The organism is Roseibium sp. AWQ4_290 (assembly GCF_056160985.1).
Map to the genome: position 1 here is coordinate 1 of NZ_JBSWYG010000003.1, position 57,671 is coordinate 57,671.

Annotated in this window: 50 protein-coding genes, 1 other RNA gene and 1 pseudogene (1 of these 52 running past the window's edge); 32 read left to right on the top strand and 20 right to left on the bottom strand. The window is 57.5% G+C overall.

The genetic code is table 11. From position 1 onward, the window contains the following. Positions 1–205: 205 nt before the first annotated feature. Positions 206–1,948, bottom strand: coding sequence for a calcium-binding protein (locus ACXAH0_RS03745; RefSeq protein WP_475189216.1), 1,743 nt, complete (start codon positions 1,946–1,948; stop codon positions 206–208). Positions 1,949–2,074: 126 nt separating this feature from the next. Here ACXAH0_RS03745 and ACXAH0_RS03750 point away from each other — a divergent pair, with 126 nt between their 5' ends. Next, a complete protein-coding gene (locus ACXAH0_RS03750; protein ID WP_475186280.1) occupies positions 2,075–2,716 on the top strand; it encodes a hypothetical protein in 642 nt (213 codons plus the stop codon). Positions 2,717–2,904: 188 nt separating this feature from the next. Here the strand turns inward: ACXAH0_RS03750 and ACXAH0_RS03755 are convergent, their stop codons facing one another. From ACXAH0_RS03755 to ACXAH0_RS03765, 3 genes are all read right to left on the bottom strand, one after another. Then, positions 2,905–3,906 (bottom strand): adenosine kinase, encoded by a 1,002-nt coding sequence (locus tag ACXAH0_RS03755; RefSeq protein ID WP_475186282.1) that lies wholly within the window; start codon positions 3,904–3,906, stop codon positions 2,905–2,907. Between the two features lie 46 nt (positions 3,907–3,952). Next, positions 3,953–4,843, bottom strand: coding sequence for a prephenate dehydratase (locus ACXAH0_RS03760; protein WP_475186284.1), 891 nt, complete (start codon positions 4,841–4,843; stop codon positions 3,953–3,955). A gap of 72 nt (positions 4,844–4,915) precedes the next feature. Then, entirely contained in the window at positions 4,916–5,650 is a 735-nt protein-coding gene (locus ACXAH0_RS03765; RefSeq protein ID WP_475186286.1) for a 3-deoxy-manno-octulosonate cytidylyltransferase, read from the bottom strand. Between the two features lie 199 nt (positions 5,651–5,849). On the opposite strand from ACXAH0_RS03765, the gene ACXAH0_RS03770 reads away from it, so the two are divergent. The 7 genes from ACXAH0_RS03770 (at position 5,850) to ACXAH0_RS03800 (ending at position 15,860) form a co-directional block, all read left to right on the top strand. Beyond that, complete coding sequence (locus ACXAH0_RS03770; RefSeq protein WP_475186288.1) at positions 5,850–6,401, top strand: c-type cytochrome; 552 nt, start codon at positions 5,850–5,852, stop codon at positions 6,399–6,401. 169 nt (positions 6,402–6,570) lie between these two features. Then, positions 6,571–7,968, top strand: a complete 1,398-nt coding sequence (locus ACXAH0_RS03775; protein ID WP_475189220.1) for a diguanylate cyclase — start codon at positions 6,571–6,573, stop codon at positions 7,966–7,968. Positions 7,969–8,090: 122 nt separating this feature from the next. Beyond that, positions 8,091–9,968 carry an extracellular solute-binding protein gene (locus tag ACXAH0_RS03780; RefSeq protein ID WP_475189223.1) on the top strand — a complete coding sequence of 626 codons (1,878 nt, stop codon included), beginning with the start codon at positions 8,091–8,093 and terminating at the stop codon, positions 9,966–9,968. Beyond that, positions 9,965–11,842, top strand: coding sequence for an extracellular solute-binding protein (locus ACXAH0_RS03785; protein ID WP_475189226.1), 1,878 nt, complete (start codon positions 9,965–9,967; stop codon positions 11,840–11,842). Before ACXAH0_RS03780 ends, ACXAH0_RS03785 begins: the two co-directional genes overlap by 4 nt. A gap of 59 nt (positions 11,843–11,901) precedes the next feature. Then, positions 11,902–13,023 carry a microcin C ABC transporter permease YejB gene (locus ACXAH0_RS03790; protein ID WP_475189229.1) on the top strand — a complete coding sequence of 374 codons (1,122 nt, stop codon included), beginning with the start codon at positions 11,902–11,904 and terminating at the stop codon, positions 13,021–13,023. A 59-nt stretch (positions 13,024–13,082) separates the two neighbouring features. Continuing rightward, positions 13,083–14,219 carry an ABC transporter permease gene (locus ACXAH0_RS03795; RefSeq protein WP_475189506.1) on the top strand — a complete coding sequence of 379 codons (1,137 nt, stop codon included), beginning with the start codon at positions 13,083–13,085 and terminating at the stop codon, positions 14,217–14,219. 9 nt (positions 14,220–14,228) lie between these two features. Next, positions 14,229–15,860 (top strand): ABC transporter ATP-binding protein, encoded by a 1,632-nt coding sequence (locus ACXAH0_RS03800; RefSeq protein WP_475189232.1) that lies wholly within the window; start codon positions 14,229–14,231, stop codon positions 15,858–15,860. Positions 15,861–15,900: 40 nt separating this feature from the next. On the opposite strand, the gene ACXAH0_RS03805 is transcribed toward ACXAH0_RS03800, so the two are convergent. From ACXAH0_RS03805 to ACXAH0_RS03825, 5 genes are all read right to left on the bottom strand, one after another. Further along, positions 15,901–17,922, bottom strand: a complete 2,022-nt coding sequence (locus ACXAH0_RS03805; protein ID WP_475189235.1) for a putative bifunctional diguanylate cyclase/phosphodiesterase — start codon at positions 17,920–17,922, stop codon at positions 15,901–15,903. Between the two features lie 427 nt (positions 17,923–18,349). After that, a complete protein-coding gene (locus ACXAH0_RS03810; RefSeq protein ID WP_475189509.1) occupies positions 18,350–19,561 on the bottom strand; it encodes a lytic murein transglycosylase in 1,212 nt (403 codons plus the stop codon). 108 nt (positions 19,562–19,669) lie between these two features. After that, entirely contained in the window at positions 19,670–20,248 is a 579-nt protein-coding gene (locus tag ACXAH0_RS03815) for a histidine phosphatase family protein (protein ID WP_475189239.1), read from the bottom strand. Continuing rightward, the gene (nudC, locus tag ACXAH0_RS03820; RefSeq protein ID WP_475189241.1) at positions 20,248–21,195 is read right to left on the bottom strand and encodes an NAD(+) diphosphatase; all 948 of its coding nucleotides are present in this window, start codon (positions 21,193–21,195) and stop codon (positions 20,248–20,250) included. Before nudC ends, ACXAH0_RS03815 begins: the two co-directional genes overlap by 1 nt. Before the next feature lie 380 nt (positions 21,196–21,575). Further along, on the bottom strand, positions 21,576–22,004 hold the full coding sequence (locus ACXAH0_RS03825; protein WP_475189243.1) for an HIT domain-containing protein: 429 nt from the start codon (positions 22,002–22,004) through the stop codon (positions 21,576–21,578). A 136-nt stretch (positions 22,005–22,140) separates the two neighbouring features. On the opposite strand from ACXAH0_RS03825, the gene ffs reads away from it, so the two are divergent. Further along, positions 22,141–22,238: signal recognition particle sRNA small type (ffs, locus tag ACXAH0_RS03830), an RNA gene on the top strand. Between the two features lie 497 nt (positions 22,239–22,735). Next, entirely contained in the window at positions 22,736–26,473 is a 3,738-nt protein-coding gene (gene dsr1 / locus ACXAH0_RS03835) for an anti-phage defense-associated sirtuin Dsr1 (RefSeq protein ID WP_475189245.1), read from the top strand. A 332-nt stretch (positions 26,474–26,805) separates the two neighbouring features. On the opposite strand, the gene ACXAH0_RS03840 is transcribed toward dsr1, so the two are convergent. Beyond that, entirely contained in the window at positions 26,806–27,138 is a 333-nt protein-coding gene (locus tag ACXAH0_RS03840; protein WP_475189248.1) for a putative quinol monooxygenase, read from the bottom strand. A 276-nt stretch (positions 27,139–27,414) separates the two neighbouring features. Between ACXAH0_RS03840 and ACXAH0_RS03845 the strand changes: the two genes are divergently transcribed. From ACXAH0_RS03845 to recR, 3 genes are all read left to right on the top strand, one after another. Further along, entirely contained in the window at positions 27,415–29,409 is a 1,995-nt protein-coding gene (locus tag ACXAH0_RS03845; RefSeq protein WP_475189249.1) for a DNA polymerase III subunit gamma/tau, read from the top strand. 104 nt (positions 29,410–29,513) lie between these two features. Continuing rightward, complete coding sequence (locus ACXAH0_RS03850) at positions 29,514–29,834, top strand: YbaB/EbfC family nucleoid-associated protein (RefSeq protein ID WP_475189251.1); 321 nt, start codon at positions 29,514–29,516, stop codon at positions 29,832–29,834. Between the two features lie 25 nt (positions 29,835–29,859). Then, positions 29,860–30,465: a recombination mediator RecR gene (gene recR / locus ACXAH0_RS03855; protein WP_475189511.1), complete on the top strand. Its 606-nt coding sequence runs from the start codon at positions 29,860–29,862 to the stop codon at positions 30,463–30,465. A gap of 15 nt (positions 30,466–30,480) precedes the next feature. Here the strand turns inward: recR and ACXAH0_RS03860 are convergent, their stop codons facing one another. Together ACXAH0_RS03860 and ACXAH0_RS03865 are read right to left on the bottom strand one after the other, a co-directional pair. Then, on the bottom strand, positions 30,481–31,554 hold the full coding sequence (locus ACXAH0_RS03860; RefSeq protein ID WP_475189253.1) for a sulfotransferase family protein: 1,074 nt from the start codon (positions 31,552–31,554) through the stop codon (positions 30,481–30,483). A gap of 611 nt (positions 31,555–32,165) precedes the next feature. Next, positions 32,166–32,909 (bottom strand): class I SAM-dependent methyltransferase, encoded by a 744-nt coding sequence (locus ACXAH0_RS03865; RefSeq protein ID WP_475189255.1) that lies wholly within the window; start codon positions 32,907–32,909, stop codon positions 32,166–32,168. Positions 32,910–33,097: 188 nt separating this feature from the next. Here ACXAH0_RS03865 and ACXAH0_RS03870 point away from each other — a divergent pair, with 188 nt between their 5' ends. The 9 genes from ACXAH0_RS03870 to ACXAH0_RS03910 all read left to right on the top strand — a co-directional run bounded on the left by ACXAH0_RS03870 (position 33,098) and on the right by ACXAH0_RS03910 (position 40,424). Further along, entirely contained in the window at positions 33,098–33,808 is a 711-nt protein-coding gene (locus tag ACXAH0_RS03870; RefSeq protein WP_475189257.1) for a sulfate transporter family protein, read from the top strand. Between the two features lie 109 nt (positions 33,809–33,917). After that, the gene (locus ACXAH0_RS03875) at positions 33,918–34,853 is read left to right on the top strand and encodes a glutaminase (RefSeq protein WP_475189258.1); all 936 of its coding nucleotides are present in this window, start codon (positions 33,918–33,920) and stop codon (positions 34,851–34,853) included. 251 nt (positions 34,854–35,104) lie between these two features. Then, complete coding sequence (gene sdhC, locus ACXAH0_RS03880; protein ID WP_475186856.1) at positions 35,105–35,503, top strand: succinate dehydrogenase, cytochrome b556 subunit; 399 nt, start codon at positions 35,105–35,107, stop codon at positions 35,501–35,503. Positions 35,504–35,513: 10 nt separating this feature from the next. Further along, positions 35,514–35,897, top strand: a complete 384-nt coding sequence (sdhD, locus tag ACXAH0_RS03885; protein ID WP_475186854.1) for a succinate dehydrogenase, hydrophobic membrane anchor protein — start codon at positions 35,514–35,516, stop codon at positions 35,895–35,897. A gap of 5 nt (positions 35,898–35,902) precedes the next feature. Next, positions 35,903–37,729, top strand: coding sequence for a succinate dehydrogenase flavoprotein subunit (sdhA, locus tag ACXAH0_RS03890; RefSeq protein WP_475186853.1), 1,827 nt, complete (start codon positions 35,903–35,905; stop codon positions 37,727–37,729). A 21-nt stretch (positions 37,730–37,750) separates the two neighbouring features. Continuing rightward, positions 37,751–38,587 (top strand): FkbM family methyltransferase, encoded by an 837-nt coding sequence (locus ACXAH0_RS03895; RefSeq protein ID WP_475186851.1) that lies wholly within the window; start codon positions 37,751–37,753, stop codon positions 38,585–38,587. A gap of 69 nt (positions 38,588–38,656) precedes the next feature. After that, positions 38,657–39,439: a succinate dehydrogenase iron-sulfur subunit gene (locus ACXAH0_RS03900; protein WP_475189261.1), complete on the top strand. Its 783-nt coding sequence runs from the start codon at positions 38,657–38,659 to the stop codon at positions 39,437–39,439. An 11-nt stretch (positions 39,440–39,450) separates the two neighbouring features. Continuing rightward, positions 39,451–39,996 carry an RHS repeat-associated core domain-containing protein gene (locus ACXAH0_RS03905; protein ID WP_475189262.1) on the top strand — a complete coding sequence of 182 codons (546 nt, stop codon included), beginning with the start codon at positions 39,451–39,453 and terminating at the stop codon, positions 39,994–39,996. Beyond that, entirely contained in the window at positions 39,993–40,424 is a 432-nt protein-coding gene (locus ACXAH0_RS03910) for a hypothetical protein (protein ID WP_475189265.1), read from the top strand. Before ACXAH0_RS03905 ends, ACXAH0_RS03910 begins: the two co-directional genes overlap by 4 nt. Before the next feature lie 287 nt (positions 40,425–40,711). On the opposite strand, the pseudogene ACXAH0_RS03915 reads toward ACXAH0_RS03910, so the two are convergent. Then, a pseudogene (locus ACXAH0_RS03915) lies at positions 40,712–41,901 on the bottom strand (IS3 family transposase). Between the two features lie 123 nt (positions 41,902–42,024). Between ACXAH0_RS03915 and ACXAH0_RS03920 the strand changes: the two are divergent. Both ACXAH0_RS03920 and ACXAH0_RS03925 read left to right on the top strand, forming a co-directional pair. Beyond that, complete coding sequence (locus ACXAH0_RS03920) at positions 42,025–42,309, top strand: hypothetical protein (protein WP_475189267.1); 285 nt, start codon at positions 42,025–42,027, stop codon at positions 42,307–42,309. A gap of 462 nt (positions 42,310–42,771) precedes the next feature. Next, positions 42,772–43,275 (top strand): hypothetical protein, encoded by a 504-nt coding sequence (locus tag ACXAH0_RS03925; RefSeq protein WP_475189270.1) that lies wholly within the window; start codon positions 42,772–42,774, stop codon positions 43,273–43,275. Between the two features lie 86 nt (positions 43,276–43,361). On the opposite strand, the gene ACXAH0_RS03930 is transcribed toward ACXAH0_RS03925, so the two are convergent. Beyond that, positions 43,362–44,015 carry a DUF4291 domain-containing protein gene (locus tag ACXAH0_RS03930; protein ID WP_475189271.1) on the bottom strand — a complete coding sequence of 218 codons (654 nt, stop codon included), beginning with the start codon at positions 44,013–44,015 and terminating at the stop codon, positions 43,362–43,364. A 315-nt stretch (positions 44,016–44,330) separates the two neighbouring features. On the opposite strand from ACXAH0_RS03930, the gene ACXAH0_RS03935 reads away from it, so the two are divergent. Together ACXAH0_RS03935 and ACXAH0_RS03940 are read left to right on the top strand one after the other, a co-directional pair. Then, the gene (locus ACXAH0_RS03935; RefSeq protein WP_475189274.1) at positions 44,331–44,834 is read left to right on the top strand and encodes a hypothetical protein; all 504 of its coding nucleotides are present in this window, start codon (positions 44,331–44,333) and stop codon (positions 44,832–44,834) included. 226 nt (positions 44,835–45,060) lie between these two features. Then, positions 45,061–45,540: a hypothetical protein gene (locus tag ACXAH0_RS03940; protein WP_475174218.1), complete on the top strand. Its 480-nt coding sequence runs from the start codon at positions 45,061–45,063 to the stop codon at positions 45,538–45,540. 196 nt (positions 45,541–45,736) lie between these two features. Here ACXAH0_RS03940 and ACXAH0_RS03945 read toward each other — a convergent pair whose 3' ends face one another. Both ACXAH0_RS03945 and ACXAH0_RS03950 read right to left on the bottom strand, forming a co-directional pair. Beyond that, positions 45,737–46,558 (bottom strand): class I SAM-dependent methyltransferase, encoded by an 822-nt coding sequence (locus ACXAH0_RS03945; RefSeq protein WP_475189275.1) that lies wholly within the window; start codon positions 46,556–46,558, stop codon positions 45,737–45,739. Further along, on the bottom strand, positions 46,519–47,715 hold the full coding sequence (locus tag ACXAH0_RS03950; RefSeq protein WP_475189277.1) for a Rossmann-fold NAD(P)-binding domain-containing protein: 1,197 nt from the start codon (positions 47,713–47,715) through the stop codon (positions 46,519–46,521). Before ACXAH0_RS03950 ends, ACXAH0_RS03945 begins: the two co-directional genes overlap by 40 nt. A gap of 248 nt (positions 47,716–47,963) precedes the next feature. Here ACXAH0_RS03950 and creD point away from each other — a divergent pair, with 248 nt between their 5' ends. After that, the gene (gene creD, locus ACXAH0_RS03955; RefSeq protein WP_475174211.1) at positions 47,964–49,424 is read left to right on the top strand and encodes a cell envelope integrity protein CreD; all 1,461 of its coding nucleotides are present in this window, start codon (positions 47,964–47,966) and stop codon (positions 49,422–49,424) included. On the opposite strand, the gene ACXAH0_RS03960 is transcribed toward creD, so the two are convergent. Continuing rightward, positions 49,421–49,840, bottom strand: coding sequence for a hypothetical protein (locus ACXAH0_RS03960; RefSeq protein ID WP_475189279.1), 420 nt, complete (start codon positions 49,838–49,840; stop codon positions 49,421–49,423). The two genes, creD and ACXAH0_RS03960, sit on opposite strands and share 4 nt — an antisense overlap. Positions 49,841–50,094: 254 nt before the next feature. Between ACXAH0_RS03960 and msrA the strand changes: the two genes are divergently transcribed. Next, positions 50,095–50,739, top strand: a complete 645-nt coding sequence (gene msrA / locus ACXAH0_RS03965) for a peptide-methionine (S)-S-oxide reductase MsrA (RefSeq protein ID WP_475174208.1) — start codon at positions 50,095–50,097, stop codon at positions 50,737–50,739. Positions 50,740–50,802: 63 nt separating this feature from the next. Here the strand turns inward: msrA and recQ are convergent, their stop codons facing one another. The 3 genes from recQ to ACXAH0_RS03980 form a co-directional block, all read right to left on the bottom strand. Then, a complete protein-coding gene (gene recQ, locus ACXAH0_RS03970; protein ID WP_475189280.1) occupies positions 50,803–52,707 on the bottom strand; it encodes a DNA helicase RecQ in 1,905 nt (634 codons plus the stop codon). 118 nt (positions 52,708–52,825) lie between these two features. Next, positions 52,826–53,719, bottom strand: coding sequence for a GNAT family N-acetyltransferase (locus ACXAH0_RS03975; protein ID WP_475174203.1), 894 nt, complete (start codon positions 53,717–53,719; stop codon positions 52,826–52,828). A gap of 108 nt (positions 53,720–53,827) precedes the next feature. Beyond that, on the bottom strand, positions 53,828–54,205 hold the full coding sequence (locus tag ACXAH0_RS03980; protein WP_475189283.1) for an MAPEG family protein: 378 nt from the start codon (positions 54,203–54,205) through the stop codon (positions 53,828–53,830). Positions 54,206–54,442: 237 nt separating this feature from the next. Between ACXAH0_RS03980 and ACXAH0_RS03985 the strand changes: the two genes are divergently transcribed. The 4 genes from ACXAH0_RS03985 to zapE all read left to right on the top strand — a co-directional run. Further along, a complete protein-coding gene (locus ACXAH0_RS03985) occupies positions 54,443–54,898 on the top strand; it encodes an arsenate-mycothiol transferase ArsC (RefSeq protein WP_475189284.1) in 456 nt (151 codons plus the stop codon). 101 nt (positions 54,899–54,999) lie between these two features. Continuing rightward, on the top strand, positions 55,000–55,518 hold the full coding sequence (locus ACXAH0_RS03990; RefSeq protein ID WP_475189286.1) for a protease inhibitor Inh/omp19 family protein: 519 nt from the start codon (positions 55,000–55,002) through the stop codon (positions 55,516–55,518). Positions 55,519–55,591: 73 nt separating this feature from the next. Beyond that, complete coding sequence (locus tag ACXAH0_RS03995) at positions 55,592–56,377, top strand: DUF7662 domain-containing protein (protein ID WP_475174196.1); 786 nt, start codon at positions 55,592–55,594, stop codon at positions 56,375–56,377. 339 nt (positions 56,378–56,716) lie between these two features. Beyond that, positions 56,717–57,671 carry the 5' portion of a cell division protein ZapE gene (gene zapE, locus ACXAH0_RS04000; RefSeq protein ID WP_475189513.1) on the top strand. It continues 203 nt past the right edge of the window, so the window shows 955 of its 1,158 coding nt (coding positions 1–955); it begins with the start codon at positions 56,717–56,719; its stop codon lies beyond the right edge, outside the window.

Sequence of the window (57,671 nt, forward strand, 5' to 3'; positions counted from 1 at the left end):
GCCGACCACAAGATCAATCGCATCAACGAACTCATGCCTTGGTGTTACGCTGCAAAAGCAGCGTAACAGAGCGCCTGGCCGCCATGAAGACCGGCTTCACCGGGCGGACACGAAGATGCTCAAACCTCCGCAAATAAAGAGGGACGAACATGGAATTTTCCATGCTCGCCCCTCTCGCTTTACAACGTCACAAAGTCAGATTGGCTTAAGCCGTAAACAGATCAGCAAGGGTAATGTAGCCATCGTCCAGGATCAGTGTCTCAACGTGATCCGCAGAAGCAAACCAATCAGTAAGCTGGGCGTAATCTTGCAAATTTCCGTCCGCAGCATCAGCAGCGGTGTAGAAGATCAGGTCATCCCCGTTTTGCAAAAAGCCCAGATCGGATGATGAGGCACCCTGGAATACGAAGGCATCGTTGCTACCAGAGCTGTCCGAGATAAGAGTTATGCCCGTGCCGTCATGATAGAAAGTATCGTCACCCGCACCGCCGAACATGGCGACGGCGCTCGTCGACTGATCGAAGAGCGCATCGTTGCCATCTCCTCCATCAAGGATATCTCCTATCCCGGAGCCGGTGCTGGTGCCGCTCAGCAACGTATCATTGCCGGCGCCACCGTAAAGTGCGTCGTTCCCGCCAGCCCCGTTTAGTATATTCGCTCCACTATCTCCGGTAAGTGTATCACCCAGTTCTGAGCCACGCAGGTTTTCAATCCCGGTCAATACATCGCCAGCCGCATCGCCGCCTGTTTCTGCAAGACCGTCGCCAAGATTAACTGTGACACCAGCGGCGGAGCTATTGTAATAGGCCCAATCGATGCCGTTTCCGCCAGAAATTATGTCGGCGCCACTGCCGCCAGAGAGAATGTCATTGCCATTGCCACCGTCGAGCTGATCGTTGCCGGCGTCACCACCGAGGATATCATCGCCATCCCGGCCAAGAAGATAGTTGGCATTGGCATCGCCAATAATCGTGTCGCTGTATGCGGAGCCTGAGATGTTTTCGATATTGGTGAGCGTGTCACCCTCAGCCTCACCGCCACTTTCAGCAAGACCATCATTCAAAATTACCGTTACGCCAGATCCTGAGAAGTCGAAATAGGCTGTATCGATACCAGTTCCGCCATCGAGTTCGTCGCTTCCGGCGCCGCCAATCAGATTGTCGTTTCCGGCGCCGCCATCGATCTCGTCATCGTCGTCACCGCCGTAAATTTCGTCGTTGCCGGCGTCGCCTTTGAGGTAATCGTCACCGTCGCCGCCGTAGATCGTATCGTCGTCGTCACCGCCATCGACATCATCATTGCCTGTGCCGGCAACGATATAGTCATCTCCGTCGTCACCGTCGATGAAGTCGTTTCCAGCATCACCGTAGAGGGTATCGTCGTCATCGCCACCACGGATGATATCGCTGCCAGCTCCCCCAGAGATGGTATCTTCGCCTTCATCGCCGGAAATAATGTCGTCACCATTCCCGCCGTATATTTCGTCATCACCCGCACCACCATCAATCAAGTCATTTCCGGTATAGAACTGACCAGTGATGGAATCGTAGTCGCCGTGGATCGTATCATCGCCTTGGCCGCCGGAAATTGTGTCATCACCATCACCGCCATAAAGATAGTCCCCACCGTTATCTCCCCAGATCCGGTCATCGTCGTCATTCCCGTTGATGGTGTCGGCATCGCCGCCGCCGGAGATCTGGTCTTCGCCGGATCCGCCACGAAGGTCATCGGACCCTGCTTCCCCGTTGATGGTGTCGTCATCCGCTTCGCCATCAATAATGTCCGAGCCATCTCCGCCATATATGCGATCTTCGCCGGAGCCGCCGAGAATCGTGTCGTTTCCACCATATCCGTAAAGAGAATCGTTTCCGGCCAAACCCGCAATTAGATCGCTGTCCTGGGTGCCGGTTAGATAATCGGAGTTGTCTGTTCCAATAATGTCAGCCATTAGTCACAATATCCTTGGTTGTAGACGCGGGTTGCGCAATCTCAATGAATAACGGCTCTTCTTAACAGAACATTAAAGGTTGTCTGTCAATGGTTGTGCAATCTTTTTCATCATGTGGACGCGAACATGGTCTCCTCCCTCACGATACAATCGCCGGTAAATCTTGCTCAGCAACATGCGGCCGCTTCGGCAAAAGTGAGGGAGTTGACGACAGATCAGCAAGCTCCGGAAGAGCAAGTAGAGAGCGCAATTGATCGGTCCGGAAATATAAAGGATATCAAAAGTCCATCTCCTAGAGACGATTCTGTCTTTCAAGCAAAGGCAGATGCTGAACTAACGCTGATCACAGCTAAAAGCCGTGAAAATTCAGCCAAAATCAGAGATTCTTTAAGGGAACGAGTCGATTTCCTGGAGAAGACCGATCCGGTTCCGGCACGAGTTCTTGAGGGGGATGAAGCAGAGGACGCCAGGAGACTTATTTCGACGCTCCGGGCCAATATCGTTACAGAGGATGGCCTTAAAGGGTACATCGTGGACGATCTACGATATGACCTCCGTCCGGATGGTACTATCAGTGTTAACGATGCCGCTGTCCCAACCAGCGAAGCTCAAAAGCAAGATGAACTATCCGCATTTAGAAAATCCCTGGTGGAACTGGAACGCTCGACCGGAGGTTTGTCGCAAGAGCAGCTTCAGCAGTACGTTGTCTCCGCTCAACAGGCATTGGAAAGAGCGCAATCGGCACAGACCTTCGATATTCGGGTCTAGGTGTAGCGACTTGCATCTATCCGCGCCGTCCCGCTGTTCGCACGCAATGTGATCCGGTGTCGATGATTGCGATCCCGTTGCAAATAATCTGATCTCATTCGCAATTAATGTGAGTTTGAAACACCGGATACGTTAAAAAAGCGGGAAGACCGTTTTCTGTTTTGGCCCCGCGACCCTTTTTAACCAGATCAGATGTCGAAGCCGGCCTGCGCGGCAGCGGATTTCAAAGGTTTTTCCGGACGGGCGCCCACATGGCTGATGACACTGGCAGCGCAAACACAGCCCAATTCGGCTGCTTCCCCAAGAGTGTAGCTGCGGGCAAGGCCATAGAGGAAACCGGAGGCAAAGAGGTCGCCCGCCCCGGTCAGGTCGACAACGGTGTCAACTGCCTGGGCTGGAACCGTCACGGTCTCGTCTCCCTGAAACGCCATGGCGCCGTTTTCACCAAGGGTCAACGCGGTCAGCGCGCCGGTGCCGCGGGCTGCGGCAACGGCAGTGTCGAGATCTGCGGTCTCATAAAGGGCCTTCAGCTCATGCTCATTTGCAAAGATGAGGTCGACAACCTTGTCGGTAAGCAGGGCGTGGAATTCGCTGCGGTAGCGATCGACACAGAAGGAGTCCGACAGGGTGATGGCCACCTTGCGGCCGTTCTGATGTGCAATTTCAGCGGCTTTCAAAAAGGCCTTCTTGGCTTCCTCCGGGTCCCAGAGATAGCCTTCCATATAGGTCACGGCTGAGGCGGCTACTATATCCGCGTCGACGTCAGAGAGACCGAATTCGACACAGGCGCCCAGATAGGTGTTCATGGTGCGCTCCCCATCCGGAGTGATCAGGATCATCGAGCGGGCCGTCGGCTTGCTGTCTGTCAGGCGCGGGGTGTTGAAATGGACCCCGGTGCCGTTCATGTCATGGGCATAGGCATCGCCCAGCTCGTCTTCGGCAACCTTGCCGAAATAGGCGGGTTTGCCGCCAAGCGAGGCGATGCCCGCCGCCGTGTTGCCGGCGCTGCCGCCTGAAATGCGCACGGTCTGGCCCATCTTGTCGAACAGGCGCACGGCCTCCTCCGTATCGATTAGGCGCATGGAGCCCTTGACCAGATTTTCCCGGACGAGGAAGTCTTCTTCCACATGGGCAAAAACGTCGCAAATGGCGTTGCCGATACACAGTGCATCGAATTTCGTGTCGGTCATGAATACCTCGGTTGTCGGCTGCCAGCCCAAGGGGCGGCTTTCAGGATCAGGTTTGCGGGGTCGGCCGGAGTGCCCGGTTGGCCTCCGGTTCCTTGATTTTGTCCCGGAACGGGCTGGCGCGGTAAATGCCGAGAACTTTCAGCTCCGCACAGAAGAAGGCGAGTTCTTCCAGGGCCAGACCCACAGCCGGGTCTTCCGGATGGCCTTCCACATCCGCGTAGAACATGGAGGCGAAGAACTGGCCCTCCAGCTGGTAGGATTCCAGCTTGGTCATGTTGACGCCGTTGGTGGCGAAGCCGCCGAGGGCCTTGTAAAGCGCGGCGGGCACGTTGCGGACCCGGAAGATGAACGTGGTGATCACGGACTGGCCGTTATGGGCCGCTTCCATCTTGTCCCGGGACAGGATCACGAAGCGGGTGGTGTTGTGGGCAGCGTCTTCAACATCCCGGCGCAGGATGTCGAGGCCGTAGATCTCGGCCGCCATTTCCGGGGCGAGGGCGGCAACACTCTTGTCGCCCAGCTCTGCCACCTGCCGGGCCGATCCGGCCGTGTCACCGCCGACAACGGCGGTCAGGCCAAGCTCACCGATCACATTGCGGCATTGGCCCAGGGCATGCACATGGCTCTGGACCCGTTTCAGGTCTTCAATCCGGGCGCCCTTTGGAGCCATCAGCTGAAACCGGATCGGCATGAAATATTCGCCGATAATATGAAGATCCGACTTGGGCAGCAGGTGATGAATGTCCGCAACCCGGCCAGCGACCGAGTTTTCAATCGGGATCATGGCCAGATCCGCCGTCCCGTTGGCCATGGCCGAAAAGCAGTCTTCGAATGTGGCGCAGGGAATGGCCTCATAGTCGGGATAGACGCTGCGGCAAGCCATATGGGAGTTGGCTCCCGTCTCGCCCTGAAAAACGATTTTCTTTCTGTCGGTCATGGTCTTTTCATTGGGTTCAGTCTGGGGCTGGGGTTCATAGAAATGGCCTGAAGGTCCGCTTTCAAAGACCCGTTAAAGGGTCAGGTAAGCCGCCCGGGCGCGTTCCAGGTCCCCCGGTGTGTTCACATCAAGGGGGGCGCTGTCAATGATGGACACGTCAATGCGCATGCCGTTTTCCAGGGCACGCAGCTGTTCCAGCTTCTCACGCTGTTCCAGCGGGGCGGGGGCCAGCTCTACAAACCGGTTCAGCGCCGGACGGCGGTAGGCATAGATGCCGATATGCTGGTAAAGCGGCCCGTCTCCGGCAGGGGCCGTTGCCCGGGTAAAGTATAGGGCCCTATGATGCCCACGGCCATTGGGGGTCGTGATAGCCTTGACGAAACTGGGGTCCTGGCGGAATTCCGGTTCGGTGATTTCAGTCATGATCGTTCCGATGGCCACCTCCGGAACATCCAGGGGCGTGAAGGCGGCACGAATCGCTTCCGGTGCGATCAGCGGCACATCGCCTTGAACATTGAGAATAGTATCAAACTCACCTTGCGGATCCAGAACGTTGACAGCTTCCTGGATGCGGTCGGAGCCGGAGGCGTGATCCGGGCTCGTGAGCACCGCCTTGCCGCCGTGGTCGCGCACGGCCTCGGCGATCTTCTCGTTGTCGCAGGCAACGGCCACAGGCCCGATATCTGCCTGTTCCGCCTGCTCCAACACTCTGACAATCATTGGTTTTCCGCAAATATCAACCAGTGGCTTGTTGGGAAGGCGGGTTGCGGCAAGGCGTGAGGGAATGATCACGAGGGCTGCAGGCAATGGGGGTCTCCAATTCGCGGTCCGTTTGAATCCCAGCGGAAATTCATTAGCCGCGTCCGTTTGTCATATCCTGTGTCCTTTTAAAGCTATGGACAGCAAGGTCAAAAAATTTGTACGGTCCTGCCAATTGGGAGAAGCTGATGGGAGCTGCAATCTTGGTTGCAGGTCCAGGCACGTATGAGCTTGGAGCCGGAGAGATATGGATGCATTCACGCTGAACAAAGCCGCCGGAGCGGTTTTGATGGTACTTATTCTGACGATGGGGGTAGGCATCGTTTCAGACATTATCTTCCACCCGACTCTCCCCGGCCAGCCAGGTTATGAAATTGTTCTTGAGACGCCGTCCGACGATACCTCTGTCGTTGAGGCCGAACCGGACGTGGTGCCGATTTCCGAGCGTCTTCTGGCTGCATCTGCAGACAATGGCGCCAAAGTCGCCAAGAAGTGCGCGGCCTGCCACAGCTTTGACGAAGGCGGCGCCAACAAGGTTGGCCCAGCTCTTTGGGATATTGTCGGGCGCAAGCCGGGCGGTCATGCCGGTTTCGGCTACTCGTCCGCCATGGTGGCCTTCGGCGAGTCGAACCCGGAATGGACCTATGAGGAGCTGGACCATTTCCTGGAGGCGCCCAAGAAATTCATCAGCGGAACGTCCATGGGCTTTGCGGGTTTGCGGAAACCCTCAGACCGCGCTGACATTGTTGCTTACTTGAGAGAATTGTCGGGCGCGCCCAAGCCGTTACCGTCCGAATAACGGCCTAACTTGAAGAGAACGTGCAAGAAACGTGTAAAGCCGGGTCAAGACCCGGCTTTTTATTTGAGGTGAAAGAAAAATTAACAAAATTTCCGCTACGTAGTATTGTTCAGATGTGGGGAAAGCGCCGGATAAGGGCCTGATGGGCAGTCAGTTGACACAAAAACTGATGACACGATCCAATGGAACCTTCGTGGCGTCCATTGTTGCGGTTATTTGCTTTTTCACCGGAATTGCCGTCACCGCCCATGTGGGCCTGCTGGTCCGCAACGAACTCCTGCAGCAACATATGCAGGAGGTGCGGGCTGAATTGTCCGAAGCGCGGGCACGGCTGGAGCGGGAAATCAGCCGGACGGTTGCCCACGGGTTTGGTCTTCGAGGCTATGTGGTCCAGTTGTCGGACACTTCGTTTGAAGCCTTTTCCTACATCAACATTGCTACAGAACTTTTGAATGAGAACCCCGCGATCCGCTCCATTGGGCTTGCCCCGGAGAATGTGGTCAAGGCGGTTTATCCGATGGAACCGAACCAGGCTGCGATCGGACTGAACTACCGCTCCAACACCGCCCAGTGGCCTGCGGTCGAGCAGGCGATGCGCACCCGGGAGGTCGTGATTGCCGGGCCGGTGGAGCTGGTTCAGGGGGGGCACGCGCTGATGATCAGGATACCGGTCTTTCCGGCGGATTATACCGGACAGCCGGTTGCTGAGCGCCGCTACTGGGGCATGGCAACGCTGGTCGTCGACTACGAAAAGCTGATGGACCTGTCGGGCATTGCCCCTCAAATGGACGGGATACAGGTGGCCCTGGTTGACAAGGGGCCGGACGGAACCGGCAACACATTGGTGTTTGGCGACAGGTCCCTTCAGGGGGGGGGCGCTCTCTCTTTGCCGCTGCTTTTGCCGGGGGGGCTCAACTGGGCCTTGCTCGGCTTTCCGGACGGGGGCTGGTCCAGCACCGGCAGGGGCGTATGGATTACACAGTTTGTCGGCAGCCTGATTTCGCTCATCTTTGGCGTGATGGCCTTTCTGTTGATCAGCGAGGTCTACAAGGTTCGCTCCATGGCCCTGCATGATCCGCTGACGGGGCTGGCCAACCGGCGGCTGCTGCAGGAGCGTATGATGCAGCTCGCCACCATGTGTGAACGGTCCGGGGCCGGTTTTGAAATCTTCTATGTGGATCTGGATGCCTTCAAGCCGGTCAATGACAGCTATGGCCATTCGGTGGGCGATCAGCTGCTGGTTGAAATCGGCGAGCGGCTCAAGTTGCACACCCGCCAGTCGGATACGGTCGCCCGGGTGGGCGGGGACGAGTTTATCGTCCTGACGCCCGGCAATATGCGGCGCCAGGAAAAGGAAACCTTCGTCAGCCGTCTGTCGGAGGGGGTCATGCAGGCGTTCGAGTTTTCCGGAACCTCGATCGATATTCGCGCAAGCATAGGTAGTGCGAGCTATCCTATTGATGCCGCGAGTGTTGAAGATCTTTTGCGCGTGGCTGACAACCGCATGTATGCACAAAAGGCCAAAAACAAGGCGGTTGCTGCAAAAAGCGCCCCGCAGGCCAGTTAATTTTCTGTCATTTTGCTATCCGGAGCGTGACCTTTGTCCGGTGCATCCCTACACTGCGTTCCAACCGGCCCTATAAATCAAGACGATGAGGGCGGAAATAGAACAGGACGGAGAAGCCGATAGTGTCTGGATGGTGCGCGTGGAACGGAACGGCTGCTGCAGCAGCCTTTGTCGCCTTCTTGTCCGTTTCCGGAGCGGCCCTTTCGCCCGTCCATGCGCAAGAGCCTGACTGGCGCCATGCAACGGCCTATAACGGCACGCCGAAATACGGTCCTGACGTTGCCCATTTCGATTACGTCAATCCGGACGCGCCCAAGGGCGGCAGTGTGCGGCTTGCGATCACCGGTGGTTTCGACACGTTTAATCCGCTGCCCCAGAAGGGTAACCTCGCGCCCTTCATGCTGTTCTTTTACGAGACCCTGATGGAACCGTCCCTGGACGAGGCGGATATCAGCGCAGAATACGGGCTGCTGGCGGAGGCGGTCCGCTATCCGGACGACTATTCCTGGGTGGAATACCGGCTCAATCCGAAGGCGAAATGGCACGATGGTGCTCCGGTGACCGTGGATGACGTGATCTGGTCCTTCGAAAAATCCATCGAGCTCCGCCCACGCGATAAATTCTACTATCAGAATGTTGTCTCTGCCGAAGCCGCCGGTGACCGGGTGGTCCGTTTCACCTTTGATACGACAGGCAACCGGGAGCTGCCAAAAATCATGGGCCAGCTTCAGATCCTGCCCAAACACTGGTGGGAAGGCACCAATGAGAAGGGGGAAAAGCGGGACATTTCCAAGTCGACGCTGGAGGCGCCTCTCGGCTCCGGTCCCTATCGCATCAAGAGTTTCACCCCCAACCGGGAGATTACCCTGGAGCGGGTCTCAGACTATTGGGGCAAGGACCTGCCGGTGCGGGTGGGAACCGATAATTTTGACGAGATCCGCTACATTTCGTTCCTCGACCGGACCGTTCAGTTTGAAGCCTTCAAGGGTGATCAGGTCGATTTCCGTATTGAAACCAGTTCCAGCCAGTGGGCGAAACGCTATGACTTTCCGGCCGTAAAGGACGGGCGCGTGATCAAGGAAGTGTTTTTGGACAAGTCGTCCGGCGTGATGCAGGGGTTTTTCCTGAACCTGCGCCGGGACAAGTTCAAGAACCCGGATCTGCGCGCGGCTTTGAACTACGCCTATGACTTTGAGACGACCAACAGGATCGTGTCGGCCAACCTGCTCAAGCGGGTCAATTCCTATTTCTGGGGCACGGAACTGGCCTCGTCCGGCCTGCCGGAAGGCAAGGAGCTTGAGATCCTGGAAGAGGTCCGCGACCAGGTGCCGCCGGAGGTGTTCACGCAAGAATACAAGAACCCGGTGGGCGGCGATCCGCGCAAGGTGCGTGCCAATCTGCGCGAGGCGGTCAAGCTTTTGAAAAAGGCGGGCTATGAGCTGAAGGACCGCAAGATGATCGATCCAGCGACCGGTGAACAGCTCAGCATCGAATTTCTTTACCGGGACAAAGGCAGCGAGCGCACATTGCTGCCTTATTCCAAGAACCTTGAAAGCATCGGCATCAAGCCTGTGCTGCGCCTTGTCGATACGTCGCAATATATCAACCGCGTGCGCAGCCGCGATTTTGACGCAACGGTGCTGGCGATCGCTCAGTCCTTGTCTCCCGGCAACGAACAGCGCGAATATTGGGGCTCGGCCGCAGCCGACAATCCCAATTCCCGGAACTATATGGGCATCAAGAACCCGGCCATTGATCACCTGATCGACAAGATCATCTTTGCCAAGGACCGGGAAACGCTGGTGGCCGCGACCCACGCACTCGACCGGGTGCTCTTGTGGAATCATTATGTCGTGCCGCAATTCTCTTCTGATGAAACCCGCACCGCCCGCTGGAACCGCTTTGCGCATCCCAAGGCCATGCCGGAATACAGCACGGGGTTTCCGACGATCTGGTGGTATGACACGGACCTGGCGGACAAGACGGGAGCAGCAAAATGACGGATCTGGGCCATCCCTCCCGGCGGACGGTGCTGAAACTGACCGGGGCGGCAGCTCTTGTCGGCTCATTGCCGCTTGGCCTCAAAAATGCTGCGGCCGGCGCCGGGGCCCGTCACGGACTGTCCGTGTTCGGGGATCTGAAATACGGGCCGGGTTTTCCCCATTTCGACTATGTCAATCCGCAGGCGCCCAAAGGGGGGCGGTTCGTGTTTACGGCTCCCTACTGGTATTACAACCAGAATGTGCTGACCTATAACACCTTCAATTCCTTCATCCTGAAAGGCGATGCGCCGCCGCGCATGGAGATGTGTTTCGACACACTCATGGTGCGCGCCTATGACGAGCCGGATGCGGTGTACGGGCTGCTCGCCGAAACGGTGGAGATTTCGGCGGATGGCAACACCTATATCTTCAACCTGCGTCCCGAGGCCCGGTTTCATGACGGCTCGAAACTGACCGCAGAAGATGTCGCCTTCTCGCTGATGCTGTTGAAGGGCAGCGGCCATCCCCAGATCAGCCAGAACATTCAGGGCTTGCAGGATGCGGAAGTTCTGGATGAGCACCGGGTCGGACTGCAGTTCAGCGGCTCCCACTCCCGGCAGTTGCCGTTGTTGGTGAGCGTGCTGCCGATTTTCTCCAAGCGCTATTACACGGCCTATGATTTCAGCCAGAGCACGTTGACGGCTCCGCTGTCCTCCGGGGCCTATAAGGTCGGCAAACATGCGGTGGGCCGTTATGTGGAGTATCATAAGGTCAACGACTATTGGGCCAGGGATCTGCCGGTTCTGAAGGGGCAGCAGAATTTTGATGTGGTCCGTGTGGAGTTCTACCGGGATTCGCAAGTCGCCTTTGAAGCCTTCAAGAAAGGCGAGATGAATTACCGGGAGGAGTTCCGGTCGAAAATCTGGTCCACCGAATACACGTTTCCGGCCTTTCAAGACAAAAAGGTGGTCAAGAAGCAAATTCCCGACGGCAATCCGTCCGGTGCCCAGGGCTGGTTCATCAATACGCGGCTGGAGAAATTCAAGGACCCGCGAGTGCGCCGGGCGCTCAGCTATGCGTTTGATTTCGAGTGGTCGAACAAGACCCTTTTTTACGGTCTTTACCAGCGCACAGAGTCGTTCTTTGAAAATTCCGACATGAAAGCGCAAGGGCTGCCAGCGCCGGAGGAACTGGCGCTTCTGGACCCCTACCGGGATCAGCTGCCTGAAAGCGTCTTTGGCGAAGCCTACCTTCAGCCGGTCAGCAATGGCTCCGGATTTGACCGGCGCTTGCTGCGCGAGGCGGGCAAGCTGTTGCGCGAAGCGGGCTATGAGCGGCAGGGCACCCAGCTGATCGGGCCGGACGGCAAGCAGTTGACGATTGAGTTTCTCAACAATTCCCCCGCCTTTGAGCGGGTGACCAATCCCTATATCAAGAACCTGGAACGGCTGGGCATCAAGGCCTCTTTGCGGCTGGTGGACGCCGCGCAATACCAGTCTCGTTTGAACGATTATGACTTTGACATCTGTTCGCGCCGCTATTCGCAAGAGGCCACCCTGACGGAGCAGATCAAAACGTCCTGGGGCTCCAAGGCTGCCAGCACGCCGGGCACCTATAATATTGCCGGGATCGCCGATCCGGTGGTAGACGCCTTGATTGAGACAATCTTGAAGGCCACAACCCGCAAAGACATGACTGTCGCGGCCCGGGCGCTCGACCGGGTGCTGCGCTCCGGCCACTATTGGGTGCCACAATGGTTCAATCCCTTTCACAACATCGCTGTGTGGGACATGTTCGGCCATCCGCCCGAACCGCCGCGTTACTTCTTCCCCGTAGAAGATCTGTGGTGGATAGATGCGGAAAAGGCGGAAAAAATCGGCAAAGCCGGGTAATCTTCCCCTGACGTGTGAGCCGGTGTGAAACGGCCAAGAAGAGGAACAATAAGACCCCCATGGGCGCCTATATCCTTCGCCGTTTATTGTTGATGATCCCGACCCTGGTCGGGATCCTGGCGGTCAATTTCCTGATTGTTCAGTTTGCTCCGGGCGGCCCGGTGGAACGGGTGATCGCCCAGCTGCAGGGCACGGACGTTTCGGCGACGTCGCGGATTGGCGGGGGAGGCGGGGATTTTGCCGGTGTTGGCAATGATGCCTCGGGAGGCGCTGGGGCAGCGTCTGACAGCATCACCTCCAAATATCGTGGCGCCCAGGGGCTCGACCCGGAATTCATCAAGCAGCTGGAAGCCCAATTCGGGTTCGACAAACCGCCACTGGAGCGGTTCCTGACCATGGTCTGGAACTATGCCCGGTTCGATTTTGGTGAAAGCTATTTCCGGGATGTCCGCATCATCGATCTGATTGCCGAGAAACTGCCGGTCTCCGTCTCGCTGGGGCTCTGGATCACACTGATTTCCTATGTCATCTCGATCCCGCTTGGCATCCGTAAGGCGGTGAGTGACGGCTCCCGCTTTGATGTGTGGACATCGGCGGTGATCGTGATCGGCTATGCAATCCCGGGCTTCCTGTTTGCGATCCTTCTGATCGTGCTGTTCGCGGGCGGCTCCTTCTGGGACATTTTCCCGCTCCGGGGGCTGACGTCCGACAATTGGGCCTCCCTGTCCTGGCCGGAGCGGATCATCGACTATTTCTGGCACCTGACCCTGCCGCTGACCGCGCTGGTCCTGTCGGCCTTCGCCACCACCACCCTGTTGACCAAGAACTCGTTTCTCGACGAGATCCGCAAACAATATGTGGTCACCGCCCGCGCCAAGGGGCTGACGGAAAAGCAGGTGCTTTATGGTCATGTGTTCCGCAATGCCATGCTGATTGTGGTGGCCGGATTTCCCGGTGCGTTCATCTCCTCCTTCTTTGCCGGATCTTTGCTGATTGAAGCTGTCTTCTCCCTGGACGGGCTCGGGCTGCTGGGCTTTGAATCGGTGATAGACCGCGACTATGCGGTGGTGTTTGCCATTGCCTATATCTTTGGCCTGATGGCCCTGGTGATCGGGCTTTTGTCTGATCTCACCTACACCTGGATCGATCCCAGGATCGATTTTGAAAGCCGGGAGGTGTAGGCGTGGACAAACGACTTCAGAGTGAACTGGAATCTGCCGGCTACGATGTTCTTAATCCCTTGCCGGAAGAGACGGCCCCGCCGCCGAAAAAGACCAGTCTGTCACCGATCAACCAGCGCCGCCTGGCCAATTTCAGGGCCAACCGGCGCGGCTACTGGTCCTTGTGGATCTTCATGGTCCTGTTTGTGCTCGCGTTGTTGGCGGATGTCTGGGTGAATGACCGGCCGGTCCTGATTTATTTCAAGGGGGAGTTCCTGTTCCCGACATTGGTGGACTATCCGGAAGACCGGTTCAATGATGACGATCTGGCGCTGGCTGTGACAGATTACCGTGACCCTTTCATTCAGGACCTGATCAACGAGGATGGCTGGATGATCTGGCCGCCGGTGCGCTATAGCTACAGAACCGTCAATCTGGAAGTGCCCTGGACGGCGCCGACGCCGCCAAGCTGGATGATGGACATAGAAACGCGCTGCAGCGGCTATCCGATGGGGGCGGACGACCCGAATTGCATCATCGGAAACTGGAACTGGCTTGGAACCGACGATCAGGCACGGGATGTGTTTGCCCGTGTGGTCTATGGCTTCCGCGTGTCGGTGCTGTTCGGCCTTGCGCTGACACTGGCCTCCTCGGTGATCGGCATCGCGGCCGGGGCCGTTCAAGGTTATTACGGCGGCTGGGTTGATCTGCTCTCCCAGCGCTTTATCGAAATTTGGACGGCGGTGCCCTCCCTGTACCTCATCCTGATCGTATCGTCTTTCTTCGTGCCCGGCTTCTGGACCCTCTTCACCATTCTGCTGGCCTTTTCCTGGGTCGCGCTTGTGGGGGTCGTTCGGGCGGAATTCCTTAGGGGCCGGAATTTTGAGTATATCGCGGCGGCCCGGGCGCTGGGCGTGTCCAACCCGGTGATCATGTGGCGGCATCTGCTGCCCAATGCCATGGTGGCCACACTCACCTTCATGCCCTTCATCCTCAACGGGTCGATCTCGACCCTGACCGCTCTTGATTTTCTTGGCTTCGGTCTTCCGGCTGGCTCCGCCTCCCTCGGGGAGTTGATGGCCCAGGGCAAGAACAATTTGAGCGCCCCCTGGCTGGGCATTACAGGGTTCGTGGTGATTTCCCTGATGCTCAGCCTCCTGATCTTTGTCGGCGAGGCCGTGCGCGATGCGTTCGATCCGCGCAAGAGCCTTGGGTAGGGGCGGCAGATGACAGACAAGACGCTGGTTTCGGTAAAAGACCTGTCGGTCGCGTTCACCCAGGAGGGCCGCGAAACCCGTGCGGTCGACCGGATTTCCTTTGACATTGCCAAGGGCGAAACCGTGGCGCTGGTGGGCGAAAGCGGGTCGGGCAAATCCGTCTCGGCCCTGTCAGTGCTGAAACTTCTGCCCTATCCGGCAGCCTCGCACCCTTCGGGCGAGATCCTGATGAATGGCCAGGATCTGCTGAAAGCGTCCGACAGCGAAATGCGCAAGATCCGGGGCAATGCGGTGTCCATGATCTTCCAGGAGCCGATGACTTCGCTCAATCCGCTGCATATGGTGGAAAAACAGATCTCGGAAATCCTGACGATCCACCGGGGCATGGGCGAAAGCCAGGCGCGGCGGCGGGTGCTGGAACTGCTCAACGAGGTAGGCATCCGCGAGCCGGAAAAGCGCTTGAAATCCTATCCGCATCAACTGTCCGGCGGGCAGCGCCAGCGGGTCATGATTGCCATGGCGCTGGCCAATGAGCCGGATCTTCTGATTGCCGATGAACCGACGACGGCGCTGGACGTGACCGTGCAGGCGCAGATCCTGGAGCTGTTGAAAAAGCTCCAGCGCCAGCAAGGCATGGCCATGCTGTTCATCACCCATGACCTTGGGATCGTGCGCAAATTCGCCGACCGGGTGTGCGTGATGACCGATGGCCGGATTGTCGAACACGGCCCGGTCGCGGAGATTTTTGACGCGCCGAGGCATGATTATACAAAGCACCTTCTGGCCGCCGAGCCCAAGGGCGCGCCGCCGGCAACGGATACAAGCAAACCTGTTGTGGTGGATGCGGAGGATCTGAAGGTCTGGTTCCCGGTCAAGCGCGGCTTCTTGCGCCGCACGGTCGATCACATCAAGGCGGTGGACGGGATCGACATCAAGGTGCGCGAGGGCCAGACCCTCGGCATTGTCGGGGAAAGCGGCTCGGGCAAGACGACCCTCGGCCTTGCCATTTTGCGCATGATTTCCTCCACGGGCCGGATCTCATTCAGCGGTGAGGACATTCAGGAAAAGTCCTGGAAAGAGATGCGGCCCTTGCGCAGGGACATGCAGATTGTGTTTCAGGACCCGTTCGGGGCCTTGTCTCCGCGCATGTCGGTTGCCGATATTGTGGGCGAAGGCCTGAAAGTGCATTTTCCAAACCTGTCTGCGGGGGAGCGGGATTTGAAAGTGGCGCGGGCCCTGGAAGAGGTGGGCCTGGATGCGGCGACCCGCAACCGCTATCCGCATGAGTTTTCCGGCGGCCAGCGCCAGCGCATTTCGATTGCCCGGGCCATGGTTCTGGAGCCGAAATTCGTGATGCTGGATGAGCCCACCTCCGCGCTCGACATGAGCGTTCAGGCGCAGGTGGTCGATCTGCTCCGGGATCTGCAAAAGGCCCATGGCCTTGCCTACCTGTTCATTTCCCACGATCTGAAAGTGGTCCGGGCCTTGGCGAATGAAGTCATCGTCATGCGCCAGGGCAAGGTGATGGAAGCCGGGCCGTCAGAACAGATTTTCGACTCCCCGAAAACGGATTACACCAAGGCGCTGATGGCTGCCGCATTCCGGCTGGAAACAGCCCCGGACGGCGTGGTCGGGATCTGAACGAGCTTCAGAGGTGTTTGTTGGGCTTGGTATTATGAGGCTACCCGGTGCTGGCCTGGTGCAAGGACGGGCTCTGAACATAGCGCAGGCAGGCTTCCTGGCTCATCGGTTTTGAGAAATAATAGCCTTGGCCGAGCTGGACACCAGTCCGCTGCACCAGCTCCAGCTGATGCTTGTCTTCAATGCCCTCAACAACCACGTCCTTGTTCAGGCCCTTGGCCATTTCGACGATTTTTTTGAACAGAAACAGCTTTTCCGTGTCGTGGGTGATGTCTTTCAGGAACGAGCGGTCAATCTTTATCTCGTCAAAGACCAGCTGCTGCAGATAGCGCAGGGAAGAATATCCGGTGCCAAAGTCATCCAGGGCGACGCGCACCCCGCAGGCGCGCAGGCTGGTGAGGCTTTCATTGACCGAAGCCACATTTTCCACCAGAACGCTTTCCGTCACTTCCACTGTCAATTGCTCCAGGGGCAGACCGGCCCGCATCAGGCAGCCGACAATCTTGTCCGCGATTTTCGGGGTGCGGAAACCGAGCGCAGAAATGTTGGAACTGATGCGCACAGGCGTTCCGGATTTTTGTGACGCGCCGACCGCAAATCGGGCCCCTTTGGCAAGGATCGCCAGATCCAATTCGACAATCGTGCCGGTCTCTTCCGCGATCCGCACAAATTCATCCGGCGGCACGGGCTCTCCGTTCAGTTGCCAGCGGGCAAGGGTCTCGAATTCGACGGCTCTCTCGCTGGCCAGGCAAACCTTGGGCTGTAGGGCAACGTCCAGATCTCCCCGGCGGATGGCCTGGGGCAGGGTTGCGGAGATAAAGGAGCGCCGTTTCAGGTCCCTCAGGATCTGATCGTTGAATTGACGGTACTGGTTCTTGCCGTCCTTCTTGGCCGCATAAAGGGCCGCGTCGGCAAATTTCAATAGGTCGCCCGTGTTGCGCAAGGCCCCCGCGCCGCAGATGGAAAGGCCGACGGAGCAGCTTGGGCGGATGGAAAAGCCATTGTGGCCAACCTCGTGGCAAACGGTGCCGACAATCCTGGTCCCCAGATCCTGCATGGACGGGACCTCATCGGATTCCGGCATCATCAAGGCAAATTCATCTCCGCCAAGCCGGGCGGCAAGGCCGCTGCCTTGCGTTGCAATTTGTTTCAGGCGGTCTGCGACGGCCACCAGCACCGCATCGCCCGTATCGTGCCCCATCGTGTCGTTGATGGTCTTGAAGTCATCCAGGTCCACCAGAGCCAGAAAGAACACCCGGTCGCGCTGGCTCGGACAGCCGGTTTGAAGCCGCTCCATGAACACGGCCCGCCTGACAAGGCCGGTCAGACTGTCATGGGACAGCACAAAATTGGTCTGGGCCTCGGCCTCCCGTTTTTGCCGCTCCAGCTTCACCTGGCCTTCCAGTTCCACCAGAGCCCGGGTGCGCCGGGTTTCCCGGCGGGCGAGCAGGTGATAGCCCAGCAGCATCAACCCGAAGGCAACCCCGGCATAGATCAGGGTGCGTACGACATGACCGGTCAGGTCCGATTCAACGACAAAGGCGCCCATAATGTCGCCGGTCTTGTAGTAGGTTCCACCAAGTTCCCGGTTATGGCAGGCGACGCAGCTTTCCGATTTGGCAACTGTTGGAAAGATGGACCGGCCCATCACCCGGAAATGTTCCACACGCAACTCGTCGCGGATGGAGGCGTCCTTGTTCTTGGCAATCTCTGTAATCTGCGCGGCTACGCGCGGATCAGGCTCCACAGCACCGAGTTCCAGTCCAGGCGGGCCGGGTACTCTGATTTTCAACGGTGCGTGGGTCGTGTCGCCCGAGCGGACGTTGAGGAAATTCTCAAGCCCCATCCGGCGGAAAGAGGCTGGGATGGGCATGCCGCCGGAATGAAACTCCGAATATTGTGTGACAAAGGCGTCGGCCAGCTGCACGATCCGGGCCCGGTCATGGGCCTCGGTCCGGTTGAACTCCCAGACGGAAATGGCAAAAAAGGAAAGAGCAAGCACAAAGGCTCCGGCTGTAACGAGCGCGGCGGAGCCAATACCTTGCTGCTTGAACAGTTTCATCCCCATCCCGTTTCACAAGCGTTGAAGACAACGCTACTCCCATGATCTTGTGCGTAGATTAGACGATACCGAGTTACTAAAAAATTGATCAGCAAAAACAATATTTAAGATATACAAGTATTTATTTGATATCTTGAATTGTTGTTGTGATAAGTTCGCGTATTTTGATAGATGGTATTTTGATGGGTGTAGGCGGATATTTGCATTAAAAAGAACGGCTTATTGAGTGCATTCTGTTTCGTTTGAGTGTATTTTTTCCGTAAGGGAAGTTGTTAAATTTTTCTGATTTTAATTCAAAAATAATTGAAAATTTTTGCCTAACCTTGGGAAGAGAATGCGCTTTGAAATAATGGTGGCAATACTTTTAACAAAATGAAAAGATGAAGCTTGCTCGGAAAAAAGCGGTTTCGATTGGTTGATATTGGTATCACCCCACCCAGCAGGTGGCGAAGAAACCGTTTTTCTCCTGGTCCTTGCCGATGGAGCGGCGCGTCTTGAACCCGATCAGCCCGTCGGCGCCACCCACATCATGGCCAAGGCCTTCCAGCCGTTGCTGAAGAGTGCGCACTGCACCGCGGGTGGTCTCCTTCATGGGTTTCCAGTCCGCCACAAAGGCCCGGTTGTTGCCATAGCGGTCCGCCAGATGGCCGACAAAGAGCGCATAGGTATCGCTTTCATTATAGTCTTTCAGGACATAGAAATTCTGGGTCGCAATGAAGGCCGGGCCATACCGCCCGGCGGGCAGCAGAATATTGCCCGCCTGTCCCAGTTCATGTTGGGGGAAAGGTTTGCCGCTGACCCGCCTGACCCCTTCACGCACAAACGCTGCAATGGCCTGCCGGTTGTCCGGCCCTTCCCGGGTGCAGGAAACCGTGTCGGGCAGCACGACCTCATACCCCCAGTCCCGGCCCCGGGCCCAGCCATGGGCGGACAGGTAATGGGCAATGGAGGCCATCGTGTCGATGTCGGAGGTCCAGATATTGCGCTTGCCATCGCCGTCAAAATCAACGGCATATTTCAAATAGGAGGAGGGGAGAAACTGCGGTTGTCCCATGGCCCCGCCCCAGGAGCTTTTCATTCTCTTGCGGGAGACATCTCCGTTCTGAAGGATCTTGAGCGCGTCGATCACCTGCGTTTTGAAGAAGTCCGGGCGCTGCCCCATGAAGGCTTGCGTTGCCAGAACTGTGAGCGCGTCATAGGGGATCTTGGCGCCGCCATACCCGGATTCCCGCGCCCAGATTGCCAGAATGATCCGCTTGGGCACACCATATCGGGCTTCAATCCGTTTCAGGGCAGCAGCATGTTTCTTCATCAGGCGGCGGCCGCCTGGAACGAGCGCGTTGAATTGACTGTCCCGGAAATAGCGTTGCGGCGACCGGAATTCGGCCTGGAAGTTGATCTTGGGCGGGCTGCCCTTGCCCCCTGGCCCCACGAGCCCGGGCAGGGAGGCGTCCGGGGTCAAGCCGGCCAGCTCCCGGTCCAGCGTCTTTTGCGAGATACCGGCCGCGCGGGCGGCTGGAACAATCTCGGAGCCCAGAAACTGCCGGAACTGGGCATCATATTTGCCCGCTTGGGCCGGAGCGGCCAGTCCGGTCAGGACACTCAACGTCACGGCGGCAAAAACAGGCAGGTTTCTGATCACGCTGCGCTCCGGCTCACAAGGCTTCAACACTGGAAAACGTAAGGTCAGAATAAACCCGGCCGCCAAAAAAGAGAACCGGCCCGGCCAGGTTCTGAACAGGGACTGTCAGACTTCGGTCCAGCGCAGGGCATCCCCGGACCGGGTTTGAAGCCGGTCCTTCTCGAACCGGTACCAGCAGCCACCACGCTTTTGATCATGATGTCTGGAAATCGGGACATTCAGAAGAAAGCACATCAGCAATGTGCCAACAGCCCCATGCCCGGTGAAGAGAACCGGGCATGTCGCTTCCGTTTGATCCAGAACAGCGCGGACACCGGCAACAATGCGGTCCTGCGCGTCCACCGCCCGTTCCCAGCCGGACATGGAGACCTCAGGGCGCGCGAATAACCGGTCTGCGGCCTGTTCAAACTGGTCAGGCGGCAGGAAACCGGTCGCCGAGCGGTCATTTTCGTGAAGGTCCTCGCGGATGCCGACAGGAACCTTGTGGATCCCTGCAAAGATCTGCGCCGTTTCAATGGCTTTTGTCTCGGCACTGGAGACGATCTTGGAAATGTCCTTGGCAAAAGGCAGGCGGGCGGCAGCCGCAGCCCGCTCCCGCCCAAGCGGGGACAGGCCCCAGTCCGGAACCGGCTTGGCCGGATCAATCACCACCTCCGGATGGGTCAGGTAAACACACCAGGACATTAAAGGCGGCCCTCCAGCCAGCCGGTGATCAGCTCATAGGCAATGGAGATGGACGGGGGAATGCGGTGGCCTTGCGGATGGGTGCCGTCGAGCATCTGGCGCACTTCAGCACGGTCGCACCATTTGCAGGCTTCCAGTTCGTCATCCGCAATGTCGATTTCCAGTGAGGTTGCGGTGCCAACGCAGCCCAGCATCAGATTGGCGGGAAACGGCCAGGGCTGGTTGGAGACCAGCTGCACATCCCCCACCTGGATGCGGCTTTCCTCATAGGTTTCCCGGCGCACGGCCTGTTCGATCGTTTCACCCGGCTCCATGAAACCGGCCAGGGTCGTATAGACCCCCTCTGCCAGCCGAGGCGGGCGCCCCAGAAGGGCCCGCTCCCCCGCAGTGATCAGCATGATCACACAAGGGTCGGTACGCGGAAAATGCTGGGCGCCACAGGAGGGGCAGTCGCGCCGGTATCCGGCCTCCGCAAGCACGGTCTTTTCACCGCAGCGCGAGCAGAACGGATGGGTGCGATGCCAGTGAAGAAGCGCCCGGGCCTGGGCAAGGGCGCCAAGGCCCTCCGGCGCAATCTCCCGCTGAAGCGCAAGGGAGCGCAGGTCGTGGAGCTGAAGAGCGGGATCGGCTTCCAGCTCTTCCTCTGACCGCTTGAGAAAGGTGGCAAAAAGCGGCTGGCCGCTGTCCGGGCGTAGCCCGAGAAAGATCATCTCGTCTTCAGACGCCCCGAGCGCAAGGGCCGGGGCGAGGGCGTGGCCGAGATCAGGCGTGCCCTCCGCAGCCGCAAACACCAGGGACCTGTCCGCCGACAGCACAATGCGGGTCTCCGGCCGGTGCAGCAGTCCCCCGATATAGGATGTGTCTCCGCGCCGCTCCGACTGCCGGTCGAGACTGTTGTCGATGAAGCTCATCTCCAGAGGCTGGAGACTGGCGGCCGATGACTGCATATTCAAGATCCCTGGAAAGTGGGCAGAAGGGAAAGCCTGCCCGTGAGACTGTGCCTGTACCCTATAGCATCGTGCGATAAGTCTGCACCATTTGACCGGATCTGAAGGTCGTCTGATTTTCCAGCGCGTTCAGAACGAACGTCAGAGTCATGGGCGTGGCTGGCGAGCCTGTGTTTCGAGTGTGGTTTTCGGAATTGAAATACGCTAGGGCGCGCGCTGCACAAATCAGGCGTATGTCAATGCCACCACACTAGGGCGGCGCCGGCAGCCTGTCCAGCGGAGGCCCTGCCCGGCAATGCTCGTGGCGGGACAAGCGGGATGCGGCGCGTCAGACAGGCGTATCAGGCAGGCATGTCAGACAAGCGTATCAAGCAGGCGTATCAGGCAGGCGCGTCACCGGCGCTGGCCAGAGCCTCCTGCACTTTTTTGATCATTGTATCGGCATGCTGCGGCTCATAGCTTTTGGGCGGCACGGCACCCCAGACCGGGCTCGGCCAGGCCGCATCGTTGCGGAAGCGGGCGATGATATGCACATGAAGCTGGGGCACCTGATTGCCAAGAGCGCCGACATTGAGTTTCTCGCAGTCCGTTGCGGCCCGCAGGGCTGTGCTGACGCGGGCAATTTCCCGTATGAGCTGCACCTGGTCCGCGTCCTCAAGATCGGTAATCTCCACCAGATCCGGCTGGCGCGGGATCAGCAGCAGCCAGGGATAGGTGGCGTCCTTCATCAGCCGGAGCGTGGACAGGGGCAGGTCGGTCACGGAAAGGCTGTCGCCTTCAAGACGTGGATTGAGGGCAAATGCGGTCATGGAAAAGGGCTCCTGTCAGCAACGGACGGCAAGATACAGCCTGGCCGGGCCTGTTGGCGAGTGTGTTTTTCCGGCAAAGAAAAACTTGTTCTTTCCTCTTGCCAAACCCCCTGGGGCTTCTGATATAAGGCTCTCGGGAGGTTGGTGGTGGACGAGCCACTCGCCAACCGGGTCAGGTCCGGAAGGAAGCAGCCCTAACGAGCCTCGGCACGGGTCGCCGTGCCAGCCTCCCACCCCTTCCTTTGAAAACCACATGTTCTCCAAGAGATAAAATGGCGCCCGCAGAGCCTGGTCACCTGACTCTGACGTTCGTCACATTTCCCGGCAGGCTCCGAACGAACATCAGGTTCAAGAAGGTGACTGGCAAGCCTGTGTTTCGAGTGTGGTTTTCGAATTTGAAAGACGCTCCGGCGGTGACTGCTAAAATGAGGCGTATTTCAAAGTCACCATACTGGTGTGGCCGCAAGCAAATCGGCTCTCGCGCCCTTTGCGAAAGCGGGAGCATTGTTCCGGGGCAGTTATGTGTTGCCATAAAGGTTTAGGCACCCGCATTTGGCGAAACAGCCATTCGCGCGCCGTAGGCTCGTCGTCGCTTCCGGCCCAATGTTGCCGTTGAACGCACTGCCAAGCAATGTCCGCTTCCAGATTTCCGCATCACTTACAGGCTCTTGCTATACAACCATAGCGAGATTATCACTAATTTGACCTAACCTTAATTTTATGAGTTTTCCATGCAGTACATTCCCAATGGCCCAGATATTCCTGAAGCTCTTTTGGAAGCTCATGAAGATGGAAAAGTGGTTTTTTTCTGTGGCGCGGGAATATCTTACCCCGCAAAGCTGCCAACCTTCTACGGTTTGGTGAAAGCGGTATACGACGAACTTGGGGAGGCTCACGATAGCGCCGAAGCCGAAGCATTGAAGGCGTACAAATATGATACGACTCTTGGCTTACTGGAACGAAGGCTGCCTAACGGGCGTTTGAGAGTGCGTGAAGCAATTGCTAACGCGCTTCGACCAAATTTAGCTGGGAAGAAATCGACGCAGACACATGAGGCGCTCCTTCGGCTTAGCAAAACACGCTCCGGCGCCACGCGGCTCATAACAACGAACTTTGATCGGGTTTTTGAAGAAGTTATACAGACGAAAAAGACCAATACACCAACCCACGCGGCCCCGCTTCTACCAGTTCCAAAGAACAGGTGGGATGGGCTGATTTACTTGCATGGCCTTCTGGACGACACAGGCTCAGAAGCGAACTTAAATAGCCTAGTCGCCACAAGTGGCGACTTTGGTTTGGCTTATCTTATCGAGAGATGGGCTGCTCGCTTTGTGTCTGAACTGTTTCGCAATTATACGGTCTGTTTTGTCGGGTACAGCATCAACGACCCAATTCTACGCTACATGATGGACGCTTTGGCTGCCGATAGCATGATGGGTGAAAATACCCGAGTCGCATATGCGTTTGGAAACTATACACCAAGCAAAAAGGATCAAACCGCATCCGAGTGGGCAACCAAAAACGTAGTTCCCATCCTCTATAAAAACCACAGCTATCACTATTATCTGCACGAAACGCTCCATGCATGGGCCAACAGCTATCGAGATGGCATCAATGGCAAGTCGGCCATTGTGGCGCGTCATGCACACCACAAACCAAGTGGAAGCACAGTGCAGGATGATTTCGTGAAGCGGATGGTTTGGGCGCTAAGCGATCCAACAGGTCTACCTGCGAAGCATTTTTCTCAACTCGATCCTGTCCCACCGATTGATTGGTTGGAGGAGTTCTCCAAACGGAGATTTGGTATTGATGATCTCCCGCGATTTGGTGTGCCAAGGAGTGATCTCTTCAACACAAGTCATAACCCAGAGTTCAAATTCAGCCTTCTGTCCAGACCTTCCCCATCCCATTTAGCTCCTTTAATGTCGCTGGTTGATCCCAATGCTGGACGTGGACCCGATTGGGACAAGGCAATGGATGCTTTAGCGAAGTGGTTGGCAAGGCACTTAGAACAACCCGAAGCCCTTTTCTGGATTATTGGACAAGGCAGCAATCTAATTCCCCGTTTCGAATGGCACATCAAGAGAGCTTTAGAGGATGCAACTCAACTTAGCCCAAACATGCGAAAGCTTTGGGAATTTGTAGTTTCAGGGTACGCCCGATCTCGTCACGACAATGGCGGTCTCTACAGTTGGGAAGAGCGTTTCAAGAAACACGGAAACACATCGGTAGTGAGGCAGGAGTTCAAGGACGCACTGCGCCCCTCACTTAAGATTTCTCGCCCATATTCTTTTGGAGCAAATAGTTCCAGCGACACAAACGACAGGATTTCATCGATTGCCAGGGTTGAGGTGGCGCTGGCATCTGGATTTGTTCATTCAGCATATGAAAGCATTCGGAAAATCGAACAATTCGAAGCCTTTCTGGCACATATTCTGACCGATATGTCGGAGTTGTTGTCGGAAACGCTCGGGCTTATGTGCGAAGCCGAGATTTCATCCGAGCTTGAGGACTACAGCTACATGCAACTCCGGTCGATTTCAGACCATGATCAAAACAAGAATTACAACGACTGGACACTCTTGGTGACCCTGTGTCGCGACGCTTGGTTGGCGACCGCAGATAACAATAGTGAAAATGCAAAAGCGATGCTAACGATCTGGGCGAGTTCCAAGCACCCCGTATTTCGTAGACTGGTCTTTTTCGCGTTGGCGCAGAAACCTAACCTCGTTTCGTTTGACACATCGATTTCATGGCTCTTGGCAGACGACGGGCATTGGCTTTGGTCAACCTCGACAATGCGAGAGGTCATGCGTTTGCTGGTTTCATTCGGTCCGATTTTGGCTGCTGATCATATGCAGAAGCTCCAAAGTGCAATAGTCGAAGGACCTCCCAGGACGCGGTTCAGGGATGACATTAGCGATGATGAGCTTGAAGGTTCTTCAAATCGAATGCGCTGGTTGAGATTGAAAAAACTTCTTTCAAATGGAGGAACCGCAACAGAAGCCGCGGACGCGTTCATCGCGACGGTAGAGAAACGCTATCCTGAATGGCAACTAGCGCCTGACGACCGCGATGAATTCCCTATGTGGAGTTCCAATGGTGAAGAGCAACCGGTCGAACAATCACCCAAGAATGTAAAGAAGCTGGTTGAGTGGCTTCGCAGCAATCCTTCATCTGAAAGTGCTTTTTCAGGAGACAACTGGTCTGAAAGGTGTCGCGACGACTTTAGGCGTTCATTCTTTGCGTTAAGGAAACTGGCAAGCGAAGGAGTGTGGCTCCCTCAACGATGGGCGGAGGCTTTGTACGCGTGGTCTAGTGACGAGCTTGTAGACCGTTCATGGAAACATGCTTCCTCTATTATTGTGGACATGCCTGACGAATTCTTCGTTGACGCTCTGCATGCGGTTGCGTGGTGGGTAAGTCGGATATCAAAAAACATTGGGGAGCATGAAGAAACGTTCTTCGCGCTTGTTGATCGAATAATAGAAACCGGCACCAAAACCGTCGAAGCTTCCGACGAGTTTTCGCTCAATCGCGCCATAAACCATCCAGTTGGTCATGCTGCAAGTTCACTCTTGAACTGGTGGTTCTCAATGGAACTAGAAGATGATCAAGGGCTTCCAGATGAGCTGAGTGATCGATTTTCAGAAATGTGCAACGCCGATAATCAACCCCTTTGGATAGGCTCAGTTATTCTAGCGCAACAAGTCATCCCGTTACTACGTGTGGATCAGGACTGGACCAAACAGTATTTGATACCATCGTTTGAATGGGCCCCAGACGTTAAAAAAGCCGCCGCGATCTGGGACAGTTTTTTGCATGCCCCAAGAATCTACCTGCCACTACTTGAATTACTCAAATCGCCATTTCTAGAAGTTCCCGACCACATTGATGGTCTGGAAGAACAGTGTCTGGAGCAATACGCAAGGTTCTTAACCTACATTGCCCTAGGCGAAGCGTCGGCCTTTAGCTCAAGTGAACTGAGGGAAGTATTTACCAAGCTTCCTGCCGAATACATCAATACTGTCGCAGAGACTTTGTTTCAAGCCTTGCAGGGCGCAGGAGATCAACAAGCTGAGTACCTGAAAAATCGGATTATTCCATTTATGAAAAGGTTTTGGCCCAGTAAACCTGAAGCCCGCACACCTGAAACCTTTCGGTATTTTGCACAAATATGCGCAATTTCAGGAAGTGAGTTACCTTCAGCTTTTGAATGCTATAAAGACTACTTGGGTCAAACAGATCACTATGGACACCTCCTTCGCCTTCTATCCGAAGGAGGTGTCGCTTCGAACCATCCTAGTGAAGTCTTGCACATTTTGAACGCCACTATTCCACAAGAAGTCCAGTATTTGCACGGTAATCTGAAGCCACTGTTGGACGCGATACAGCTGGCTAGTCCGGCCTTCATTGAGAGCCCACAATTCACTCGGCTGTCGATCCTTTATCAACAACACGAAAACTAGCATTACAAAGGCGGCGAGAAGCAGCTATTTGAAGTGACCGCAGCGAAAGTCCGCTTCCCGCCCATTTTAGGTTTTCGCTTGCCGTGCAACGAACAGCGGTTTGCAGGACAAGCGCTGGTGCATGACCAGATTGCGGGCGCGAAGCGGGCGATTTATACCAGCCCAAGCAAATAAGACCCTGTTCAACTTCTATGCGCCCAAATTTGAGTTGCGGGCTGGTGAGTTGGGGGGGGGCCGCGGAGCATGTGTTTGCTTTTTTGGGGCTGCTGGCCGATCCGCCTGCGCCGTCCTGTGCGGAGGCGGGCCGTCCTCACTGGACAAAGGGCTTTGACCTAAAGAGACGTGCTGCCGCCAAAGCTTTCGAACCCGGCGGTGGTTTCCACGAGGTCCGCTTCATAGGTCTTGATCATCGGCATCGCCACCGGCTCGATCTGCCTGTTCCAGACAGGGCCGCTGTAAAACCCCTCCTTGATCCTGTCGCGCTCTTCCAAAGAGGGAAAGGCGCGCATCCAGTGAACCTTGTCCGGGTGCTCAAGGTCGCGCAGGGGGCCAAACACCAGCATGCCCGCCTCGCGCAAGGCCGGGCGATTTTCCCGTTCGAAAAAGGCAATGAAGTCTTCCCGGCGTCCGGGCATGAGCGTGTAGTGGCGAATCTCGATAATCATGGTGCACGTAAGCCCGGCAAGTGGTCAGAAGATAGTCTGCCAGATGAAGAAGACAATTGGCAGACATATTGGCAAACATCATCTGTGCGGTGCGGGCGGGCGTGTTGCAAGCCCGCTCTGCTGCCGAAGGAAACCGCCTGAAAAGATAGCCCGAACGCAGCGGTGCCAGCCACTGTCCCAGCCGCTGTTTCGGGCACGGGGCGCCCGGCGCAGTTCTCACAGAAAAACTTTCAAAAGTCCGTCCCCATTTGCGAAAAAAACGCTATGGTGCCGCTCATGGATGAGACAGGTTTTCCGCAAGTCGGCGCGCCCGCGCCAATAACCGCCCCGGCGCAGGAAAGCGGCGCTGCTGGCGCTGGCAGCCCCAGAGCCGAAGCTGGGGAGCAGGAGGGCGCCTATCGGGTGCTGGCGCGCAAATACCGGCCCCGGACTTTCGAGGATCTGGTCGGGCAGGAGCCGATGGTGCAAACGCTGGAAAACGCGTTTGAAACTGGCCGGATTGCCCAGGCCTGGATGCTGACCGGCGTGCGCGGGGTGGGCAAGACCACCACGGCCCGGATTCTGGCCCGTGGCCTCAATTACGAGGTTCCCGGTGAAGCCGAGCGGCCGACGGTCAAGCTTGCCGGAGAAGGCAGCCATTGCAAGGCGATCATGGAAGGCCGCCATGTAGATGTGATCGAGATGGATGCGGCCTCCCATACGGGGATCAACGACATTCGCGAGATCATTGATGCGGCCCGTTACCGCCCTGCAACGGCGCGCTACAAGGTCTACATCATCGACGAAGTGCACATGCTCTCCAACGCGGCCTTCAACGGCTTGCTGAAGACGCTGGAAGAGCCGCCGGAACATGTGAAATTCATCTTCGCGACCACGGAAATCCGCAAGGTTCCGATCACGGTCCTGTCCCGCTGCCAGCGCTTCGATTTGAGGCGGATCGAGCAGGGCAAGCTGATCGGCCTGCTGCGCCGGATTTCCGATGCGGAGAATATCCAGATTTCCGACGAGGCTTTGCTTCTGATCGCGCGCGCCGGGGAAGGCTCTGCGCGTGATTCCCTGTCCTTGCTGGATCAGGCCATGGCCCATGGCACCGGGGCGATCGAGGCCGATGATCTGCGCCAGATGCTGGGTCTCGCCGACCGGGCCCGGGTGATCGACCTGTTCGGGCACCTGATGGCCGGGCGCATTGAAGAGGCGCTGGGCGAATTGCAGGCCCAGTATGAAGTCGGCGCCGATCCGGCGATCGTCCTGACGGATCTGGCCGATTTCACCCACCTGGTGACCCGGATGAAGGTGGCCCCGAAGGCGGCGGACGAAGCCTCCGTGACCGAGGCGGAACGCGCCCGGGGGCGGGATTTTGCCGAAACGGTTTCAATCCGTCTCCTGTCCAGGGCCTGGCAAATTCTTCTCAAAGGCGTTCAGGAGGTGCAGGCGGCCGCCAAGCCCCTGGCCGCTGCGGACATGGTTCTGGTGCGGCTGGCCTATGCGGCCGATCTGCCCGATCCGGGCGAGCTGATGGCCCAGATCGGCAAGGGGCAGGTCCCCGCCATGGGCGGGCCGTCTGGCGCTGGTGCCGGGCCGTCGGGAGCGGGGGCCTCCGGGGCGGCCCCGTCCGGGGGCGGCGCTCAGGCCATGGCTGTCGGCATGCCGGCCCCGCAACAGGGGCATGAGACGGGCGGCGGCGGTCCGGTCCTGCAGCAGGGCGGGCATCAGACGGGCCGCCCGCACTTGGCCGCCATTCAGGGGGGGCTTCCGGCACAGCAGCCTGCCGCGCAAGAGCGTGCGCAGCCCGTGCCGGCGCCAGTGGCCCCGCAGCAGCCCGCCTTTGGCCTGAAAACCCTTTATGATTGCGCTGCGCTGGCGTCCGAAAAGCGCGACATTCCGATGAAGGTCGCCATTCAGCGTCAGATGCGGCTCGTCAAGTTCGAGCCGGGCAAGATCGAAATTCAGCCGACCGAAGACGCTCCGGCCGATATTGCCGGGGAGTTTGGCCGCAAGCTGACGGACTGGACCGGACAGCGCTGGTTTGTGGTGGTCTCGCGCGAGCATGGCCGCCCGACCATTCACGAAGAACAGGAAGCCAACCAGCAGCAGCTTCTGTCCGACGCCAAGTCCCATCCGACAGTGGCGGCGCTCCTGTCCCAGTTTCCGGGCGCCAAGGTGGTCGATGTCAAGGTGCAGGTCAGCGAAGATGATGATGCCGCGCTTGCCGATCCGCTTGTCAACGATCCCCTGCTGAACGAGGCGCTGGGCGAAGACGAAGACGATTGAATTCCGGCAGACGGGTTCCTATCAGGCGGGATTGGTATTAAAGCCTGACGCCAAAGGGTTGGATGGCGCCGCAAAGCGCGCAAGATTTTTCAAGGAGAGATCCCATGGACTTCCTCAAGATGATGAAGCAGGCCAAACAGATGCAGGAGCAGATGGGGTCCCTGCAGGAGCAAATCGTCGATATTGAAGCGCAAGGGGTGGCCGGAGCCGGTCTGGTGACGGTGACCCTCAACGGCAAGAGCGATTTGAAGGCCGTGAAGATCGACCCGTCTCTGTTGAAGGAAGAGGAAGGCGAGATTCTGGAAGATCTGATCATGGCCGCCCATACGGATGCGCGGGTCAAGATCGAGCAGGCCATTCAGGAAAAGACCCAGGAGCTGATGGGCGGGCTCGGCCTGCCGGCCGGTATGAAGCTGCCATTCTAAACCGGGTGGTAAGCGGGCCGTCATGGTGCAAAAGAGTGTTGCAGGACCGGAAATTGAGCGGCTGATCCAGCTTCTGGCAAAACTGCCGGGGCTTGGTCCGCGCTCGGCCCGCCGGGCGGCCTTGCATCTCATCAAGAAGAAAGACCAGCTGCTGGTGCCGCTTGCCGAGGCCATGGGCGTTGCGGTCTCTGAAATCGGCATCTGTTCGACCTGCGGCACCGTCGACACGTCCGATCCGTGCACGATCTGCGCCGATCCGAAACGCGACGGCACCGTGCTTGTTGTGGTGGAAGATGTGGCCGATCTATGGGCTCTGGAGCGGGCCGGGGCGGTCAAGGGACGCTATCATGTTCTGGGCGGCACCTTGTCGCCGCTGGATGGCATCGGCCCGGAAGATCTCAACCTGGCAACCCTGGTCGAGCGCTGCGCGTCAGGAACATTCCAGGAAGTCATCCTGGCCATCAGCGCAACCGTGGAGGGGCAGACCACGGCCCACTACATCATGGACCAGTTGGCCCCCCTTGAGGTGAATGTGACCAAGCTCGCCCACGGGGTGCCGGTTGGGGGCGAGCTGGACTATCTCGACGAAGGCACACTCGCCCAGGCCTTGAAGGCCCGCACGCGGGTGTGACATCGTGGGGTCTGTTTAAGTCTCTGTGGCTTCAGAATAAAGTCTGGGTGACCTGTGAGAGGCAGACTTGCCGTCTGCCCGCAAAATCCCTGACATCCTGCTGGCCGCCTGCCGGAGACTGGCCTTGGCAAGATGGAAACTGACTGTCAGCTTTTCGGCGCGGGTCAGATTGTCTTTCCACTTGAACAGGCTGTTGGCATTGATCGCGCTGCCGCCGGTCCGGTTGGTGCGGGGCGATGCCGCATGGCCGAAATAGCTCGGCGTCAGCACCGTGTCCGTGACGCGAATCCCGAGAAACCCGCAGACCTTTTCCATGGTGCTGTGCGGTGACTGGACCAGATCCTCATAATCGATTGCCAGGATCCGGCTATTCTGTGGAAGCTGCAGGGAATGGACGCGGTCGCGGGCATAGGATTTGCTGAGCCCCTTGAAGACAGCCCGGTCGGATGCCAGCCGGATCTCGGGATGTCCCTTGCGCTTTTCGTGCTGGATATGGCTCCACAGGCGGGCCGGGGCCTCACGCCGCAAGAAGACGATCTTGCCCTTGGGCCAGGTGTGCAAAAACCAGTCGAGCGCGCCGGGGCGGAACTGTCCCAAAGGGTCCTTGAACACCGGATGCGAGCCAGTCTCAAGCTCCGGCCGGGTGGCGGCGAGGGCGGTCCGAAGCGCGGCAAATGCGGCAGTCACACAGTCTTTTTCGCAGTGGGCGGGGAGGCTCTGCAGGTGACTGGCCAGAGCCTGATAATAGGCTTTGAAAAAGCCTTTTACCGGGAATTGTGTGTGAGAGAGTTCCGGAATGGCCTTCTGGCTGGCGAGCTGGTCCAGCTGGGCGTGCAGGGCGTCGAAATCCAGGCCGTGGTCTCCTGATCCAGCCCGTTCAAACGCATCGGACCAGCTGAGGCGGTGAAGATCGTTGCGGGCGTTGAAGAGCAGATATTTCTGCATCTGCGCAATCGACGCGAAGTGTTTGCGGGTGAACAGGTGATAAAAGAATGGCTCAACCGGATAGGTGAGGCAGTCAGGATGGCCGTCCAGAAGGGAAAGAAGCATCGTCGTTCCGGAATGGGTGTGGCCTGTCAACCAAATCATGTAGGCGGTCTTCTCAATTAGAGATGAGTATCTTTAAGTGTTTAATTTCTTAAACACCGAACCGCCCTTGCGTTTGTAAATAATAATAAATATTGTATTTGTAAAATAGAATTATCATTCCAATTTATTCGATTTGTTTCTCTGGTTTGAGCATGCTGATTTGTGTTTTTCCCACGAAGTAAGAGGCCGTTGTGAGACTTCTTGGGGAGATTGGTCGGGTGTGTCTTGGCGCAGGCTCTCATCGCGCCTGTCAGGGTTATACCAACCTGAATAGATAGAAACCCATCTGATGGCGCTGGTGCGGATTGGCCGGCAAGGCGCGTTGCGCAGGACGGCCTGGTTGGCCGTTCAAGCGGCGCAACGCAGTCCGGCGGGCCGGAGCAGGCCACCGAGGCCGTGTTTGAGGACTGTTCAGCTGCGTCCCAGGTTTTGAACGATAAACCATATCGCCCTGAAACCTGCTCCTTGCCGAACAGTCCCCAAACACCGTCAGATCGGTTCCTATCTAGTGAGGTTGGTATAAACCGTGAGGCCGCGTCTGGTGGGTGGGCTTCACCCCGAAGGGTGCTGTGCAGGTGCAAGGATTTGACCTAACAGGCGCTCGCCTAAAATTACCGCTCAAACCGGAAGGCGGAACAAAACAGGTCTCCGGGAAACCGGAACACTTCCTCTGCGCTTGAGAACCCGGCGTCTTTCCCGATGGCGATCCAGTTTTCCGGGGATTCGGGAATGTCATGGGTGCTGACATGGCGCCACAGATGCGCATATTCGGTCTTTGTCAGGGATTGAAACCGGTGGGGCAGGGTTTGTTCCCAGCGGGAGACGAAGTCCGTTCTGGTCTCGCCTGCTGCACAGACCGGTTCGGCGCACACAAACAGCCCGCCCGGTTTCAGCGCCTGCCGGATGAGGTGCAGCATGGTCTTCTTTTGCGGTGTTGCCAGATGGTGGATCGAGAACCCGCACCAGACCAGATCCGCGTTGTCCTGATTTTGGGCCACCGCCTGAACCATGTCCTCTTGGCGCAGGTCCACCTGAAAAGGCGCGTCCCGGAGCCGGTTGTCGGCAAGGCGCAAGGCAGGGCCGGACAGATCAATGCCTGTATAGTGCCGGACCTGGCTTCCCTTCAGAACAGTTTCTGCCAGGCTGGCGTCGCCGCAGGCAATGTCCAGAAAGGTAAAGGGCCGGTTGAATCGCTCTTTTATCTCCCCGCGCAGGAGGGCGGCCAGTTCCCGGTGATGCATCTCGTTGGCGTGCACCATCTTCTGATAGATCTGCCACTCGAATTGAAACAGGTCCGCTGAACCGGGTACTTCGGGTGCCAAAGCTGCGGATGGCTCTTCAGAAAGGTGGGGCATGGCAGCTCCGGTGCGTGAAAATCGGGTCCTGAAATCAAGGTAGACCATGGCTCTGGAATATCAATCCCTGATTGCTTCAAGGCCGTTTCGCAGCTTTTGGAGTGTCGGGGCGGATGGGAAGGAGGCCTTGCGTCCGCTGGCCGCCGCCCCTATGTCGTTGCGGTCGACAACCAGCCCCAGAAGGTTCCATGTTCCAAGCTGCCGCCCGCGCCATGTCCCAGGTGTTCGAACAACCCTTTCGCGCCATTTTCTGGAAAATGCTCGGGTTCACGCTGGCAATCCTTCTGGTGATCTGGATCGCCCTGCAGGGTCTGGTCGGCCACTTTCTGGGGGTTGCGGCCACCGAATGGGGGGATGGCAGTGCCTGGATCACCTGGATGGAATGGTCCATTTCGATCCTGACCGGTATTGGCGCCGTTTTTGCCCTTGGATTTCTGATCGCGCCGATTTCCGCCCTGCTGGCCGGGCTCTTTCAGGATGACATCGCGGATATTGTGGAAGCGCGGGACTATCCGGGCGACCGCCTAGGCAAGGCGCTCCCGCTTTCGCAAGCCATCGCCCAAACGGTGAAATTCACCGGGGTTGTTGTGGCAGGGAATCTCTTTGCGCTCCTGCTCCTTCTGGTGCCGGGGGTCAATCTGATCGCGTTTTTTGTGGTGAACGGGTATCTGCTCGGACGGGAATTCTTTGAATTCGCCGCCATGCGGTTCATGCCGCCAGACGATGCCAAGGCCCTGCGCCGGGCGCGCGGGGGCACCGTGTTTCTCGGCGGTCTGGTGATTGCGGGACTTCTGGCCGTGCCGGTGCTCAATCTGGTGACACCGATCTTCGCCACCATCTTCATGATGCATATGTTCAAGCGCCTGTCGGCACGGCGCAGCGACAGGCAGCCGGCCTGACGGCACGTGCCGGGGTCCAGCCACCGCACCAAAGCCTCTTGCATCCCCGGGCCGGGTCTGACGAACTGGGGCAAGGGCCCTTGGAGGGGGCGGCCAACCGGAGGACAGGATGCAGGCGCTTTTGACCGAAATTGCCGATGCGGCGGCCAGAAATCCGGAAAAAGGCAAGGTGGCCGACTATATTCCCGAATTGGCCAGGATCGACACGGACCAGTTCGGCATTGCGGTTGCACTTGCCAATGGCCGGGTGTTCACCGCCGGAAGCGCTGAGACGCCGTTTTCGATCCAGTCGGTTTCCAAAGTGTTCGCGCTGGCTCTTGCCCTTGGCCGGGTCGGAGATCAGATATGGTCGCGGGTAGGCCGGGAACCGTCCGGTCTGGCCTTTGATTCCATTCTCCTTCTGGAGCGCGAAGAGGGTATTCCGCGCAATCCCTTCATCAATGCCGGAGCTCTGGTGACGACCGACACCTATCTGGCCGGGTCCAGCCCGCGCGAGGCTTTGGGGGAATTGCTGCGCTTCATCCGCGCAGCGGCAGACGATGACAGCATTCATATCAACAACAAGGTCGCCCAGTCCGAGCTGTCAACAGCGCACAGGAATTTCTCCCTGGCCCATTATCTGGCCTCCCATGGCAACATGCGGGCCTCTGTCGACAAGGTTCTGGGCACCTATTGCCACCAATGCGCGGTCGAGATGTCCTGCCGCCAATTGGCCCTGGCCGGACGGTTTCTGGTCGATGCTCCGGCCATGCCCGCGCTCGTTTCCCCTGAGCGCCGCCGCCGGATCAATGCGCTGATGATGACCTGCGGCCATTATGACGGCTCCGGGGACTTTGCGTTCCGCGTCGGCATGCCCGGGAAAAGCGGTGTTGGCGGCGGCATTCTGGTGATCTCGCCGGGCCGGGCGGCGGTTGCGGTCTGGTCGCCGGGGCTGAACCGTTACGGCAATTCCAGACTCGGTACCGAAGCGATGGAAACCTTCGCCCACCGCACCGGCTGGTCCGTTTTCGGTCTGCCGCATTCGGCGGTGCCGGTTGACGTTTAGGGAAAGATGCGGATGTGCACAGGTGGATTTTACAATTGTTTCACGTCATTACATGATTTTAATCGTTTAAGACATGATTTCCTGCATTTTAGCCCTATAGGATATTTTGACCTTTGGGAGCGTTGGCGCTAGAAAGCTCCTACACAACGCCTTGATTTGCTTACGTTTGCGTAAACGTAAGGTGAGGCAGAGGGGGTCGGAAACGTGTCGTTGGCCCTTTTTGTTTCAGCGTCGTACGGGAGAGGAATTCCATGTCGAACGCCGATATGCGCGGCAACCGCCCGCTGTCGCCCCATCTTCAGATTTATAAACCCATTCTGACGATGGTCATGTCCATTCTGCACCGGATTACGGGGGCGGCCCTGTATTTCGGAACCGTGCTGCTGGCCTGGTGGCTCATCGCCGCTGCAGCAGGCCCGGCCTATTTTGATTTCGTCAACGCCATATACGGTTCGATCCCGGGGCAGCTGATCCTGTTCGGCTTCACCTGGGCGCTGGTGCACCACATGCTTGGCGGCCTGCGCCACTTCATCTGGGACATGGGCGCCGGCTTTGGCAAGGACGCCCGCGAATGGCTGGCCAAGGCCACCATCATCGGATCTGTCAGTCTGACCGTGATCCTGTGGGTCATCGGCTATCTGGTTCGCTAAGGAGAGTGTCATGACGGATCTGCGCACCCCTTTGAACAAGGTTCGCGGCCTTGGCTCGGCCAAGGAAGGAACCGACCATTTCTGGAAACAGCGTGTCACAGCGGTGGCCAATGTCTTCCTGATTTCCTTCTTCGTGATTCTGGTGATCGCGCTGCAGGGCTCCAGCCATGGCGAAGTCGTCGAGGCGCTTCGCAACCCGCTGGTGTCGATCATCCTGCTGCTGGTGATCCTGTCCGGCGTCTATCACATGAAACTCGGCATGCAGGTCATCATCGAGGATTATATCCAAGGTGAGGGCATCAAGTTTCTGACGCTGATGGCGAACACCTTTTTCTGCGCCCTTATCGGCTTCGGCTGCATTTTCGCAGTGCTCAAGATTGGCTTTGGAGGCTAACCCGTATGGCCAAGACATATGAATTTATCGACCACACCTACGACGTGGTCGTTGTCGGTGCGGGCGGTGCGGGCCTGCGCGCGACGCTCGGCATGGCCGAGCAGGGTCTCAGAACGGCCTGTATCACCAAGGTCTTCCCGACCCGCTCCCACACGGTGGCGGCCCAGGGCGGTATCGCTGCGTCGTTGAAAAACATGACGCCGGACTGCTGGGAATGGCACATGTATGACACGGTCAAGGGCTCCGACTGGCTGGGGGATACGGACGCGATGGAATATCTCGCCCGCGAAGCCCCAAAGGCCGTCTATGAGCTGGAGCATTATGGTGTTCCGTTCTCCCGGACCGAAGAAGGCAAGATCTACCAGCGTCCCTTTGGCGGCCACATGCAGAATTACGGCGAAGGCCCCCCTGTGCAGCGCACCTGCGCGGCTGCGGACCGGACCGGCCACGCCATCCTGCACACGCTCTACGGCCAGTCCCTGCGCCACAATGCGGAATTCTATATCGAGTATTTCGCCCTCGACCTGATCATGTCCGAAGATGGTGTCTGCCAGGGCGTGATTGCCTGGAACCTTGATGACGGCACCATCCACCGCTTTGCAGCCAAGATGGTGGTGCTGGCCACCGGCGGCTATGGACGGGCCTATTTTTCGGCAACCTCTGCCCATACCTGTACCGGGGATGGCGGCGGCATGGTGGCCCGTGCGGGCCTGCCGCTGCAGGACATGGAATTCGTCCAGTTCCACCCGACCGGCATTTACGGCTCAGGCTGCCTGATCACTGAAGGCGCGCGCGGAGAGGGCGGCTATCTTGTCAACTCCGAAGGCGAGCGCTTCATGGAGCGGTACGCACCCTCGGCCAAGGACCTTGCCTCCCGCGACGTGGTCTCGCGCTGCATGACCATGGAAATCCGCGAAGGCCGGGGCGTCGGCAAGAATGGCGACCATATCTTCCTGCATCTGGACCACCTCGATCCGGCCCTTCTGGCCGAGCGCCTGCCGGGCATTTCTGAAAGCGCGCGCATCTTTGCGGGTGTGGATGTGACCAAGGACCCGATCCCGGTCCTGCCGACCGTTCACTACAATATGGGCGGCATTCCGACCAACTACTGGGGCGAAGTGCTGAACGCGGACGCGAGCAATCCGGATCGGATCCAGCCCGGCCTGATGGCCGTTGGCGAGGCCGGCTGCGCCTCCGTTCACGGCGCCAACCGTCTCGGCTCCAACTCGCTGATCGATCTGGTCGTGTTCGGCCGGGCCGCCGCGATCAAGGCGGGCGAAGTGGTGGATCCCAAAGAAGCCACCCCGGCCCCGAGCGAAGCGTCCTGCGAGAAGATCATGGACCGGTTCGACACCCTGCGCCATGCGGATGGCAGCGTGCCGACAGCGGATCTGCGCGACAAGATGCAGCGTGCCATGCAGGAAGACGCGGCCGTCTTCCGCACTCAGGAAAGCCTGGAAGCGGGCTGCAAACGCCTGTCTGGCATCTGGGGCGACCTGAAGGATCTGAAAGTCTCCGACCGCTCGCTGATCTGGAATTCCGATCTGGTGGAAACGCTGGAACTGGAAAACCTGATGGCCAACGCGATCACCACGGTCTATGGCGCCGAAGCGCGCAAGGAAAGCCGTGGCGCCCATGCCCGTGAGGACTACAAGGACGGCCCGTTTTCGGGTCGGGACGACGAGAACTGGCGCAAGCACACGCTGGCCTGGGTCAACGAAGCCGGTGACGTCAAGCTCGACTACCGCCCTGTGGTGCTCGATCCGCTGACCACGTTCGAGGAAGGTGGCATCGACCCGAAAAAGATCGCGCCGAAGGCGCGCGTCTACTAAGGGGCGGATCTGGTGAGGGAGATGGCAGCACATCTGGACATACGCAGTCCGTTCGGCACGTATCCGGCCGAACGGCTGGTCCGTGCTGCCTGGCGTCTTGCGGATCGTCACGACCTGTCCAAGGGCCTGCGCAAGCGGATCCGGTCCTTTGTGGCGCGGGTCTTCAAGGGCCCTTACGACATGGAAGCCGATGGTCTGAAATTCCGCATCTATCCGGGCGAGAATTACGATGACCGCAAGATCCTCGCCAAGGGGCGCCTGCCCGAACGGGCCGAACACGCGCTTCTGGAGCCACATCTGAAAGACGGCACAGTGTTTGTGGATGTGGGGGCGAATATCGGCTCCTACGCCATTTTCGCCGCCCGGCGCGGTGCATCCGTACTGGCGATCGAGGCCAACCCGCAAACGGCGGAAAAGCTGAGCTTCAACATTGCGGCCAATGGATTTGAAACCGTGCGGGTGGAAAATTCCGCGGTCGGGCCGAAGGATGACACTTTGCCCCTGTGGCTGGAGCCGAGCAATTGCGGCTTTGCGACCTTCGTCAAGGATCTGACAACCGGCGAATGGGCGGGCGACTGGTCGCCGGCCTATGTCAAGATGCGGCCTTTGACCGCAATTGCCGATGAGTACAACCTTCCCAGAATTGATGTTCTGAAAGTGGATGTGGAAGGATTTGAGGATCGGGTGGTGCTGCCCTTCCTCAGGCACGCGGATGCAGGCGCATGGCCCCGCGTGATCCTTCTGGAAACAAATTGCCGGCCCTACTGGTCCGAGGATTGCCTGCCTGAACTGGCAAGACGCGGCTATGAAGTGACCGGCCGGACAAATGACAACATGGTTTTCGAACTCACAGCCTGAGCGGAAACCGACAGGCCCTGTTGCCACCAGGTGGCGCAAGACAGGGACCCAACGCGGAGCAGTAACGAGATGGTTCAGCTGACGCTTCCCCGGAACTCCACGGTGACGGAAGGCAAGGTTTGGGACAAGCCGGAAGGGGCGGCCAACCTGCGTGAATACCGGATCTACCGCTGGAACCCGGATGACGGCCGCAACCCGCGGGTCGACACCTATTTCATCGATGCCGATGATTGCGGCCCCATGGTTCTGGACGGCCTGATCTATATCAAGAACAAGATCGATCCGACCCTGACCTTCCGCCGGTCCTGCCGGGAAGGCATCTGCGGGTCCTGTGCCATGAACATTGACGGCACCAATACCCTGGCCTGCACCAAGGGCATGGACGAGATCTCTGGCGATGTCGTCAAGATCTATCCCCTGCCGCATATGGCCGTGGTCAAGGATCTGGTGCCGGATCTGACCCGCTTCTACGCCCAGCACCGCTCCATCGAGCCCTGGCTGAAGACGGTTTCGCCCGCACCGGAAAAGGAATGGCTCCAGTCCCATGAGGACCGGGTCAAGCTGGACGGGCTTTATGAGTGTATCCTGTGTGCCTGCTGCTCGACCTCCTGCCCGAGCTACTGGTGGAATGGCGACCGCTATCTCGGCCCGGCCATTCTGCTGCAGGCCTACCGCTGGCTGATCGACAGCCGTGATGAGGCCACGGGTGAGCGGCTGGACAATCTGGAAGACCCGTTCCGGCTCTACCGCTGCCACACCATCATGAACTGCTCCCAGGCCTGCCCGAAAGGGCTGAACCCGGCCAAGGCGATTGCCGAGATCAAAAAGATGATGGTCGAACGGCGCGTATAACGCCTGTCGCCATGCCTTATTCGAAAGGCCGCCTCTCGGGGCGGCCTTTTTTGTGTCGGCGTCCAGTGACTTGCCTTCGAAAGCGTTCTGATGCACAGGCAACATCGATTGGCCTTCCCCGGGAAAGCAAGGGCTGGATCGGGGAGTGGGACGATCCGGAGACCGGACTGACCTATCTCAACGCCCGCTACTATGATCCCGTCCTGGCGCGCTTCATCTCGCCGGACTGGTACCACCCGAAGTCAAGTGGTGTTGGTACCAACCGGTATGCCTATGCCCTCAACAACCCCGGAGGCCGGATCGGTCCAGGGAGCCGGGGGTACTCCGGCGGCTGGTTTGGAGGCGGAAACCGAGGTGCCCGAACGGACCCACTCGACGGAACCGATTCCGGCACTGAGGATGTAAAAGACAAAGAAAGGAAGGTTCTATCTGCTGGTCGAGGGGCAAAACAAGAGCAAGAGCGAAGGGGAAAAATCCGTAGTGGCCCCGGAAAATGGATTCGCGATTGGATGGAGGATATGGTTGACGATATTGGTAATGGTGGAGGTAGCTGGTGATTAGAAAAATCATCGAAAAGTGCGTTAAGTCATTGAAAGCAAATTACATTTTTCGTAAGCTTGCGCAAGCTGAAGAGCTCCTTGATGAAGGCTTATATTCAGAAGCGCTCAACACGCTAGACACTTTCAATCCTGGAGCATTTTCGATTGACGTTAGTCTCATGAGAGCTGAAGCCTTAATTGGACTCAAGAGAAAAAAAGAGGCCCTTAAGGAACTACGTCATACAAATGCACAAATTGCGGACCTTCCAAATACAGGACAAAAGAAAAAATACTTTAACTTATATAATCTTTGCCTGATTCAGCAGGCTAGTGGCGAGAAAATACCTGGAAATACACTCGTTAATCAATATAATTTAATAAAATTTGAAATAATACCTAATAGAATTAGGAGGCAATTTCCAATAACGTTTAAAGATATCAATTAATACGTTTACTTAATTTTCTGAAAACTCAGTATTCAGTCGGCAGTTCGCCTTCGACGTGAGGGGTAAGTTAGGCTTTGATTGTGGAAAACTATGTCTCGTCTCTTCGGATTTTGAGGCAGTCCGTCCTCAAATGCTTGAGTTCATTTGTAGAAGTTGAGACTTGATCTGACAGGTACCGCCTTTGAGGCTGTGTTTGTCAGATCAGGTTCGGTCTATTTTCTTTTCGATCCAAACCTGTTTTCCATCGACCAGGGTTTCCATGGGCGTTCTGACCTGCCACTGAACTTTCATCCAGCTGCGACTTGAGCCCTATTGGTGTTTACGCCATTCGGCGCAGGTTGAGCAATCGCCCGTCGCGCGGAGCTTTCAGATCGCGTAGCGGGTCGGGCGATTGCGGCGGTCAGGGTCTGGGCGTATTCGGTGGGGGTCTGATAGTCCAACGCCGAGTGTGGGCGTTTGGTGTTGTAGTCGGCAATCCAGGCAGTGATCACGACCCGCGCATGAGCCAGGTTGCGGAACATGGTCTCGTTGAGCAGTTCGTCACGCATGCGACCGTTGAAACTCTCGACGACGCCATTCTGCATCGGTTTGCCCGGCGCGATGTAGTGCCACTCGATCCGGTGCTCCGAACACCACCGCAAGATGGCGTTCGAAGTCAGTTCCGTTCCAATGTCCGAGACAACCATTCCTGGCTTTCCGCTGCGTTCGATCAAGGCGGTGAGTTCACGCGCCACGCGCCGCCCTGAGATCGAGGTGTCCGGGATCGCAGCAAGGCATTCGCGGGTGACGTCGTCGACCACATTGAGCACCCGGAAACGTTGACCATTAGCCAACTGGTCATGAACGAAATCCAGTGACCAGCGTGCATTGGGTCGCGCCTCGACCAGAATTGGCGCCCGCGTCCCAACTGCCTTGCGTCGGGCCTTTCGCTTGCGCACGATCAGGCCTTCTTCCCGGTAGAGCCGATAGATCCGGTTGATGCCGGACGGCTCCCCTTCGCGCCGCAATAGAACGAACAGGCGCCGATAGCCAAAGCGCCGTCGTTCATTGGCCAGTTCGTGCAGGCGGCCACGCAGCGCCGTGTCTGGTGCACGCTGCGCCTCGTAGCGGACCATTTTACGATCCGCCCCGGCAATCCGGCACGCCCGCCGTTCCGAGAGCCCGAGCAGGGACCCCAGGTGCGCGACCGCCTCGCGCTTCACGGCAGGCGTCACCACTTTTTTGAAACCAGCTCCTTCATGGCAGCCAGATCCAGCATTTGCTCGGCCAGAAGCTTCTTCAGCTTCGCGTTCTCATCTTCGAGCGCCTTCAGCCGTTTGGCTCATGACACTGTCATACCGCCAAACTTGGCTTTCCAGTTGTAGAAGGTGCCTTCAGACATGCCGTGTTTGCGGCACAGATCCGCGCACTTTGCGCCCGCATCATGCTCGGCAAGGATGCCGATGATCTGCTCGTCCGTGAATCTTGTTCGCTTCATTGTCCGTCCTCAAATTGGGTCGGACTCTAATCGATAGTGGAGGAAAAGTCCCGTGGCAGGTCAAGGCCGTGACCAATGACACAGGTAAAGTAGTTACCGTTTACACAAAGTAGTAGGCGCAGAATGGATGAATTTGTAGCACGTCAAAAAAAATTGGCTTCGACTCAATTTGAGAGTTTCCGTCTAGGGAAAATGGGTCTCAATGCGCTCATAGTTCAGATTGAAGGCATCGCGCGTAGATTGGACGATGAGTTTTGGGCAGAAAACGTTTTCCCTATTGCGTTCAATTTGGAGCAAATAAATTCAAGTTTGATTGAAAATGGTCGGACGTTAACAACCTCTGAACGAGAGCAGGTTGAAGAAGCTGTCCGTGAAATCGAAGCGCTTTTCTTGAATTTTCAGAAATAGGCAAGGGAGTTCTGGGTGATCGAATCTTGTTGTTTCGCGAGACGCTATAGATTCGCATTTAATTAGGCTTATGCTTGCTCCGAGATTGGGGGGTAATCATCCCCAAAAACCAACGGGTTGAAAATTGGACTGCTCCAGCCTTTGATTAGCGTGGAGAACGATATGAAGAAATCACGATTTATACCAACCTCACTAGATAGAAACCCATCTGATGGCGCTGGTCCGGATTGGCCGTCAAGGCGCGTTGCGCAGGACGGCCTGGTTGGCCGTTCAAGCGGCGCAACGCAGTCCGGCGGGCCGGAGCAGGCCACCGAGGCCGTGTTTGAGGACTGTTCAGCTGCGTCCCAGGTTTTGAACGATAAACCATATCGCCCTGCAACCTGCTCCTTGACGAACAGTCCCCAAACACCGTCAGATCGGTTCCTATCTAGTGAGGTTGGTATGAGTCGAATGAGGCCTTAAATGCGGAAAGCTGATATACAACTGATGATAAACGTCATTCATAATGAGATTTCTTTGGATGAATTCCTTGAACGCTTTTCGATGGACGTACGAAACGACGAACATGCTATGTCAAAAATCCTAAAACTAGCCTCAATGGACAAAGACGCGGAGGCTTTGGAATATTCCCTAGGTATTGGCTTTAGATTTTTTGAATTCGACAGCAAATGCGTGCCGATTTTGAATAAATTACTTTCCGAAGATTGGCATATTTCTCATGAAGACATTACGGAGTTATTACAAGATTTTAGAGACCCTAGCAGCGTCGACGTGTTGTTCGATACAGCCCAAAGGAAATTTGAATATCTTGCGGGCGACGATGCATTTGCCCTTGCTGTAAAGTGTATTTGGGCTCTGGGTGATATTGATACTGAATCGTCTAGGCAAAAGCTAAAATTGCTGACGAAGTCAGAGAACGAAATAATCAAGAAAAACGCTCAATATCAAATCAAATTGCGATCATAGAAATTATCCAAGGCTTGGTTCGAGCTGACTTCAGTTGTATTCGTAACTCGTAGAGCGTTGATCGAGTCGGGTATCAATTTTTCTACTTAGACATACTCATGGTTTGAAATGTTAATTTTTTGAGCTAATGTAGAATTTAAGGGATATGGAGCCTCCGCAGGCAATAGACTAATTGCTTTATTATTTTTATTTAATTCAAGCAGCTCTTTGATTTTGCGTGCAAGTGCGGTTTGATCAACTATCCTCACTATCCAATCGTTGGTGTAACGTTTCACTGCGTCGCCAGAAAGTCCAACCTGGATGGTTCTGTACTCTAGTTTCTTCAAATGAATATCGCGTTCCGGATCCCATTGTATTCGTACTTGAGAATTGTTCTTTTGTTGACACCACTCTTCTTTAGTTAGCTCTAGCTCCCTCGAATGGCTACTGAGGCAACTGTTGGTCAAAGCCCATTGAAAGCCTTCATGCGTAATATCGATCGCCAAAATTCGTTTTTGATTTAGGTCTTTAGTTGCCCAATTGGATCTATACATCATCCACAAAAACGACGGCTTAATCCAAGTCATTCGCGTCATCTTAAATGGTGGAGATTCAAATTTCTGGTTTTCTATTGCTGACTCAGCAATCTCGTCCGAATAAGCTTGGTAGACACGAACAATTTTCTGGTCAAATGTGGCTCTGATCTGGCGTTTTGGTTTTGTGGTCATTGTTTTAAAATCACTCTGAAAAACATGTTGCATTCAATTTGTCCCGAAGATGTTTACTCGCACCTTATACCAACCTCAACAGATAGAAACCCATCTGATGGCGCTGGTCCGGATTGGCCGGCAAGGCGCGTTGCGCAGGATGGCCTGGTTGGCCGTTCAAGCGGCGCAACGCAGTCCGGCGGGCCGGAGCAGGCCACCGAGGCCGTGTTTGAGGACTGTTCAGCTGCGTCCCAGGTTTTGAACGATAAACCATATCGCCCTGCAACCGGCTCCTTGCCGAACAGTCCCCAAACACGGTCAGATCGGTTCCTATCTATTGAGGTTGGTATGAGTCGAATGAGGCCTTAAATGCGGAAAGCTGATCAACAACTGATTATAAAACTCGATCAGAATGAGATTTCTTTGGATGAATTCCTTGAACGCTTTTCGATGGACGTACGAAACGACGAACATGCTATGTCAAAAATCCTAAAACTAGCATCAATGGACAAAGACGACGAGGTTTTGGAATATTCCCTAGGTATTGGCTTTAGATTTTTTGGATTCGACAGCAAATGCGTACCGATTTTGAATAGATTACTTTCCGAAGATTGGCACATTTCTCATGAAGATATTGCCTCGTTATTACAAGATTTTAGAGACCCTAGCAGCGTCGACGTGTTGTTCGATACTGCCCAAAGGAAATTTGAATATCTTGCGGGCGACGATGCATTTGCCCTTGCTGTAAAGTGTATCTGGGCCCTGGGTGATATTGATACTGAATCGTCGAGGCAAAAGCTAAAATTGCTGACGAAGTCAGAGAACGAAATAATCAAGAAAAACGCTCAATATCAAATCAACTTGCGATCATAGAAATTATCCAAGGCTTGGTTCGAGCTGACATCAGTCGTATTCGTAACTCGTGGAGTTTTAGCGCCCCACCTTCGGGGCTGTGTTTCCAATTCCCGCATTTCGTGATCAAGGTCACTGGACTTAAAAGCTGTTTCCGGCAGGGTCCCTTCGTCGTTTCGTGGGTTTTGCAACCGCGCTTGCGGGCTTTTTGAGCAGGCCGCCGGCGTGCCCTTTAAGGAATTTGGACGTGAATTTTCAGATCAATATCGGAGACTGGAAGACCAAACCCGCAGCGCTGACGCGGCTGAAATCCGTTAGCGGCAGCGACTATGCGAAACTCAGGCAGTGCCGCTGGAAACTGATCAAGCTGGCGCGCGAAAGACCGGTCTGCAATGCCTATTTCCGCTCCCTGCCGAAGGGGCGGAGCCTGACCAGCCTTCTGGGCGATTCAAGTATCTGGGTCAGCCTTGTGGAGCCTTGCCCGTTCAACTACGGCGAATCCTGGGAGGCGCATAACGCCATCGGCGTGACGGCGCTGGCCCTTGTCAGCAGCCGGCAGCAGTTGCTTGCCACGCTCGTTCACGAATTCGCCCATATCAACGGTGCCGATGGTGCGGGCCACTGGGCGGAATTCGCAGCGCTTGCCTGCGGCTTTGGCAGCTGGAAGGAATTCCTGACCGGCGATGACGATCCGGACACGCCCTACGATCCGACGATCAACGGGTAGGAAGGGCCGGGGCTCCCTGGTTCCGGATCTCCGCATTGCGCCGTCCGGAAGGACCGCCGGAGAAGCTTCTCCGGGGCGCAACGCTTTAAAAGCGCATGCATGGGACCCGGAAGGACAGCTTTTCACAAAAGGTCTCAATGTTTGAGCCCATGCCCTTCGCACAGTCTTGCCTGAAAGACCCGCGGGAGGCCTGATCTCATCCCTTTGCCCGGCAGACCAGCAAGGAACTGTTGCACCAGCCACGGAGGCCCGGCAAGGAGCCGAAGGTGCGGCTGAGGCCGATTTCAAGGGGCTTTAACGGTCCCCACTCGAATGTTTTGCCGCGCAGATGGTGAAACAGCTTCCCGTGCCGGTTGGTCTCCTCGTACCAGGGGCTGAGCATGGGCAGATAGGGCAGGCAGGAGAGATAGCCGATGCCATGTACGGCTTCGATGGTCACCGCCCGGCCGATAATGTCCGACCATTCACCCAGGGTCATGCGCACCTGGTGTTCGGGATAGTGGAGATGTTTCAGCTTGAGCCGGTCGAGCCGGTAGAGCTGCGGGACCACGGCCAGGATCAGGCCGCCGGGGGCCACGACCTCCGCGCATTGGCGCATGACCGATTCAATGGCAGCGGCCTTGCCGGGCAGGTGTTCCAGAACATCCAGCAGGGCAATGACATCTGGCTGCCAGGGCAGCTCGTCCCGGTGTTCTGAGAGCCGGGTGGCATCCAGAACAACATCCGGCTGGAACGCGGCTTCATAGTCGGCGCCGCAATAGTCGAAGTCCAACCCCGTGTCGGCCAGATATTCCTTCGAAATGGAGGTGGAGCAGCCGATGTCGAGAATGCGCGGGCGGCGCCCGATATCCCTGGACCAGTTGCGGATCTGCCGGGACACAATGTCGAATTTGACCGTTCCGTAAAGGTTGCGCTGCGCATTGGCGAGCTTCTTGACCAGATATTCGGAATGAACCGTGACGCTTTCGGACGCCTCCATCAGATCCTGTCCCTCTGCTCGATCCACAATTGTGTGCACGTTGCTTCTCCTTCTGAGGCCAGCCGGTGAATGCCTGGCTCGTAGCTGTAGGTGGTCAGATCCGCCATCAGGACAATCAGCTCCCCGAGGATGAGTTCGACAATCTCGTCGGCAACGCTGCCTGAGCCTGGAATGAAATTCGCGGGATAGCCGTCATTGACCAGACAGATCTGCCGGTCCCGGTCCGCCTGTGGGTCGGGAAAGTGAAAGGCGCGGATGGAGGGGTGAATGTCGCAGGCCGGCGCTGTTTCCAGATAGTCGACATCGATTTCAATCCGCCGCGAGCTGGCGCTTGCAACCATGCAGCCATTGCGCAGCCGGGCCAGAATGTCTTCGGTGACGGACAGGCGCCCGGCCGCGCCCACCACCAGATCCGATTTCCCGAGCAGAGCTCCGGGCGACAGGCTGGCGTCAAACCCGGACAGGCGCGCCTCGGCCACTTTCAGGGGGTCAATGTCAACCAGTGACGTTGTGACATCCAGCCGCCTCAGGGCCTTGGCCACACCGAAACCGATCCAGCCAGCACCGAAAACGGTTGCGTGGCGCCCGGCCAGCGAGTTGCCAAGGTCGCGCATCAGGCCGTCGAGACAGCGGGCAATGGTCTCGCCGCAGCGGGCGGCTTCCAGGCGTTTCAGTTCGCTGTCCGCGCAGTGCATGACCGGGATCTTCAGATCCAGCTGCGCCGCACGCCAGATCCCCTGTTTGGTGATTTCAACGACACCTTCCACAAGATGGAGCTGGTTTTGAAAGCGCTCATGCAGGAGCTCGACAACATATCCGCCGACCTCCTGGATCACGAGTTTCTGTCCTGAGTCGCGGCAGGCATTCAGGCTTTTCTGGAGAGCCTCGGCCAGCACGGTACGGAAATCGGTTTCCGTTTTCGGACACTGAACCCTGTCGCCATACCGGGCCTGCCATTTCAGCCGTGTCGCGTCGCTGCCCGAAGAGTAGGGCACGCCCACGATGGCATCGAAATCCATGATCCCGTCCAGGGCATCGATCATGCGCATGGTGTCGTCAAACAGATGCGCGACCAGCAGGAACCTGTGGCTGTCGCTCAAGACAAGGTCCAGGCGCTCAACCAGCGCCGGTAAATAATCCGCACGGCGCGCATAGGAAGGAAAGGTCTGAACAGACACTTCGGGAAATGTATTCATTGATATAAATTCCGATGGGCCAGTCACTTTGACACTGGCAGAGGGTCAAGAACAAGTCCCGGTTCATCAAAAGCGCCAAGAAAAATAATGCGGCCACTGCGACTGGAGATTCGACTGCATAATTTCTGCAAGAACATTGCTGAAAACTCAGGCAAAGGGGATCAAATGTCTCCGTTTTGCACATGCAAGTTGCCGGAGTTGAACGAGCTCCGGTGTTCTGCCGGGGGGTTCCGGCAAGGGATGTGCGCATGACTGACGATACGGGCCGCAAGAGCAAGGCCGAGACTGTTTCTTCCTCCAGCTTTTCCTCAAGGTCGCAGTCACCCAGCGTGATGGAGTGGATGGCTTCACCCGCAGTGAAATTTGTCCTGATCGGGCTTTTGACCCTCGGGCTGCTGATCCCGAGTGTGTTTGTCTGGGGTCTGGTAGAAGAACGCGCGGACCGGGCCAAGAAGGTTGCCCGGGACATTGCCAGATCCTGGGGCGCGTCCCAGACGGTCAACGGGCCCTATCTGGTGGTTCCTTACACGGAGACCTTTGTCACCACGAACACAGAGGGCGTTTCAAGCGAACGCAGTTCCAAACACTACGCGGTCTTCTTTCCCAAGGCTCTTGACATTCATGCCGAGGTCACAGCCGAAGAGCGGCGAAAGTCCATCTACTCCTTGCCCGTCTACCGCAGTGTTGTGCGCCTGAACGGCCGGTTCGCGAAGCCCGAGGACGCTTTGATCGTGCCGGAACACCTGGACGGTAAAGTTGTGTTTGATCCTGCTGACGCTTTCCTGATAACCGGCATTGGCGACATCAGGGCGCTCAAGAGCGACGTGACACTGGTTCTGAATGGATCGCAGAAAGTCGCCTTCGAGCCGGGCCTTGCCGCGCTGAGAGGCAATGTGTCCCGTCACCGTTCTGACGGTCGGATAAGCTCCGGGATCAGTGTACCGGTTTCCGTCAGGGAGTGGCGCAAGGGGTTCGCTTTTGAGATCTCTTTGGAATTGAACGGGTCCAGTAGCCTTTCTCTCGCCCCGTCCGGTCAGACGACCAAAGTAAAGCTGACTTCCAACTGGCCGCATCCCGGTTTCACAGGGGCCTTTTTGCCGGACCAAAGATCCATTTCCAACACGGGATTTGAGGCCACCTGGACCATTCCCTATCTTGCCCGGGGCATTGCGAACGTGGTGCAAACGGACCAGCTGCCATTGCAGGATAAGCAGCTGGGCGTGAAATTCGTGGAGCCGGTCAATTTCTACCAGACGATTGCCCGGTCGCTGAAATATGCCGTGGGCTTCATCAGTCTGACCTTTCTGGCCGTGTTTGTTCTGGAGCTGCGCTCCGGCTGGCGGCTCCACTGGATCCAATACGCTCTGGTCGGCTTTTCCCTGATCGTTTTCTACGTGATGCTGCTCGCGTTTGCCGAGCATATCGGCTACGGCCCCGCCTATTTGATTGCAGCGGGTGCCGCAACGGTTCTGAATGCCGTCTATGTGGGGACATCCTTGAGGAGCCGGATGGCGGGCGTGATCCTGTTTGCTGTCCTGGCCAGCACGTTCGGTATCCTCTTTGCCTTGATGCGGGAACAGGACTACGCGCTTCTCATCGGCTCGGTGGTCGGATTTGCCGCCCTGGCTGTGACCATGTTCGTGACCCAGAAGATCGACTGGACCGGAGCCGGTCAGTCCCTGCCAGGGCCGGGCAGCCGAACCGGTTAGACCACCTTGCCCCGCTTGTCCGGGCTCGGCATAAGAGCCCGGACAAGCGGGGCAAGGTCCCCGTCCAGAATTCCTGCAGAAACGGCCAGGGCTTCCAGCTGGCAGGGCTGTGGGCCCACGGCCTGGAGGAAGAACACCGGCTTGCCATGGGCGTGGGCGCAGGCGGCTTCCATCAGAGCATTGGCGCCGACATAGCCGGGAATGCCGTGTTTTGCATAATTGGCAATCAGAACCGCATCGGCTGTGCGGATGGTCTCGAAATAGCCGCTCAGAAAGGGGCGTTTGAGGGCGACGGCCGCTTCAAGAGGCAGCTTGTTCCAATCATGACTCTCCTCTTCCTTGACCGGTGTTGTCGCGAGAAGTCCCAGATCGCGCAGGGTTGCGGCCAGAGCTTCCATCTCCTTGAGCACTGACATGGACCCGCACAGGACTACATGCGGGGAGGGTCTTGGTTGTTTGGGGGCTGTCACGGGGATCTCACGCTGTTGTGTGGGGCGGGCAGGGCGAGTTGAGTTGTCTCTTTGCGCGGCTGCGATAGGTCTATAGCAGGTCCGGCATGTCTGTTAGACCGGTTAGGCGTCCGCCGATTGCGAAAATACCAAAGCAAGGACGTGGCCGTGTCACGGTGACAGCTGGAAACAGGGGAAACCACCGGTCTGGAGAGACGCCCATGCTACGCCTGCCCGCCCTTTTTGTTGCTGCTGTCCTTGCAAGTGCGGCGCCGATCAAAGCTGCTCATGCGGAAACGGCCGTTTTTGCCGGCGGGTGTTTCTGGTGTGTGGAGGCCGACCTTGAAAAAATCCCGGGCGTCCGGGATGTGGTCTCCGGCTATGCCGGAGGCACCACACAAAGCCCCACCTACAAGTCTTATGAAAGCGGCGGGCACCGGGAAGTGGTCAGGGTCGATTTTGATGAAAGCCGGATCAGCTATCAGGACCTGGTGCGCATTTTCCTGCGCACGGTGGATGTGACCGATGCGGGCGGGCAATTTTGCGACCGGGGGTTCAGCTATTCCACCGCGATCTATCCGTTGAATGCGAACCAGACGAAGGCGGCGAAAGCGGAAGTGGCCAGGGCGGACAAGGATCTCGGCGGCAAGGTGGTCACGCCAGTTGAAAACGCAGCTGTGTTCTGGCCTGCCGAAGACTATCACCAAGGATATTATAAAAGCAGCGCGCGCACCTTAACCCGCTTTGGCTATGTGACCCGGGCAAAGGCCTATAAGGGCTACCGCAAGGCGTGCGGCCGGGACGCCAGGGTCAAGGCGGTCTGGGGTGCGCAAGCCTATCAGGGCCTGCCCAGGGCTGGGTCCTGATGCAATAAAAAAAGCGGCCACATGGGCCGCCTTTTCGTATGCGCAGACTTATCGCCAGATGCTCTAAACCCCGGCTTCGAAAGCCTCGACCAGATCGATAAAAGTCTCGCCGTATTTTTCCAGCTTGGACTGGCCGACGCCGGAGACGGCCAGAAGCGCGTCAGCGGTCACCGGGCGCGCAGAGGCAATGCCGGCAAGGGTCGCATCGGGAAAGACCACGTAAGGCGGCACGTTCTGGTCCCGGGCGATCTGGGTTCTGAGCCGGCGCAGGCGCTGGAACAGGAGCTTATCTTCCTCGTCCAGCTCGTCGGCAACGGACCCGGCCCTGGAGGACCGGGTCTGTTTCAGCCCGGCCGCGTTGCGGTCCTTGCGCAGGGCAATGGAGTCATCTCCGCGCAGCACCGGCCGGGCCTTTTCCGTTAACACAAGCGCGCCGAACTGGGCATGATCCACATCCAGAAATCCGGCGGCCACAAGCTGGCGGGCAATGGATTGCCAGGTCTTCTGGCTCTGGTCCTGGCCAATACCGAAGACCGAAAGGCCGTCATGGCCAAACCGGGCCACCTTTTCGTTGGTCTTGCCAAGCAGTACATCTACCACATGGCCGGTGCCGAAGCGCTGACCGGTTCTGTAGACTGCGGACATGAATTTCTGCGCTGCTTCCGTACCGTCCCAGGTTTCCACAGGGGACAGGCAGGTGTCGCAATTGCCGCAAGGCTGCGGATAGGTCTCGCCAAAATGGGCCAGGAGGGCCTGGCGGCGGCATCCGGCAGTCTCGCAAATGCCGAGCAGGGCGTTCAGCTTGGCATTTTCCGCGCGCTTGATCTCGTCCGGCGCATCGCTTTCGGCAATCATGCGCCGCCGCTGCACCAGATCGGCCATGCCATAGGCCATGAACGCTTCCGACGGCGCCCCGTCGCGCCCGGCACGCCCGGTCTCCTGATAATAAGCCTCCACGGAGGAGGGCAGGTCCAGATGGGCCACATAGCGCACATCGGGCTTGTCGATCCCCATGCCGAAGGCGACCGTGGCCACAAGGCACAGGCCCTCTTCCAGAAGAAACGCATCCTGGTTGGCGGCCCGTTGCTCGGCCGGAAGACCCGCATGATAGGGCAGGGCCCGGATACCCTTGGCGCTCAGCCATTCGGCGATGTCTTCAACCTTTGCCCGCGACAGGCAATAGACGATGCCGCTTTCACCCTTGTGCTTGGTCAGGAAGTCCAGCAGCTGCTGGCGCTGGTTCGTGCGCTCGACAATTTCGTAGCGGATGTTGGGCCGGTCGAAACTGGTTGCAAAAACGGTCGCCTCTTCCAGCTGCAGGCGGCTCAAGATGTCCTTTTGCGTGTGCGGGTCCGCCGTTGCGGTGAGGGCAACCCTTGGCACGCCTGGATAGCGCTCGGCGAGACAGGACAGGGACATGTATTCGGGCCGGAAATCATGGCCCCACTGGCTGACACAATGGGCTTCATCAATTGCAAACAGAGCAATCTGCAGCGTGTCGAGAAATTTGCGGAAGCTCTCATTGGCGAGCCGTTCCGGTGTGACATAAAGCAGATCAATCTCACCGGCGCGCAGCTGGGTGCGCAAATCGGCCTGCGCCTCCTGGGACAGGGTGGAGTTGAGAGCCGCAGCCCGGACCCCTGCGGCCGACAGCGCACCGACCTGGTCCTTCATGAGCGCGATGAGCGGCGAGACCACAATGCCGACCCCAAGCCGGCACAGTGCCGGGATCTGATAGCACAGCGACTTGCCAGCCCCGGTCGGAAACAGCACCACCGCGTCACCGCCCTCAATCAGCGTGTCGATCACTTCCTGCTGTTTGCCGCGGAAGGCACTGTAACCGAAAACGGTCTGCAGAACGGCAAGGGGCCTGGGTTCCGGACGGACTGACGGAGCTTCAGATGCCGGAGCGTCTGAAGGCGGAGCTGAAATGGGGGCATCCGCAGCGAGCGCGGGTGAGACTGACATGTGGCGGCTGTTTCCCTAAAACTACCGCACAATGTCTTATTCGCCCGCCAAGGGCAAACTGCCCTGTGGATGATTTTGACACGGCAAAGTCAAAGCCTGGATGGGGGCAGCGGAGGGGTCAGAACTCGGCGTCTGGATCTTCAGCAAGCGTTTCGGCGCAGTGCACCCGCATCTGTTCGGTCAGCTCTCCAAGATCTCCAGACAGGCGCTCCGGACGGATCGGTTTGCCGAAATGAACGTTGAACCGGGCTTCTTTTTTGTTGAGCAACTCGTTGAATACGGTCATGTCGCGCAATTCGGTGGACACCCGCGCGAGAAAATAGAAAAGGCCGGAGTTCCGGCCGCCCATATGCATGGGGATGATTGGGGCCTTGTTTTTGCGCGCCAGGGCCAGGGCCGACGTCATCCAGGGCCGTTCGGTCAGCTTGCCCTGGTGCCAGTAGGCCAGGCGCCCGGAGGGAAACAGCACGACGACCCGCTCCTGGGTGAAGGCCGAGTTGGCCAGCTTGATCGTTTCCTTGGATTTTTCGCGGCTTTTGAAATCGGCGCGCCATTCGACGGGAATGATCATCTCCGCAAGACGTGGATTGATGCGGATCGCATCCCGGTTGGCAAAGATCGCCAGATCCGTGCGCCGGGACTTGATTGCGTCATAAAGCACAATGCCGTCGGCAATTCCGGTGGGGTGATTTGAGACCAGCACCACCGGCCCGTCCTTGGGAACGCGCTCCAGGCCGAGCGTTGTAACGTTCAGGGTCAGAAGCTTGCTCAGATGGGCAAACACATCGACCGCGTCCATGTGGGAAATCGTATCGGCCATGTCCACGGCGGAGCCGTAGCGCAGGATCTTGTAGGCAAACGGCTTGATCAGTGGCCACCAGGGGCTGGCCATGACCAGTTTGCCCCGTTCGGCAATCAGAACATCGACAATATGCTGATCTGCAAGCTGTCGCTGCAATGCGGCTTGTCGGTTCGCCGGCAAAGTGTTTGTCGTCTGGTTTGTGGTCCGCACACTTCACCTCTGCCCATGGGGAACCCGTACTACACACTTGCATCGTTAACGAAATCGGCCGCGCGGTGCAAATGCTTGCTCAATAATTTTGCACTTCCCGAAGAGGGGTCAGGTCCAAAGAGAACTCGTAAAAAGTGCCATGAGTGTGATGAAGGAGGCTGCCCAGGCCACGGAGCGCGGTGTTGCTCTGTCTGCCCAATAGCAAAACACGTATATCAGCCGCAGGAGAATGAAGAGCACGGCCAGCCGGTCGACCCAGTCGAGCGAGGCCCCCTGGCTCATGGCGACAAAAACCGAGATAGCGAAAAATGGGAAGGCTTCGAAGCCATTGGCCTGGGCGGCCTGGGCCCGGGCCCGGAAGCCCTCGCGCCAATAGTCCGGATCGCGCGGTCTGGCATTGTCGTATTCCTTGCTCAGCTTGGCCGGAAACACGGACAGGATGGGCAGGATGGCGGCGGCGAGGATACACCAGAAGGCAATGGGCATGGTCAGATCCTTTTATGCGAGGTCTTGTTCACACATAAGACACTCTGTCCGCGAATGTCGGAAAAACCCGGCCGCCGGAACAAAGTGGTGCCGGCTGCATGCCGCGTGTGCGGCGGAAACACGGCAATCTTGGAAAGTGGGGATAAGCGGTAAGTGTCACAAAATTTTCCTGTGCTGCCGTTAAGCGGAAGCCGCTGGCGCCGCAGGAGGCTGCGCTTATGGATTCGAGGACAGCCCGTGACAAAGACAACCCTTCTCTTTCTGTGCCCGGACAATGCCTTGCTGGGACCTTTGGCCGAGGCTTATCTGAATGCGAAGGGCCGGGGCCTGATGCGCGCGTTCTCCGCAGGAACCGCGCCGGCAGACGGTTTGAACCGCCATGTGAAACGGCTGTTGTCGGCTCAGGGCATCGAATCGCACGGCCTGGCCCCCAAGCCGGTGGACGTGTTCCTGATGCCGCATGCCATTGTCCCGGACCGGGTTGTCTATCTGAGCAACATGGCTCCCGTACCGCTGCCCGCACATTGGAAAGCCACTACATCGAGCCATTGGTGGCAGATGGATCCGGTCGCCTCCGGGATGGCGGGCTTTGGCGCGTGTCTTGGCGCATTTGAGCGAATCCGCTCGGCCATTGATGATCTGATCGAACCGGAAAATGCGGTGGGGCGGGGGGTCCTGTGGAATGTCGCCTAGCGCCCCCACAGGAACAGAATTATGCACTATTTTGGATTTTCGCCGCATTCTGGGCTAAGAGAGGCGAACAGAAAGGGTCGAGGATAAGGAACTGATTCGTCATGACGCTTACGGGAAAACTGGTTTTGGTAATGGGCTTGGCCATTCTGGCGGCCGGATGCCAGAGGACCTCCGGTGGCCCGAACTATGCCGCGCCCCTGCCGGCAACCCCGACGACGCCCGTCGGTACAGGCGCTCTTGGCCCGCTTGACCCTAACGGCGCACCGCCGGTCGGAACGACCCTTGGCGGTAGCACGGACCTTGCCAGCAATCCGGTGGCAGCGCCCGCCAACGCGCAGCAGGTGGGCCGGACAGATCTTCTGGGGGGCTGGAAACTGGCCTCTTCCGGGGACAATTGCATGGCGTTCATGACACTGACGACCTGGGAAGGCGGTTACCGCGCTAATACCAGAGGTTGTGTTACCCCCGCCCTGTCCGGGATCTCCGCATGGGACCTCAATGGCAATCAGGTGATTTTGAAAGACGGATCCGGCGTGATTGCCGCCCAACTTTATTCCAGCGAGCCCGGAAAATTTAACGGCCAAACCTCGGCAGGGGCTCCCATTTCCCTTTACCGTTAATAACCCTAGGTATTTTTTCTGGACACTGCTCGTTATAAGTGTATAATTGCATGGCAATCGGAAAGGCTGTGCAATGTCAAAATACGAACCCCTACGTGAACACCTGGCCCGTCTTGAAGATGTTGTTTGGGCCGCGAAGCTCGATGAGGTCGAAAACATCCTGGGAACAAACCTGCCCAAAAGTGCGCGGGAACACAGGACCTGGTGGGCCAATTCTGGCGGAAGTCTCGTTCATCAAAATGCCTGGCTGGATGCTGGCTGGCGTGTCGAGCGCACTGATTTGATGCGTGATGTAATCGTTTTTAGACGCTTGAGGATTGGCGGAACGGTTGCCGTTGCCAAATCCTCAAATGGCGAGAAAACACTCAAGACCCCCAAGCGGGCGGCAGAAAAACGACTGGTGAAGGAAATGGCGGCCCTGCGCCAGCCGGCAACCGTGACCCTGCGCTCTGAGTGGACAACGCTCGGCAGCCTGCAGGAGACCCCCTGTTCAAATGGATCGATCCCGAAGCAGGGCGGTGTGGTGCGCTTTGCCGCCATGGATGGCGATGACGTGATCACCACGATTGTGGCGAGCCCGTCGATCCAGAAGGCCTATCGCGCCTTACGGCTCAAGATGAACGGACATGATTCTGAAGACGGTTATCAGACCGGAGTCGAGATCGTGGAAAAGTCCGGCTTTGACCTGAGTGCCCCGATCGAATGCGACACGGTGAAAGGTGGCAATGCCTGGCTGCTCACCGATGGCCGTGGCCGCAAGGCCGACCTGGACGATCCCAAAGAATGTCATCTGGTCGCCCAGCTTCTCTATCTGCAGGAACTGCAGGCCGGACGGAAGTCTGTCCTGATCCTGAAATAAGTATCTCCTCAAGCACAGTCCCCTCCCTGTGCGCTTGCCCGTGTCCGGTTGACCGGATGCGGGCAATTTTTTGCGGCAGCCGGCACCCGCCGGTTCATAGTCCTTAAGGACCCGGCCGGGCCGTGACGGGTTTTGCCTGCACCTTCAATCGGTTGAAATGTGACTTCTTGAGATTCTGGAACGCCTCCGGCGCAGATCGTGACTTGCATCTGCGACGTTTTGACCTTATTCCGCCGGGCGAGAACTTGTCAGAAGACACGGCAGCGGCGGCCGGTGTTCCAGCGCCCGTCCAGTCCGGACTGTTGACGACACCTCCTGGAGGGAGCAGCACCCTTGAAGATGGAACTGCCGGTCAGCCGCGCACTCAGCGCCCGCTACGATGCCCTGATCGCGTCTGGCCAGATCAGTGAAGACCCTGTCCAGCGGGAAGCCGTCCGGCGCCTGGATCTTCTCAATACCCGCCTTGCCGAAACCCGGCTTGCTTCAAAGAAAAGTTCGCTCGGCTGGCTGTTTGCCAAAAAGAAGAATCAGCTCTGGGCGGCGGTGCAGGGGCTCTATATGTGGGGCGGTGTCGGGCGCGGCAAGACGATGCTGATGGACCTTTTCTATGAGGTCACGGTCATTCGCCGCAAACGCCGGGTGCACTTTCATGAATTCATGAGCGATGTGCATGAGCGCATTCATGCGCACCGCCAGGCGCACAAGCGCGGAGAGGTGAAGGGAGATGATCCGATTCCGCCGGTCGCCAGCAAGCTGGCCGAGGAAACCCGGCTGCTCCTTTTTGACGAATTCGCCGTGACCGACATCGCTGATGCGATGATCCTGGGTCGTCTCTTCACCCAGCTCTTTGAGCGCGGTGTGATTGTGGTGGCAACCTCAAATGTCGAGCCGGTCAATCTCTATAGGGATGGCTTGAACCGGCAATTGTTCCTTCCCTTCATCGGCATGCTCCAGTCCAAGGTGGAAGTGCTGCATCTCGACTCGCCCACGGATTACCGGCTGGAAAAGTTGGCTGGCGCCCCGGTCTATGTCACTCCGCTTGGCGGGCAAGCCGACACTGAGATGAACCGGATCTGGGACCGGCTCACCCATGGCATGAAACCCCATGCGGATGAACTGGAAAACAAGGGCCGCAAGATCCCGGTGCCCCAGGTGGCCTCCGGCGCCGCCCGGTTCTCCTTTGAGGATCTGTGCGCCAAACCGCTGGGCGCGTCCGACTATCTGCGCATTGCGAGCGCCTATAGCACGGTCTTCCTGGATAACGTGCCCGTCATGTCAAAGGCGCGGCGCAATG

Coding starts and splice junctions, on each gene's coding strand:
- ACXAH0_RS03745 (WP_475189216.1), bottom strand. CDS start 1,948: ATGGCTGACATTATTGGAACAGACAACTCCGATTATCTAACCGGCACC.
- ACXAH0_RS03750 (WP_475186280.1), top strand. CDS start 2,075: ATGGTCTCCTCCCTCACGATACAATCGCCGGTAAATCTTGCTCAGCAA.
- ACXAH0_RS03755 (WP_475186282.1), bottom strand. CDS start 3,906: ATGACCGACACGAAATTCGATGCACTGTGTATCGGCAACGCCATTTGC.
- ACXAH0_RS03760 (WP_475186284.1), bottom strand. CDS start 4,843: ATGACCGACAGAAAGAAAATCGTTTTTCAGGGCGAGACGGGAGCCAAC.
- ACXAH0_RS03770 (WP_475186288.1), top strand. CDS start 5,850: ATGGATGCATTCACGCTGAACAAAGCCGCCGGAGCGGTTTTGATGGTA.
- ACXAH0_RS03775 (WP_475189220.1), top strand. CDS start 6,571: ATGACACGATCCAATGGAACCTTCGTGGCGTCCATTGTTGCGGTTATT.
- ACXAH0_RS03785 (WP_475189226.1), top strand. CDS start 9,965: ATGACGGATCTGGGCCATCCCTCCCGGCGGACGGTGCTGAAACTGACC.
- ACXAH0_RS03790 (WP_475189229.1), top strand. CDS start 11,902: ATGGGCGCCTATATCCTTCGCCGTTTATTGTTGATGATCCCGACCCTG.
- ACXAH0_RS03800 (WP_475189232.1), top strand. CDS start 14,229: ATGACAGACAAGACGCTGGTTTCGGTAAAAGACCTGTCGGTCGCGTTC.
- ACXAH0_RS03805 (WP_475189235.1), bottom strand. CDS start 17,922: ATGAAACTGTTCAAGCAGCAAGGTATTGGCTCCGCCGCGCTCGTTACA.
- ACXAH0_RS03815 (WP_475189239.1), bottom strand. CDS start 20,248: ATGTCCTGGTGTGTTTACCTGACCCATCCGGAGGTGGTGATTGATCCG.
- nudC (WP_475189241.1), bottom strand. CDS start 21,195: ATGCAGTCATCGGCCGCCAGTCTCCAGCCTCTGGAGATGAGCTTCATC.
- ACXAH0_RS03825 (WP_475189243.1), bottom strand. CDS start 22,004: ATGACCGCATTTGCCCTCAATCCACGTCTTGAAGGCGACAGCCTTTCC.
- dsr1 (WP_475189245.1), top strand. CDS start 22,736: ATGCAGTACATTCCCAATGGCCCAGATATTCCTGAAGCTCTTTTGGAA.
- ACXAH0_RS03840 (WP_475189248.1), bottom strand. CDS start 27,138: ATGATTATCGAGATTCGCCACTACACGCTCATGCCCGGACGCCGGGAA.
- ACXAH0_RS03845 (WP_475189249.1), top strand. CDS start 27,415: ATGGATGAGACAGGTTTTCCGCAAGTCGGCGCGCCCGCGCCAATAACC.
- ACXAH0_RS03850 (WP_475189251.1), top strand. CDS start 29,514: ATGGACTTCCTCAAGATGATGAAGCAGGCCAAACAGATGCAGGAGCAG.
- ACXAH0_RS03860 (WP_475189253.1), bottom strand. CDS start 31,554: ATGATTTGGTTGACAGGCCACACCCATTCCGGAACGACGATGCTTCTT.
- ACXAH0_RS03865 (WP_475189255.1), bottom strand. CDS start 32,909: ATGCCCCACCTTTCTGAAGAGCCATCCGCAGCTTTGGCACCCGAAGTA.
- ACXAH0_RS03870 (WP_475189257.1), top strand. CDS start 33,098: ATGTTCCAAGCTGCCGCCCGCGCCATGTCCCAGGTGTTCGAACAACCC.
- ACXAH0_RS03875 (WP_475189258.1), top strand. CDS start 33,918: ATGCAGGCGCTTTTGACCGAAATTGCCGATGCGGCGGCCAGAAATCCG.
- sdhC (WP_475186856.1), top strand. CDS start 35,105: ATGTCGAACGCCGATATGCGCGGCAACCGCCCGCTGTCGCCCCATCTT.
- sdhD (WP_475186854.1), top strand. CDS start 35,514: ATGACGGATCTGCGCACCCCTTTGAACAAGGTTCGCGGCCTTGGCTCG.
- sdhA (WP_475186853.1), top strand. CDS start 35,903: ATGGCCAAGACATATGAATTTATCGACCACACCTACGACGTGGTCGTT.
- ACXAH0_RS03895 (WP_475186851.1), top strand. CDS start 37,751: ATGGCAGCACATCTGGACATACGCAGTCCGTTCGGCACGTATCCGGCC.
- ACXAH0_RS03900 (WP_475189261.1), top strand. CDS start 38,657: ATGGTTCAGCTGACGCTTCCCCGGAACTCCACGGTGACGGAAGGCAAG.
- ACXAH0_RS03905 (WP_475189262.1), top strand. CDS start 39,451: ATGCCTTATTCGAAAGGCCGCCTCTCGGGGCGGCCTTTTTTGTGTCGG.
- ACXAH0_RS03920 (WP_475189267.1), top strand. CDS start 42,025: ATGGATGAATTTGTAGCACGTCAAAAAAAATTGGCTTCGACTCAATTT.
- ACXAH0_RS03925 (WP_475189270.1), top strand. CDS start 42,772: ATGCGGAAAGCTGATATACAACTGATGATAAACGTCATTCATAATGAG.
- ACXAH0_RS03930 (WP_475189271.1), bottom strand. CDS start 44,015: ATGCAACATGTTTTTCAGAGTGATTTTAAAACAATGACCACAAAACCA.
- ACXAH0_RS03935 (WP_475189274.1), top strand. CDS start 44,331: ATGCGGAAAGCTGATCAACAACTGATTATAAAACTCGATCAGAATGAG.
- ACXAH0_RS03950 (WP_475189277.1), bottom strand. CDS start 47,715: ATGAATACATTTCCCGAAGTGTCTGTTCAGACCTTTCCTTCCTATGCG.
- creD (WP_475174211.1), top strand. CDS start 47,964: ATGACTGACGATACGGGCCGCAAGAGCAAGGCCGAGACTGTTTCTTCC.
- ACXAH0_RS03960 (WP_475189279.1), bottom strand. CDS start 49,840: ATGTCAGTGCTCAAGGAGATGGAAGCTCTGGCCGCAACCCTGCGCGAT.
- msrA (WP_475174208.1), top strand. CDS start 50,095: ATGCTACGCCTGCCCGCCCTTTTTGTTGCTGCTGTCCTTGCAAGTGCG.
- recQ (WP_475189280.1), bottom strand. CDS start 52,707: ATGTCAGTCTCACCCGCGCTCGCTGCGGATGCCCCCATTTCAGCTCCG.
- ACXAH0_RS03980 (WP_475189283.1), bottom strand. CDS start 54,205: ATGCCCATTGCCTTCTGGTGTATCCTCGCCGCCGCCATCCTGCCCATC.
- ACXAH0_RS03990 (WP_475189286.1), top strand. CDS start 55,000: ATGACGCTTACGGGAAAACTGGTTTTGGTAATGGGCTTGGCCATTCTG.
- ACXAH0_RS03995 (WP_475174196.1), top strand. CDS start 55,592: ATGTCAAAATACGAACCCCTACGTGAACACCTGGCCCGTCTTGAAGAT.